This window comes from Microbispora corallina (genome assembly GCF_016863035.1).
Taxonomy (GTDB): domain Bacteria; phylum Actinomycetota; class Actinomycetes; order Streptosporangiales; family Streptosporangiaceae; genus Microbispora; species Microbispora corallina.
Map to the genome: position 1 here is coordinate 112,656 of NZ_BOOC01000033.1, position 45,897 is coordinate 158,552.

Annotated in this window: 42 protein-coding genes and 1 riboswitch (1 of these 43 cut by a window edge); of the genes, 18 read left to right on the top strand and 24 right to left on the bottom strand. The window is 71.7% G+C overall.

Annotated features, from left to right (window positions below; translation table 11 throughout):
- Positions 1-586, bottom strand: partial view of a hypothetical protein gene (locus tag Mco01_RS29195; protein ID WP_204060068.1) — the 5' portion only. It extends 458 nt beyond the left edge of the window; 586 of the gene's 1,044 nt are visible here — the first part of the coding sequence; the start codon lies at positions 584-586; its stop codon lies off the left edge, out of view.
- Positions 587-745: 159 nt separating this feature from the next.
- On the opposite strand from Mco01_RS29195, the gene Mco01_RS29200 reads away from it, so the two are divergent.
- Entirely contained in the window at positions 746-1,714 is a 969-nt protein-coding gene (locus Mco01_RS29200; RefSeq protein ID WP_204060069.1) for an aldo/keto reductase, read from the top strand.
- A gap of 109 nt (positions 1,715-1,823) precedes the next feature.
- Here Mco01_RS29200 and thpR read toward each other — a convergent pair whose 3' ends face one another.
- The 4 genes from thpR to Mco01_RS29220 form a co-directional block, all read right to left on the bottom strand.
- Complete coding sequence (gene thpR / locus Mco01_RS29205) at positions 1,824-2,381, bottom strand: RNA 2',3'-cyclic phosphodiesterase (RefSeq protein ID WP_204060070.1); 558 nt, start codon at positions 2,379-2,381, stop codon at positions 1,824-1,826.
- Positions 2,344-3,597 carry an MFS transporter gene (locus tag Mco01_RS29210; protein ID WP_204060071.1) on the bottom strand — a complete coding sequence of 418 codons (1,254 nt, stop codon included), beginning with the start codon at positions 3,595-3,597 and terminating at the stop codon, positions 2,344-2,346. The genes thpR and Mco01_RS29210 overlap by 38 nt, the downstream gene beginning before the upstream one ends.
- Before the next feature lie 5 nt (positions 3,598-3,602).
- A complete protein-coding gene (locus Mco01_RS29215; protein ID WP_204060072.1) occupies positions 3,603-4,046 on the bottom strand; it encodes a MarR family winged helix-turn-helix transcriptional regulator in 444 nt (147 codons plus the stop codon).
- Positions 4,047-4,185: 139 nt separating this feature from the next.
- Positions 4,186-5,556: an NCS2 family permease gene (locus tag Mco01_RS29220; protein WP_204060105.1), complete on the bottom strand. Its 1,371-nt coding sequence runs from the start codon at positions 5,554-5,556 to the stop codon at positions 4,186-4,188.
- Positions 5,557-5,776: 220 nt separating this feature from the next.
- Here Mco01_RS29220 and Mco01_RS29225 point away from each other — a divergent pair, with 220 nt between their 5' ends.
- Positions 5,777-5,989 carry a DUF2530 domain-containing protein gene (locus Mco01_RS29225; protein WP_036332736.1) on the top strand — a complete coding sequence of 71 codons (213 nt, stop codon included), beginning with the start codon at positions 5,777-5,779 and terminating at the stop codon, positions 5,987-5,989.
- A 40-nt stretch (positions 5,990-6,029) separates the two neighbouring features.
- On the opposite strand, the gene Mco01_RS29230 is transcribed toward Mco01_RS29225, so the two are convergent.
- Both Mco01_RS29230 and Mco01_RS29235 read right to left on the bottom strand, forming a co-directional pair.
- Positions 6,030-8,957 carry a sacsin N-terminal ATP-binding-like domain-containing protein gene (locus Mco01_RS29230; protein WP_204060073.1) on the bottom strand — a complete coding sequence of 976 codons (2,928 nt, stop codon included), beginning with the start codon at positions 8,955-8,957 and terminating at the stop codon, positions 6,030-6,032.
- 14 nt (positions 8,958-8,971) lie between these two features.
- On the bottom strand, positions 8,972-9,769 hold the full coding sequence (locus Mco01_RS29235) for a DUF3027 domain-containing protein (RefSeq protein ID WP_204060074.1): 798 nt from the start codon (positions 9,767-9,769) through the stop codon (positions 8,972-8,974).
- A 106-nt stretch (positions 9,770-9,875) separates the two neighbouring features.
- Between Mco01_RS29235 and Mco01_RS29240 the strand changes: the two genes are divergently transcribed.
- Positions 9,876-11,138, top strand: coding sequence for an MFS transporter (locus tag Mco01_RS29240; RefSeq protein ID WP_239103992.1), 1,263 nt, complete (start codon positions 9,876-9,878; stop codon positions 11,136-11,138).
- 26 nt (positions 11,139-11,164) lie between these two features.
- On the opposite strand, the gene Mco01_RS29245 is transcribed toward Mco01_RS29240, so the two are convergent.
- The gene (locus Mco01_RS29245; RefSeq protein WP_204060076.1) at positions 11,165-11,563 is read right to left on the bottom strand and encodes a cold-shock protein; all 399 of its coding nucleotides are present in this window, start codon (positions 11,561-11,563) and stop codon (positions 11,165-11,167) included.
- Between the two features lie 184 nt (positions 11,564-11,747).
- On the opposite strand from Mco01_RS29245, the gene Mco01_RS29250 reads away from it, so the two are divergent.
- A complete protein-coding gene (locus Mco01_RS29250) occupies positions 11,748-14,156 on the top strand; it encodes a helicase-associated domain-containing protein (RefSeq protein WP_307825682.1) in 2,409 nt (802 codons plus the stop codon).
- A 76-nt stretch (positions 14,157-14,232) separates the two neighbouring features.
- On the top strand, positions 14,233-15,888 hold the full coding sequence (locus Mco01_RS29255) for a DNA repair helicase XPB (protein ID WP_204060077.1): 1,656 nt from the start codon (positions 14,233-14,235) through the stop codon (positions 15,886-15,888).
- A 221-nt stretch (positions 15,889-16,109) separates the two neighbouring features.
- On the opposite strand, the gene Mco01_RS29260 is transcribed toward Mco01_RS29255, so the two are convergent.
- Positions 16,110-16,415, bottom strand: coding sequence for a hypothetical protein (locus Mco01_RS29260; RefSeq protein WP_157099924.1), 306 nt, complete (start codon positions 16,413-16,415; stop codon positions 16,110-16,112).
- Positions 16,416-16,530: 115 nt separating this feature from the next.
- Between Mco01_RS29260 and Mco01_RS29265 the strand changes: the two genes are divergently transcribed.
- On the top strand, positions 16,531-18,516 hold the full coding sequence (locus Mco01_RS29265; protein ID WP_204060078.1) for a HelD family protein: 1,986 nt from the start codon (positions 16,531-16,533) through the stop codon (positions 18,514-18,516).
- Between the two features lie 137 nt (positions 18,517-18,653).
- Entirely contained in the window at positions 18,654-19,535 is an 882-nt protein-coding gene (locus tag Mco01_RS29270) for a DUF4190 domain-containing protein (RefSeq protein WP_204060079.1), read from the top strand.
- 102 nt (positions 19,536-19,637) lie between these two features.
- Here the strand turns inward: Mco01_RS29270 and groL are convergent, their stop codons facing one another.
- The 5 genes from groL to Mco01_RS29295 form a co-directional block, all read right to left on the bottom strand.
- Complete coding sequence (groL, locus tag Mco01_RS29275; RefSeq protein WP_036332750.1) at positions 19,638-21,260, bottom strand: chaperonin GroEL; 1,623 nt, start codon at positions 21,258-21,260, stop codon at positions 19,638-19,640.
- A gap of 277 nt (positions 21,261-21,537) precedes the next feature.
- Entirely contained in the window at positions 21,538-21,738 is a 201-nt protein-coding gene (locus Mco01_RS29280; protein WP_030509192.1) for a cold-shock protein, read from the bottom strand.
- 257 nt (positions 21,739-21,995) lie between these two features.
- Entirely contained in the window at positions 21,996-22,271 is a 276-nt protein-coding gene (locus Mco01_RS29285; RefSeq protein WP_204060080.1) for a MoaD/ThiS family protein, read from the bottom strand.
- 44 nt (positions 22,272-22,315) lie between these two features.
- On the bottom strand, positions 22,316-23,566 hold the full coding sequence (gene thrC / locus Mco01_RS29290; protein ID WP_036332756.1) for a threonine synthase: 1,251 nt from the start codon (positions 23,564-23,566) through the stop codon (positions 22,316-22,318).
- A gap of 14 nt (positions 23,567-23,580) precedes the next feature.
- Positions 23,581-23,722: riboswitch (SAM riboswitch) on the bottom strand.
- Between the two features lie 115 nt (positions 23,723-23,837).
- Entirely contained in the window at positions 23,838-24,389 is a 552-nt protein-coding gene (locus Mco01_RS29295) for an RNA polymerase sigma factor (RefSeq protein ID WP_204060081.1), read from the bottom strand.
- 103 nt (positions 24,390-24,492) lie between these two features.
- Here Mco01_RS29295 and Mco01_RS29300 point away from each other — a divergent pair, with 103 nt between their 5' ends.
- Together Mco01_RS29300 and Mco01_RS29305 are read left to right on the top strand one after the other, a co-directional pair.
- Positions 24,493-25,914: an alpha,alpha-trehalose-phosphate synthase (UDP-forming) gene (locus tag Mco01_RS29300; protein WP_204060082.1), complete on the top strand. Its 1,422-nt coding sequence runs from the start codon at positions 24,493-24,495 to the stop codon at positions 25,912-25,914.
- A 60-nt stretch (positions 25,915-25,974) separates the two neighbouring features.
- Positions 25,975-27,159: an MFS transporter gene (locus Mco01_RS29305; protein WP_204060083.1), complete on the top strand. Its 1,185-nt coding sequence runs from the start codon at positions 25,975-25,977 to the stop codon at positions 27,157-27,159.
- Here Mco01_RS29305 and Mco01_RS29310 read toward each other — a convergent pair.
- The 3 genes from Mco01_RS29310 to Mco01_RS29320 form a co-directional block, all read right to left on the bottom strand.
- On the bottom strand, positions 27,125-27,724 hold the full coding sequence (locus tag Mco01_RS29310; protein ID WP_204060084.1) for a hypothetical protein: 600 nt from the start codon (positions 27,722-27,724) through the stop codon (positions 27,125-27,127). The genes Mco01_RS29305 and Mco01_RS29310 overlap by 35 nt on opposite strands.
- Positions 27,725-27,821: 97 nt before the next feature.
- Positions 27,822-28,619, bottom strand: coding sequence for a trehalose-phosphatase (gene otsB, locus Mco01_RS29315; RefSeq protein ID WP_204060085.1), 798 nt, complete (start codon positions 28,617-28,619; stop codon positions 27,822-27,824).
- Between the two features lie 4 nt (positions 28,620-28,623).
- Complete coding sequence (locus Mco01_RS29320; protein WP_036332767.1) at positions 28,624-28,905, bottom strand: DUF3263 domain-containing protein; 282 nt, start codon at positions 28,903-28,905, stop codon at positions 28,624-28,626.
- A gap of 94 nt (positions 28,906-28,999) precedes the next feature.
- Here Mco01_RS29320 and Mco01_RS29325 point away from each other — a divergent pair, with 94 nt between their 5' ends.
- On the top strand, positions 29,000-29,806 hold the full coding sequence (locus Mco01_RS29325; protein WP_275410604.1) for an SAM hydrolase/SAM-dependent halogenase family protein: 807 nt from the start codon (positions 29,000-29,002) through the stop codon (positions 29,804-29,806).
- Between the two features lie 25 nt (positions 29,807-29,831).
- Here the strand turns inward: Mco01_RS29325 and Mco01_RS29330 are convergent, their stop codons facing one another.
- The 5 genes from Mco01_RS29330 to Mco01_RS29350 all read right to left on the bottom strand — a co-directional run bounded on the left by Mco01_RS29330 (position 29,832) and on the right by Mco01_RS29350 (position 35,556).
- A complete protein-coding gene (locus Mco01_RS29330; protein WP_204060087.1) occupies positions 29,832-30,848 on the bottom strand; it encodes an ABC transporter ATP-binding protein in 1,017 nt (338 codons plus the stop codon).
- Positions 30,832-31,863 (bottom strand): ABC transporter ATP-binding protein, encoded by a 1,032-nt coding sequence (locus Mco01_RS29335; RefSeq protein ID WP_204060088.1) that lies wholly within the window; start codon positions 31,861-31,863, stop codon positions 30,832-30,834. The genes Mco01_RS29330 and Mco01_RS29335 overlap by 17 nt, the downstream gene beginning before the upstream one ends.
- Positions 31,864-31,876: 13 nt before the next feature.
- Positions 31,877-32,824: an ABC transporter permease gene (locus Mco01_RS29340; RefSeq protein WP_239103993.1), complete on the bottom strand. Its 948-nt coding sequence runs from the start codon at positions 32,822-32,824 to the stop codon at positions 31,877-31,879.
- Positions 32,817-33,743 carry an ABC transporter permease gene (locus Mco01_RS29345; protein ID WP_204060089.1) on the bottom strand — a complete coding sequence of 309 codons (927 nt, stop codon included), beginning with the start codon at positions 33,741-33,743 and terminating at the stop codon, positions 32,817-32,819. The genes Mco01_RS29340 and Mco01_RS29345 overlap by 8 nt, the downstream gene beginning before the upstream one ends.
- A gap of 127 nt (positions 33,744-33,870) precedes the next feature.
- Positions 33,871-35,556 carry a peptide ABC transporter substrate-binding protein gene (locus tag Mco01_RS29350; protein WP_204060090.1) on the bottom strand — a complete coding sequence of 562 codons (1,686 nt, stop codon included), beginning with the start codon at positions 35,554-35,556 and terminating at the stop codon, positions 33,871-33,873.
- Positions 35,557-35,949: 393 nt separating this feature from the next.
- On the opposite strand from Mco01_RS29350, the gene Mco01_RS29355 reads away from it, so the two are divergent.
- The 4 genes from Mco01_RS29355 to Mco01_RS29370 all read left to right on the top strand — a co-directional run bounded on the left by Mco01_RS29355 (position 35,950) and on the right by Mco01_RS29370 (position 38,441).
- On the top strand, positions 35,950-36,855 hold the full coding sequence (locus Mco01_RS29355) for an ABC transporter permease (protein ID WP_036332779.1): 906 nt from the start codon (positions 35,950-35,952) through the stop codon (positions 36,853-36,855).
- Positions 36,848-37,645 carry an ABC transporter ATP-binding protein gene (locus tag Mco01_RS29360; protein ID WP_198167617.1) on the top strand — a complete coding sequence of 266 codons (798 nt, stop codon included), beginning with the start codon at positions 36,848-36,850 and terminating at the stop codon, positions 37,643-37,645. Before Mco01_RS29355 ends, Mco01_RS29360 begins: the two co-directional genes overlap by 8 nt.
- A gap of 23 nt (positions 37,646-37,668) precedes the next feature.
- Positions 37,669-38,205 (top strand): YbhB/YbcL family Raf kinase inhibitor-like protein, encoded by a 537-nt coding sequence (locus Mco01_RS29365; RefSeq protein WP_204060091.1) that lies wholly within the window; start codon positions 37,669-37,671, stop codon positions 38,203-38,205.
- 62 nt (positions 38,206-38,267) lie between these two features.
- Complete coding sequence (locus Mco01_RS29370) at positions 38,268-38,441, top strand: hypothetical protein (protein WP_198167618.1); 174 nt, start codon at positions 38,268-38,270, stop codon at positions 38,439-38,441.
- Positions 38,442-38,518: 77 nt separating this feature from the next.
- Here Mco01_RS29370 and Mco01_RS29375 read toward each other — a convergent pair whose 3' ends face one another.
- Positions 38,519-39,442 carry a hypothetical protein gene (locus Mco01_RS29375; protein WP_204060092.1) on the bottom strand — a complete coding sequence of 308 codons (924 nt, stop codon included), beginning with the start codon at positions 39,440-39,442 and terminating at the stop codon, positions 38,519-38,521.
- Positions 39,443-39,826: 384 nt separating this feature from the next.
- Between Mco01_RS29375 and Mco01_RS29380 the strand changes: the two genes are divergently transcribed.
- From Mco01_RS29380 to Mco01_RS29395, 4 genes are all read left to right on the top strand, one after another.
- On the top strand, positions 39,827-40,387 hold the full coding sequence (locus Mco01_RS29380; protein WP_204060093.1) for a DUF1707 SHOCT-like domain-containing protein: 561 nt from the start codon (positions 39,827-39,829) through the stop codon (positions 40,385-40,387).
- A gap of 91 nt (positions 40,388-40,478) precedes the next feature.
- Complete coding sequence (plsX, locus tag Mco01_RS29385) at positions 40,479-41,522, top strand: phosphate acyltransferase PlsX (RefSeq protein WP_239103994.1); 1,044 nt, start codon at positions 40,479-40,481, stop codon at positions 41,520-41,522.
- A 52-nt stretch (positions 41,523-41,574) separates the two neighbouring features.
- Positions 41,575-43,296: an arginine--tRNA ligase gene (gene argS, locus Mco01_RS29390; RefSeq protein ID WP_204060094.1), complete on the top strand. Its 1,722-nt coding sequence runs from the start codon at positions 41,575-41,577 to the stop codon at positions 43,294-43,296.
- A 214-nt stretch (positions 43,297-43,510) separates the two neighbouring features.
- On the top strand, positions 43,511-44,824 hold the full coding sequence (locus tag Mco01_RS29395) for a hypothetical protein (protein WP_239103996.1): 1,314 nt from the start codon (positions 43,511-43,513) through the stop codon (positions 44,822-44,824).
- 209 nt (positions 44,825-45,033) lie between these two features.
- Here Mco01_RS29395 and Mco01_RS29405 read toward each other — a convergent pair whose 3' ends face one another.
- Positions 45,034-45,414 carry a cell division protein SepF gene (locus Mco01_RS29405; RefSeq protein WP_036332791.1) on the bottom strand — a complete coding sequence of 127 codons (381 nt, stop codon included), beginning with the start codon at positions 45,412-45,414 and terminating at the stop codon, positions 45,034-45,036.
- Positions 45,415-45,897: the final 483 nt, after the last annotated feature.

The following is a 45,897-nucleotide window of genomic DNA, read 5'->3' on the forward strand; positions in this document are numbered from 1 at the left end:
TGCGGAGCCGGGCCGGGGCCTCGTAGACCGAGCCGCTCATCTCCTTGCTGACGACGTAGAGCCGGCCCGTGCGCGGGTTCACCATCACGCCCTCGGCGTTGCGGCCGCCGCCCTCGTAGCGCAGGCGGTACGCCGTGGCCGGAAGCGTCGCGTCCCGCATCGTGCGCGGCTCGGTCACCTTGTAGACCGTGACGTACGGCCAGGCGCCCTCGAGGTTGTCCCCGATGTCGGCGATCCACAGCACGCCCCGGCCGGTCGCCGGGTCCACCGAGGCCGCCATGCCCTCCCAGTCGCGGGCCGTGGCGCCGCCGATCGTGAACGTGGCCCTGGTGCGCCCGTCCTCGCCCACCGCGAAGATCCTCGGCCCGTCGCCGCTGTCGTTGTGCGTGTAGACGATGCCGTCGTGCGTCGGCGAGACCGCCAGCCCGCTCGACTCGGTGATCCGGGCGTCCTTGAACCGGAACAGCGGCCGGTCGTCGTCCGCCCCGGCCGCCGGAGCCGTGGGCAGGAGCGCCGCCCCGGCGAGAACGAGGACGCCGATCGCCCGCCGGCTGATCCGTACGGCCCCCGCCGGCGTGCTCCCCATGCGGTCATCATTCCCGATCCGCCGCCTCCCCGCGTCGCGCCCGGATCCCGAACACCACAAACCCCGGGCCCGCTCCCGTCAAGGACGGCCTCGCGCCGACGGCGGCCGACGGCCGTGTCCCTCGACTGGAGTCCACTCCAGGTTCATAGGGTGGAGGACATGGATTACCGACAACTCGGCCGGACCGGTCTCAAGGTCAGCCCGCTCTGCCTGGGCACGATGAACTTCGGCCCGGTGACCGCCGAAGAGGACTCCTACGCGATCATGGATCGCGCACACGAGGTGGGGATCAACTTCTTCGACACCGCCAACGTGTACGGCTGGAAGCAGGGAGAGGGGGTCACCGAGCAGATCATCGGACGGTGGTTCGCCCAGGGCGGCGGGCGCCGGGAGAAGACGGTCATCGCCACCAAGCTGTACGGCGCGATGGGCGACTGGCCGAACGAGAACCTGCTGTCCGCCCTGAACATCCGTCGCGCCTGCGAGGCGTCGCTCAGGCGGCTGCAGACCGACTACATCGACGTCTACCAGGCCCACCACGTCGACCGGAACACGCCCTTCGAGGAGTTCTGGGAGGCCATGGACATCCTGAAGCAGCAGGGCAAGATCCTTTACGTGGGGTCGTCCAACTTCGCGGGCTGGCACATCGCGAAGGCCCAGGAGTCGGCGGCCCGCCGCGGCACCCTCGGCCTGGTGAGCGAGCAGACCCACTACAACCTGCTCGTACGGGCGCCCGAGCTCGAGGTGATCCCGGCCTGCCTCGACTACGGCGTGGGCCTGATCCCGTGGAGCCCGCTGGCCGGCGGGCTGCTCGGCGGCATCCTGCGGAAGATCGACAAGGGCCGTTCCGCCGCGGATCGCGTGGTCAACGAGCTGGCCAAGCACCGGGACAAGATCGAGCGGTACGAGGCGTTCTGCGACGAGATCGGCGAGGAGCCGGCCAACGTGGCGCTCGCCTGGCTGCTTGCGCAGCCCGCGGTGACCGCCCCGATCATCGGCCCCCGGACGATCGAGCAGCTCGACGGGGCGCTGGCGGTGCCGGACCTCACGCTGTCGGACAAGGCGCTGGCGCGGCTCGACGAGATCTTCCCGGGCTACAAGACGGCCCCGGAGGAGTACGCCTGGTAGCCGTGCGGCGGCTCAGGAGTTGAGCAGAGCCCCGACGACGACGATGAGCACGAGCAGCGTGAGCACCGTGGGCAGCAGCCAGCGACGAGGACGATCCACGCCTTGGAGCCTAGTCCGGGGAGCCCAATGGGTAGGCCTCGACCGGCTCGTAGCGCACCCGCGGACCCAGGTGGCTGCGAACGAGGTGGACGGCGTCCGCCGTCCAGCGCCGGCCGCTGAACGCGTCCAGCGAGCCCACGAGCGGTCGCAGGTCGTCGCCGTCGCGTGAACGGGCCAGGGTCAGGTGGGGGTGGAACCGCTTGCGGTCCGCCTCCCCGGCCCCGGCCCGCTCGGCGCCCGCCGCGAGCGACTGCGCCAGCCGCGTCAGGGGCGGTTCGGCCTCCAGGCCGAGCCAGAAGACCCGTCCCCGCCCGGCGGAGGGGAAGGCGCCCGCCCCGGCGAACGCCAGCGTGACGGCCGCGTGCCGGGCGGCGGCCCGGGTGAGCCTCGTGCTCAGGCCGGGCAGCACGCGGTCGGGCACCTCGCCCAGGAAGGCGAGCGTCACGTGCCACAGCGCCGGGTCGATCCACCGCAGGCCCGGCCACCGGGGCCGTACGGGGCCGAGCGACTCGGCGACCTCCTCCAGGACCTCAGGCGGCGGCAGCAGTGCCACGAAGAGTCTGCTCACGCGGCGATTGTGCCCCGGCGGCGATCCGCGCCGCGACGGCCCGCGTCACCAGGACGGCGAGGCCGACGCCGGCCATGCTCAGCGTGCCGGCGGCGACGACGGCGACGCGCGGCCCGGCGAGCTCGCTCAGCCATCCGACCAGGGGCGCCCCGATGGGCGCGCCGCCGGTGAAGACGAGCACGTAGATCCCCATGACGCGGCCGCGCATGGCCGGGGACGCGCCCAGCTGCACGATCGTGTTGGCCGTCGTGTTGACCGTGATCATGGCCATGCCCGCGGGCACGAGCAGCAGGAGGAACGCCGGGTAGACCGGCGCGAGCCCGGCGGCCACCTGGAACAGGCCGAAGCACAGCGCCCCGGCGAGCAGGAACCGGCGGCTCGGCTTGACGCGGCGCGCGGCCAGCAGGGCGCCGCCGAAGGCCCCCACGGCGAACGCGCTGGAGGCGATGCCGAACGACGACGCCCCCGCGCCGTACACCTGGCGGGCCATCAGCGCGATGCTCGTCGAGAAGCTCTGCGCGAAGATCGCCATGAACGCCACGATCAGCAGCGGGAGCATCAGGTCGGGACGGCCCCCGACGTAGCGCAGGCCCTCGCGGAGCTGGCCCTTGGCCCGGGGGACGGGCTCGGGGCTGCGCAGCTCGGAGGCCCGCATGAGGACGAGCCCGGCGATGACGGCCGCGAACGACGCCGCGTTCAGCAGGAAGATCGGGCCGGTGCCCATCCAGTAGATGAGCACGCCGGCGAGGGCCGGGCCGACGACCCTGGCCAGGTTGAACGTCGAGCTGTTCAGCGCGATGGCGTTCGGCAGGTCCCGGCGGCCGACCATCTCGACGACGAACGACTGCCGCGTGGGCACCTCGACGCAGGAGATCAGGCCCGAGGTGAACGCCATGGCGTACACGTGCCAGACCTGGGCGTTCCCGGTGGTGACCAGCACGCCCATGGTCAGCGCGAGCAGGCCCATGAGCGACTGGGCCACGACGAGCACCCTGCGCTTCGGGTAGCGGTCGGCGAGCATGCCGCCGAACAGGCCGAACAGCATCACCGGCAGGAACTGCAGGGCGACCGTCACGCCGAGGGCCGAGCCGCTGCCGTGGGTGAGGTCGAGCACCAGCCAGTCCTGGGCGGTGCGCTGCATCCAGGTCCCGATGTTGGAGACGACGCCGCCGGCCGCGAACAGCCGGTAGTTGTGGTTCCGCAGCGAGCGGAACATGCCGCCTACATCTTCGAGAGCTTCTCCAGGATCGGCGCCGCCGCGCGCAGCGTCGCCCGCTCCTCGGCCGTCAGCTCCTTGAGCCGCTGGGCCAGCCACGCCTCCTTGGTGCGGCGCTCCTCCTTGAGCAGCGCCGCCCCCGCCGCCGTCACGCTGACCGTCACCTGCCGCCGGTCGCTCGGGTGCGGGCTGCGGGCCAGCAGCCCCCGCTCCTCCAGCTTGGCGATCACACGGGTCATCGAGGGCGGCTGCACCTTCTCGTGCTCCGCGAGCTCGCTTGGGGTCATGGCGGGCTGACGCTCGACGGCGGCCAGCGTCGCGAGCTGGGTGGGCGTCAGCGAGTGGTGGGCGGCCTGCTTGCGCATTCGCCGCGTCAAGCGCGCGAGCGAGACGCGCAACGCGGAGGCGAGACCGGCGTCGCTGCGAAGGTTCTGGGCGTTCGTTAGCATAAGTCATTACCTTCGCTAACTATATAGGTCTGGGTCCTATTCCGGCAAACCGTACATTGTGCTCCGTTCACCCCCGTGAGACGGCGGGAGGCCGGGCGGAACAGGGTCGCGACCCCGTCCGCACCGGCCTCCCTGCCGTTCAGCCCAGGCCGAGCAGGCTCTTGATGGGCTCGAGCGCGAAGTAGACGACGAACAGCGCGGCCACCAGCCACAGCAGCGGGTGGACCTGCGACGCCTTGCCGCGGAACGCCTTGATCGCGACGTAGCTCACGAAGCCCGCGCCGATGCCGGCGGTGATCGAGTACGTGAACGGCATGAGCACGATGGTCAGGAACGCCGGGATCGCGGTCTCGAAGTCGCTGAAGTCGATCTCCTTGACCTGCGTCATCATGAGGAAGCCGACGATCACCAGCGCCGGGGTGGCCGCCTCGAACGGCACGATCTCGGTCAGCGGCGCGAAGAACATGGCCACCAGGAACAGCAGGCCGGTGACCACGCTCGCGAGGCCCGTCCTGGCGCCCTCGCCGACGCCGGCCGCCGACTCGATGTACGTCGTGTTGGACGAGACGCTCGCGGCGCCGCCGGCCGCCGCGGCGAGCGAGTCGACCAGCAGGATCTCCCGGGTGCGCTCGACCGTGCCGTCCTCCCGGACCAGCCCGGCCTGCCGGCCGACGCCGACGATCGTGCCCATCGTGTCGAAGAAGTCCGCCAGCATGAGCGTGAAGACGAACATCACGGCCGCCAGGCCGCCGATCTTGCCGAAGCTCCCGAAGAGGCTGAACTGCCCGAGCAGCGACAGGTCGGGCGTCCCGAACACCGTGGAGGGCCAGGTAGGAACCGTGAGGCTCCAGGCGTCCGGGTTGACCGCCTTGCCGTTCACGACCTGCGGGCCGAGCTTCGCGATCGCCTCCACGACGATCGCGAGGACGGTGGTGCCGACGATGCCGAGCAGGATCGCGCCCTTGACCTTCCTGGCCACGAGGAACGCGGTGACCAGCAGGCCGACGACGAAGACGAGGGTCGGCCAGCCCGTCAGCGAGCCGTTGCCGAGGACGCCCAGCTTCACGGGAACAGTGGTGTTGCTCGCGTCGGGCATCCGCCGCACGAACCCGGCGTCCACGAACCCGATCAGCGCGATGAACAGGCCGATGCCGACGCTGATGGCGGTCTTCAACTCGGCCGGGATGGCATGGAAGACCGCGACCCGGAAGCCGGTCGCCACCAGGATCGCGATGACGATGCCCTCCAGGACCACCAGGCCCATGGCGTCCTCCCACGACACCTGGCTCGCGATGCCGAAGGCGACGAACGCGTTCAGGCCCAGCCCGGTCGCCAGCGCGAACGGCACCCGGCCGAACACGCCCATCGCGATCGTGAGCACGCCCGCGACGAACGCCGTGGCCGCCGCGACGAGCGGGAGGTTGGGGGCGGCGCCGTCGCCGAGGAACTGGCCCGTCTTGTCGGCCACGGTGCCGATGATGATCGGGTTGAGCACGACGATGTAGGCCATGGTGAAGAACGTGGCGAAGCCGCCGCGGACCTCCTGGCCCACGCTGGATCCGCGCGCCGATATGAAGAAGTAGCGATCGAGGAAACTGGGGGTTTCAGGTCGGTTCTCAGTCACGCGCGCAGAGTGACAGGGCCTTACCACCAGCGGAAAGAGTCCTGCGACCAGCGTTGTCCTTTTGTGACCGATTTGTCATAAAGGGGCGGGCATTAAGCTTGATTCTGTGACTGAGCAGCGGCGCCCGGATCCCGAGCCCCTCAAGACGAAGGACACGCTCACGATCCTGACCGGCACGGCCTTATGGGCCGTCGCCCTCGTCGTGGTCGCGCTGGTCGTCCGCCCCGCCGACACCCGGCCCGTCTGGACGTGCGTCGCCGGCATCGGGCTCGGACTGTTCGGCCTCCTCTACGTCCGCCGCCGCGACTCCCGCCGCTGACCTCCCGCCACTCGTCTCCCGGCGGATCGCGGGCGGACGGCTACAGGGACGCCACCGGGTCCAGGTCGGCCTCGGCGAGCAGGAGCGGCACCCGCGCGGGGTCGCGCAGCAGCGCGGCCACCGCGAGCCGGTCGCCCCACTGCCCCGCGGCCCACGCGAGGCCGCGCGCCAGCCCCTCGACGCCCGACGCGTGCACCCTGCCCTCGAAGAACCGCCAGGGCACCGGCCGCCCGTCCACCAGAAGCTCGTCGTGCTCGACATACGTCGCGGGGGCTGCCGGCAGCAGCGACCGGACCTCGGGCGCGACCGGCCTCTCCGTCCCCGAGGAGGTCACCGCGCCGGTCACGGCCTCGCCCGCGAGCGGCAGGTCGAGCACCTCCGACAACGCCTCGGCCAGGTCGAACGGCGCCAGCACGAGCGGCCGGTCCTCCACCAGGGCCAGCAGGTCGGGCGCCTCCACCACGACCGCGCCGTCGTCGACGTCCGCCACGGTGACCTGGCCCTTCAGCACGGCGCGGACGGCCTCGGGCGGGCTCACCCGGCCCGGGTCGACGGCCGCGAGCGCGATCCACAGCGCGCGGAGCTGGGCCCGGTCGACCTCGATCGCGGGGTCGGCCAGCAGGTCGAGCAGCTCCTCCGGCCCGCCGTGCGCGGCGAGCAGCGCGTCGAGGGACGACCGCACGCCGATCATCGTCAGCGCCTCGTCGTCCACCACGGCGGGGGCGTCGCCGTACAGGCCGAACAGCAGCGGGTCGCCGGTGGGGAGCCGCAGCGCGGCCGGGCGGCTGCCGCCGAGCACCGGGTGCCGCGACAGCCACCAGGCGGTGTACGAGGGGACCTCGACCGTCTCGCCCGCGACCAGCAGCCGGAGCGGGCGCAGGGCGGCCCGCAGCGGCGGCCTGGCCAGCAGCGGGAGCGCGGAGGCCCAGTCGGCGACGTACTCCAGGTCGCGGACGGCCGTGAACTCCCGCGCCACCGGGGGCACGTCGAGCTCAGGCAGCAGGTCGAGCACGGCCTCCAGCCACTCGTCCTCGAGGTCGAGCTCGTGGTCGCACTCGGCCGGGTCGAGCAGCACGTCCTCGTCGTTGACGACCGCGAACCCGTCGAGCACGCCGGTGGCCGCCAGCACGTTCGCGCCGTACTTCTCCACGAGGTCGGGCGCGGCGACGCCGAACGGCACCTCGGGGTCGATGAGCCCCGCCAGCGAGCCGCCGGACAGCAGAAGCTCGCCCGCGGGGTAGAGCTCGCCGTCGGCGCCCCTCAGGGCCAGCTCGGCGAGCCAGGGGGCCTCGCCCGCCGTCAGCCCGGCCGCCTGCACCAGGGCCAGCACGGCCTGGGCCACCGGCTCGGGGTCGGCGCTGTCGAGCGACTCGGCCACGGCGGCGTGGGTGAGCGGGTCCTCCAGCACGGCCCTGGGGGTCGCCTCGGCCGCGCCCAGCCGCAGCAGCAGCGGGTGCACGGCGTCCGGATGGACGATGCGCAGCCCGAGCGGCGCCAGCAGGGCGGGGTCCAGGGAGCCGGACTCCTGCGACAGCACGAGCGTGCCGCGCGGGCCGCGCACCAGGCGGCCGTCCGCGAGCGGCACCGGGAGGGCCCCGAGGGCCTCCAGGTCGTCGGCGGGCAGCGCCTCGTAGAGCGACCGCCACCACGACGGGCCCTTGTCCTCCACGGCCTCGCCGGACAGCATGTCGACGACGTCGGCGAGCTCCACGCGCCGGACGCCCAGCGTGGCGAGGCCCGGGTGGCGGGACGCCCAGCCGGCCGGCAGCAGCCCGGGCACCATGTCGGCGACGAGCGCCAGGAACTCGGCCGGCCCGGCCACGGCGCGCGCCTCGGCCCCCGGCACGACGTCGCCGGAGACCGTGGGCAGCAGCGGGGTCGGCGGCAGCATCCGGACGATCTCGCCCCTGATCGCGGCGTCGAGCGGGCCCTTGCCCATCAGGCCGGGCACGAGGTCGAGCAGGGCCGGGGTGGCCGGCAGCTCCCCCATCAGCCGGACGTACGCCTCGGCGGCGCGCGCGACGAGGAAGTCGGTGAGCGGGCCCGGCGCCACGTGCCGCCGGTCGGTGGTCATGGGGAACGTGGCGATCAGCACCGCGGGCAGGTCGAGCGGTTCGTCGCTCGGGGTGGGGGCGTGCACCACCCGGGGCACGGCTCCGGCCCCGCCGGCGGCCCAGCGGACCTCCCAGTACGGCCGGGCGCGCTCCTCGGTCGGCCGGTCGGCGAACAGCTCGGCCACCTGGTCCGGGCCGAACGTGCCCGACTCGGCGACGACGTGCCACCCCTCTGCCGAGATCGCGCGGACCTCGCCGCCGACCTCGACCTCGACGACCTCCAGGGCGGGCATCGCCAGCGGCAGCGCCGGGCCCGCCTCCTCCAGCATCCGCCGTACGGCCCGCTCGGCCGCGTCGTCGCGCAGCGGGAGCCGGACGATCGTGTCGAAGCCGTCGGGCACGTGGAGCGCGTCGTCGTCGAACGGCAGGCGCAGGAGCGGGACGTGGCCCTCGCGGCCCGCCAGCTCGGCGGCCAGCTCCGGACGGGCGGCCACCAGGGCGGCCGTCTCCTCGCGGGACCAGCGCACGCCGCCGGTCTCCCGGGACGCGATCGCCGGCGCGTCGGAGACCGACACCACGGCGGCGAACCCGACGCCGAACCGGCCTGCCGCGCCCGTCTCGCCCTTCTTGCCCGAGACGCGCAGTGTGCTCAGCCCCTCCACGCCCGCAGCGTCGAGCGGGGCGCCGGTGTTGGCGGCGAGCAGCACGCCGCCGGCGAGCGTCAGGCGCAGCCGCCCGGGCACGCCGGCGCGCAGGGCGGCGTCCGCCGCGTTCTGGGCGAGCTCCACGACCAGCCGGTCGCGGTAGCCGCCGAGCGCGAAGTCCTCCTCCGCGTTCGCGTCCTCGCGGAAGCGGGCGGGCGAGGCCGTCCAGGCCGCGAGGACCGTCTCGCGCAGGCGATCGGTGTCGAACATCGACCTCGTCTCCGTCAGGACTGGCCGAGCGGCTCGGACCCGGCCTCGTCGGCCGAGCCGGTCTCGATCAGGTCGTAGCCCAGGTCGTCGAGGATCGGCGGAGGGGCGTCCACGACCATCGAGGGGACCGTGGTCGCCTCGGAGTGGGCGCCGCAGCCGTGGTCGGCGGCGACGACCCTGCCGTCGTCCGGGGCGTACTCGTTGGTGCAGACCCCGAAGCCGAGGCCGAGCGCGCCCGCGAGCGGCCAGTAGAAGCCGCAGGTGGAGCACTGCGCCGGCGCGGCGTTCGCGATCGGGGTGTGCGGGCCGGAGTCGCCGGAGTGCCAGCGGCGCACGGCGAGGTCGCGGCCGAAGGCCGACAGCACGCGGGCCCGGCCGAGCCCGAGCTCGACGACCATCTGGCGGTCGACCTCCTCGTCCGTCGCGGCGTATCCGGGGACGAGCCGGTCGTCGTCGGCCTCCGCGGGCAGCAGGTCGCCCACTCCGAGGTCGCCGGGCCGAAGCCGCTCGTTCCAGGGCACCCAGCGGGGGGCGAGCAGCGCGCCGGAGCCCGGCAGCAGCACCGTCTCGCTCACCGTGACGTTGCGGGCGCGGGAGGCGCGGGTGACCGTGACGGCCCAGCGCCAGCCCCGGTACGCCCGGTCCAGGCACTCGAAGTAGTGGGTCACGACCCGGTCGCCCTCGTTGTCGAAGCCGAGGTGCTCCCCCACCTCGCCGGGGCGAGCGATCTCCTCGGCGGCCTGTCGGGCCAGGTCGACCGCCGCCGCACAGGCCGGGTCGACTGGAGTGCTACGGATTCGGGTACGACTCACACTCCATTTTCACCCACGCCGCGAGCGGACCGCACCGGCTCGATGGGGAATGCTGGAAGGACTGTCGGCTCCTATGGCGAATATTTGGACGAGCGTTATCCATGCCGTGGCGGCGCCCGGTCGGGCGACCCGCCGTCTGACGCACGCGCATGGAGCGGGTCGCACCGGGCTCGGCCGGCTGATCGAGCTGACGGCCGCCCACTCGGCCGGTGACGCGCTCATCACGGTCGCGCTCGCCGGGGCGCTGCTGTTCCGCCTCCCGGTGGGCCAGGCGCGCGGCCAGGTGGCCCTCTACCTGTTGATCACCATGGTGCCGTTCGCCGTGGTGGCGCCGTTCGTGGGGCCGGTCCTCGACCGCCTGCGCTCCGGCCGCCGCTACATCATGGCCGGAACGCTGCTGGCCCGGGGGCTGCTGTGCTGGGGGATGGCCGGGGCGGTGCACTCCTCGGACGCCGTCACGCTGTTCCCGTCCGCCCTGGCCGTGCTCGTGCTGTCGAAGGCCTACAACGTCTCCCGCGCGGCGATCATGCCGAGCGTGCTGCCGGCCGACATCCCGCTGGTCACGGCCAACTCCCGGGTCGCACTGTTCGCCCTGGTCGCCGCCGGGGCCGGGGCGGGCGCCGGCTCCGGGCTCACCGCCCTGATCGGTCCCGACTGGGTGCTGCGCCTCACCATGCCGCTGTTCCTCCTCGCCGGGGTCTTCGCCGTACGGCTGCCGCGGCACGTGGACGCGCCCGACCTGGAGGCCGCGGACGAGGGCGAGGAGCCGGCGTCCCGGTGGCGCACCATGGTCACGATGGGCCGGGTGGTGACCGAGGCGATGACCGCGAACGCCGCCGTACGCGTGCAGAGCGGCTTCCTCGTGTTCTTCCTGCTGTTCCTCGTGCAGGACGGCCACCTGCGGGGCATGGACCAGAAGGTGTCGCTGGGGCTGCTGGCGGTCGCGGCCGGCGTGGGCGGTCTCGGGGGCGCCGCCGTCGGCTCGTGGACCCGCTCGCGCTCGCCCCACCTGACGGTCCTGGCGACGCTCGCCGTGGCGACGGTGACCACGATCGCCGCCGCGTTCCTGTTCGACATCTGGACGGCCGCGGTCGTGTCCCTCGTCGGCGCGTTCGCCCAGGGGCTCGGCAAGCTCGCGCTCGACGCGATCGTGCAGCGCGAGATCGGCGAGGAGGTCCGCTCGTCCACGTTCGGGGTCGTGGAGACCCTCCTGCAGATCGCCTGGGTGCTCGGCGGCCTGCTCGGCCTCGTCATGTCCCTGTACGTCGGCGGCCCGGCCGCCTTCGCCGTGGTGTCGGCCGGGCTCGCGGTCTCCTTCGGCTGGCTGCTCGCCCTGCGCCGCCGCCGGCTGGAGGCGGCGCCCTCCTGAGGGCGTCCCGCCGGGACGGGGCGGCGTCAGCCGTCGAGGTCGTCGGCGACGGCCCGGAGCACGGTGGCGATCTTCTTGGCGTGCGCCACGTCCGGGTGCTTGCCCTTCTGGTACGAGTTGGAGATGTCGTCCAGCAGCTTGATCAGATCCTCGACGATGACGACCATCTCGTCCGGCTTCTTCCGCTTGGCCTTGGGCCTGGCCGCCTTGGCCAGTGTGGGCGGCTGCTCAAGGACCCGGACCGACAGGGCCTGCTGACCGCGGCGTCCCTCGGCCACACCGAACTCGACCTTCTGCCCGGGCTTGAGCCCCTCCACGCCCTTCGGCAGCGCCGAGGAATGCACGAAGACCTCACCGCCGTCGTCGCGGGTGAGGAAGCCGAAACCCTTGTCGGCGTCGTACCACTTGACCTTGCCACTCGGCACAGGGGTGACCTCGTTCAGACTGTCGTGAAGGTGATGGATGTAGGTTATGCCCACAGAGGGGCCTCGTGGACCCATCCGTAGGGAGTAAGCCCCTTCGCATACGGCGATCCACTCGCCCGCCCGCCGTCGACATCTCCGCCGCGCTCCGGGTGGCCGGGGCGAACCGGGCCATACGATGGAAACGATGATGGGCACGGAGTTCAGCGAGTGGCTGCGCGGCCGCTCTGACGAGCGACTGCGGGCGCTCGTGGCGGCGCGGCCCGAGCTCGTCACTCCCGTCCCCGCCCACATCGAGGGGCTCGCGGCCCGCGCGGGCAGCCCGTCGGCCGTCGGCCGCGCACTCGACCGGCTTGACCGGTTCACCCTGGCCGTGCTGGAGACGCTGGCGCTGCAGCCGGGCCCGGCCACTCGCGAGGCGCTGCGGTCGCCGCTGGCCCGGGCCTGCGCGGGCGCCCCCGGCGCGGAGGCGCTCGACGCCGCCCTCGACGAGGCCCTCGACCGGCTCCGCACCCGCGCCCTCGTGTACGACCACCCGGACGAGCGCGGCGACGACGCCCTGCTGCCCGCGCCCGGGGTGGCGGAGGCCCTCGAACCCCCTGCCGCGCTCGGGCCCCCGGCCACCGAGGTGTTCCGCCACCACCCACCCGAGCACCTGGAGACGATCCTCGCCGACGTCCACGCCGACGGCTCCGGCCCGGCCGGCGGCCGCGCTCCCCGCGAGCGGCTGGCCGCGCTGCTGGCCGACCACGACGCGGTGGGCCGCCTGGTCGGCGAGGTGTCGCCGCAGGCGCGGGCGGCGCTGGAGGAGCTGGCCTGGGGGCCGCCGAGCGGCCGCCTGCCGAACGCCCGCAGGGAGGTCGCCGCCGCGGCCGCCCAGTCGCCGGTCGAGCAGCTGCTCGCCCGGGCGCTGCTGGGCGCCACCGGCGAGGAGACGGTCGCCCTTCCCCGCGAGGTCGGCCTGTTCCTGCGCGGCGGCCGCGTCCACCGCGACCTGTCCCCCCGCCCGCCCGATCTCGAGGGCCCCGTCCGCGACCAGGACCGCGCCGACCGCACGGCGGCCGGGCAGGCGTTCGCGTTCGCCCGCACCGTCGAGGAGCTGTGCGAGCTGTGGAGCGTCGACCCGCCGGGCGTGCTGCGCGCCGGCGGCCTCGCCGTACGGGACCTCAAGCGGACGGCGCAACTGCTCGACCTGCCCGAGTGGGCGGCGGGGCTGGTCGCCGAGGTGTGCCTGGCGGCCGGGCTGGTCGCGGCGGGCGACGGGGAGTGGCTGCCGACCGGCGGGTACGACGGCTGGCGGGTCAAGGCCACCGAGGACCGCTGGGCCCTGCTCGCCTCCGCCTGGGCCGGGATGGACCGCGTGCCCGGCCTGATCGGGGGGCGCGACGAGCGCGACCGCCCGCTGAACGCCCTCCACCCCGACCTCCGCAGGCCGGGCGCCGCCCAGGTCAGGACCAGGACGATGGCCGTGCTCGCCGCGGCGGGCCCCGGGGTGGCGCCGACGCCGGAGTCCGTGCTGGCCCGGCTCGCCTGGGAGCAGCCCCGGCGGCGGGCCGCGATGCGCGACCGGCTCGCCGAGTTCGCACTGCGGGAGGCCGAGCACATCGGCGTCACCGGTCTCGGTGTGCTCGCCGGCCACGGCAGGGCCGTGATCGGCGCCGGAACCGCCGCCGACGCCTCCGGTGTCGCCGCCGCGCTGCTGGCGCCGCTGCTGCCCGAGCCCGTCGACCACGTGCTGCTCCAGGCCGACCTCACGGCCGTCGCGCCGGGCCCGCTCACCGGCGACCTCGGACGCTGGCTGGCCCTCGCCGCCGACGTCGAGTCGAAGGGCGGGGCGACCGTCTACCGGTTCGGCGAGCAGTCGATCCGGCGTGCGCTCGACGCCGGGCAGTCGGCCGACGAGGTGCTCGCCATGCTGGAGAAGCACTCGGCCACCCCGGTCCCCCAGCCGCTGAGCTACCTGGTGACCGACGTGGCCCGCCGGCACGGCCGCATCCGCGTCGGCACGGCCTCGGCGTACGTGCGCTGCGACGACCCGGCGCTGCTCGACGAGGTGCTCGCGGACAAGCGGGCCGGGCTGCTGCGGCTGCGGCGGCTCGCGCCCACCGTGCTGGCGTCGAAGACGTCCCGCGCGGCCCTGGTCGACTCGCTGCGCGCGATGGGCTACGCCCCGGTCGCCGAGTCGCTGGAGGGGGACGTCGTCGTCGCGCGGGCCGACGCCCGGCGCACCGAGGGCCAGATCCTCCCCCGGGCGCACAATGTGAGCGGTCCCGACCCGGAGGTCGTGGCCGCCGCCGTACGGGCGATCAGGGCGGGCGACGAGGCCCACCGGACCCGCCGCCGGCCGTCGGACGCTCCGGGCGGGCAGGTCCCCCGCTCCCCGGCGACCGCCACCATCCAGGCCCTGCAGGAGGCGATCCGCGAGGGGGCGCGGGTCTGGATCGGCTATCTCGACTCCCAGGGCCACGCCACCAGCCGCATCCTCGAACCGGCCAGGATGGAGGGCGGCTACCTGACGGCGTACGACGAGACCCGGGCCACCGTCCACCGCTTCGCGCTGCACCGCATCACGGGCGTCGCGCAGTACACCGGCTGACCCGGCTCGGTGAAACGGGGACTGATTCGGCTCGATCTCTTGTTTGATTAGCGATAGCCGTACGAGGGAGTGGGCATTGAATGACGGGCCGCTGATCGTTCAGTCGGACAAGACGCTGCTGCTGGAGGTCGACCACGAGAAGGCCGACGCGTGCCGCAAGGCCATCGCGCCCTTCGCCGAGCTCGAGCGCGCCCCCGAGCACGTCCACACCTACCGGGTCACCCCGCTCGCGCTGTGGAACGCCCGCGCGGCCGGGCACGACGCCGAGCAGGTCATCGACGCGCTGATCGGCCACAGCCGCTATCCGGTGCCGCACGCGCTGCTGGTGGACATCGCCGAGACGATGTCCCGCTACGGGCGGCTGCGGCTGGAGAAGCACCCGATCCAGGGGCTGATCCTCACCACCACCGACCGCGCGGTGCTGGAGGAGGTGCTGCGCTCCAAGAAGGTGCAGCCGCTGCTCGGCGAGCGCATCTCCGACGACGCCGTCGCCGTCCACCCCTCCGAGCGCGGCAACATCAAGCAGACCCTGCTCAAGCTGGGCTGGCCCGCCGAGGACCTCGCGGGCTACGTCGACGGCGAGCACCACCCGATCGAGCTGCGCGAGGACGGCTGGGCCCTGCGGCCGTACCAGAAGGACGCGGCCGACGCGTTCTGGCACGGCGGGTCGGGCGTCGTCGTGCTGCCCTGTGGGGCGGGCAAGACGATCGTCGGGGCGGCGGCCATGGCGCACGCCCAGGCCACCACGCTCATCCTGGTGACCAACACGGTCTCGGCCCACCAGTGGAAGCAGGAGCTGCTCCGCCGCACGTCCCTGACCGAGGACGAGATCGGCGAGTACACGGGCACCAAGAAGGAGATCCGGCCGGTCACCATCGCCACCTACCAGGTGATGACGACCCGGCGGCAGGGCGTCTACCGCCACCTGGAGCTGTTCGACGCCCGCGACTGGGGGCTCGTCGTCTACGACGAGGTCCACCTGCTGCCCGCGCCGATCTTCCGCATGACGGCCGACCTGCAGGCGCGCCGCCGCGTCGGCCTCACCGCGACGCTGGTCCGCGAGGACGGCCGCGAGGGCGACGTGTTCTCCCTCATCGGCCCCAAGCGGTACGACGCGCCGTGGAAGGAGATGGAGAACCAGGGCTGGATCGCCCCCGCCGACTGCGTGGAGGTCCGGGTCACGCTCAGCGAGGACGAGCGGCTCGCCTACGCCATGGCCGAGCCCGACGAGCGCTACCGGTTCTGCTCCACCACGCCGTCGAAGGTCCGCGTCGCCGAGGCACTCGTACGGCGGCACGCCGGCGAGCAGGTGCTGGTCATCGGCCAGTACATCGACCAGCTCGACGAGATCGGCGAGCACCTGGACGCGCCGGTGATCAAGGGCGAGACCCGGGTGCGCGAGCGGGAACGGCTGTTCCAGGCGTTCCGCGACCGGGAGATCCAGGTCCTCGTGGTGTCGAAGGTGGCCAACTTCTCCATCGACCTCCCCGAGGCCGCCGTGGCCATCCAGGTGTCGGGCACCTTCGGGTCACGGCAGGAGGAGGCGCAGCGGCTCGGCCGCGTGCTGCGGCCGAAGGCCGACGGCGGCGGCGCGCGGTTCTACTCCCTGGTCAGCCGCGACACGGTCGACCAGGAGTTCGCCGCGCACCGGCAGCGGTTCCTGGCGGAGCAGGGGTACGCCTACCACATCATCGACGCCGACGACGTCGGCGAGGAGAACCCGGCGAGATGAGCCTCGCCGGGCGGTCCTGTACAGGTCCTGGCCTAGGGACGTGTCCTGCGGACACTCCCTAGACCCAGGAGATGCCGTTGGGCCGGTTCACCCGCACCACCCCCTCGGAGCATTACCCCCGCATCACAGAGCCGTGATGGCGGCTATACCCCAATGTCCTGAAATTTCACCAAATTTGCCCATCCTATTGGGCATGGATCATCCACGTGGTGTCGTACGACCTACTGGGCGACGACGCCGCCGACGAACAGGACGCCCACCGCGGCCAGCCATAACAGCACGGCCGTGCCGAACAGGGACTCCCTCCGGGCCAGCCAGGCGGTCGCCGTCACGGCCACGGCAGCCAGCGCGACCAGTCCCGACACCATGATCACCATGGTCAGGCGGTCGGCGCACTCCCACGAGGAGGGCGCACCCGGACAGAACGCCTCCTGGCCCCACCCGTCGAACACCGACATGCCCCACAGGGCGGCCAGCAGCAGACAGGCCACGGCCGGGATCACAGGCGGAACCCAGGTGCGCGTCACCCGGGTACAGATACCCGCGCCGCCGGACGGCGACACGCACGGAAAATCCGTTTCGGCATCCGCCGGCCGTCGCTAAGCTCTTGTCTTTCCCACTGCCCTCCGGAGGAGTTTCCGCATGCCTGGACATGTGCTCGACGCCGAGCGCGCCCACCTCGCGGCCTCCCGCGCCGCCCTGAAAGCCATGCGCGAGCACGCCCGCTCGCTGTCCGCGGACGCCGCCGGCGACTGGGTCTCCCAGCAGATCCTGCAGTCCCTGCTCGACCAGCGGGTCGCCGCCCTGGCCGACCACCCCGACACCCCGCTGTTCTTCGGCCGGCTCGACCGCTCGGCCGCCGACGACCTGCCCGACACGATCTACGTCGGCCGCCGCCACGTGCACGACGAGAGCAGCCGGCCGCTCGTCATCGACTGGCGGGCGCCCGTCTCCCGCGCGTTCTACCAGGCCGGCCCCGCCGACCCCATGGGCGTGGCGCTGCGCCGCCGGTTCGGCTACAAGGGCGGCGAGCTCACGGCGTACGAGGACGAGCCGCTCGACGGGCGGCGGCTCGGGCCGAGCCGGCTGCTCACCGAGGAGATCGAACGGCCGCGCACCGGGCCGATGCGCGACATCGTCGCGACCATCCAGCCCGACCAGGACGAGATCGTCCGCGCCGACCTCGGCGTCACGGTCTGCGTGCAGGGCGCCCCCGGCACCGGGAAGACGGCCGTCGGCCTCCACCGGGCCGCCTACCTGCTGTTCACCCACCGGGAGAGGCTCTCCCGGGCCGGCGTGATGATCGTCGGGCCCAACCGGGCCTTCCTCGCCTACATCTCCTCGGTCCTGCCCGCGCTCGGCGAGGTCAGGGTCGACCAGACGACGGTCACCGGCATCCTCGGCGAGCACGCCCACCCCGAGGACCCGGCGGTGGCGGCGATCAAGGGCGACGCCCGGATGGCCGAGGTGGTCAGGCGCGCCCTGTGGCTCCACGTGACCAAGCCCGAGGAGGGCGTGCTGTTCACCAAGGGCATCAACCGCTACCGGGTGGCCGACCACGAGGTCCGCGAGATCGTCGCCGGGCTGCGGGGCACGACCAGGTACGGCCCGGGACGCGCCACCCTGGCCCAGCGCCTCGCCCACGCCGTGCTCATCCAGATGGAGCGGCGCGGCGAGTCGCCCGACGACCGCGTGCAGGACGCGGTGGCCCGGTCGAAGCCGGTGAAGGCCCTCCTCGACGCGGTCTGGCCGAAGCTCACGCCCGAGCAGGTCCTGTTCCGTCTGCTGTCGGACGCCGCCTTCCTCGCCCGCGCCTCCCGCTCGGACCTGTCGGCCGAGGAGCAGGAGCTGATCCTGTGGCGCAAGCCGTACAAGTCGCACCGCTCGGCGAAGTGGACGGCCGCGGACGCCGCCCTGCTCGACGAGATCGCCGGCCTCATCGAGCGCACGCCCTCCCACGGGCACCTGGTCGTCGACGAGGCCCAGGACCTGTCGGCCATGCAGCTGCGGGCGCTCGGCCGCCGCTGCCGCACCGGCTCGGCCACCGTGCTGGGGGACCTGGCCCAGGGCACCACGCCCTGGTCGGCCCGCTCGTGGAAGACCGTGCTCGACCATCTCGGCCAGCCGTCCGGCGAGGTGACCGAGCTGACGCTGGGGTTCCGCGTGCCACGGGAGGTCCTCGACTTCGCGGCGCGGCTGCTCCCCTCGGTCGCGCCCGACCTCGCCGCCCCGCGGTCGCTGCGTCCCGGCGCCGGGTCCCTGTCCGTACGGCCGGTCCCGGACGCCGTCGCCGCCGTCCCCGAGGCCGTACGGCAGGCTCTCGGGCGCGAGGGGTCGATCGGCGTCATCGTCGCGGACGCGGCGGTGCCGGCCGTCTCTGCGGCGCTGGAGGGCGTCCCGCACACGGTCCTCGGCCCCGACTCGACCGGTGAGGACCGGGTGCTCGTCGTGCCCGCCACGCTGGCCAAGGGCCTGGAGTACGACCACGTGATCGTCGCCGAGCCCGCCGACATCGTCGCCGCCGAGGACCGCGGGCCGGCCCGCCTCTACGTGGTCCTCACCCGGGCCGTCACCTCGCTCACCGTCCTCCACGCCCGCGACCTGCCCGCGGAGCTGGCCGTCCCCTGACGGACGTCACCGGCCGCGGCGCGCCGTCCGTGCTCGCCCGCATCGCCGTGCGCCTGCGGCGACAGCCCGCGCCGCGCGCCCCGAGCGGGAATGGTCGCGTTGCGGACGAAACGCCGCAAGGGCCACTATGTGGTCGCGTGACCCCCGACGCCTCTCCTCCCCCACCGGGGCCGTACGGCGCTCCCCACCCGGGAGCCGGCCCCTACGGCGACCCGTCCGCGCCGTCCAACCCCTACGCCGCGCCGCCCGCGGGGCCCTACGCCGGCGCCTATCCCGGACCTCCGGCCGGCCCCTACGGCGCCCCGCCCGCCGGGACGTACGCCGCGCCGCCCCCGGGACCCTACGCCGGACCGCCCGCCGATCCCTACGGCGCGCCGTACGGCATGCCCTATCCGCCGTACGGACAGGTCCCGCCGCGACCCCGGATGAACGGGTTCGCCGTCACGTCGCTCGTGTTCGGGATCATCGGCGGCGTGCTGCTGTCGGTCGTCTTCGGCGTGATCGCGCTCAGGCAGATCCGCAGACGCGGGGAGCGCGGTCGCGGCCTCGCCGTCGCGGGCCTGGTCCTGTCGGGCGCCTGGGTGGCGGTGATCGTCGCGGTCGCCCTGGTCGCGGTGCTCACGTCGGCCCAGCGGGACGCGAACGGCACGATCACCGGCGGCGGCTCCGTCGCCAGCACCGCCCTGCGCCCCGGCGACTGCGTCAACGGCGTGGCCGACGGCGTCGTGGTCACCAGCGTGACCGGGGTGCCGTGCACCCAGGCCCACGACGCCGAGGTGATCACCCAGTTCGACCTCCCGGTGAAGGCGTGGCCCGGCAGGGAGGCCGCGGGCAACCAGGCGTCCGAGCAGTGCGAGAAGCGCCTCAACCGCATGCTCGCCGACAGCCCGATGCTCGACCGGCTGAGGAGCTTCGTGCTCTACCCGCCGAGCCAGTCGGCCTGGGCCCGCAGCCGTTCGGTCACCTGCATGGTGGTCGAGGGCCACGGCGGCAAGCTCAACAGCCCCGTCCCCCGGTAGCGCCACCCCAGGAACGGAGAAGGGGCCGCCCCGGACGACCGGGGCGACCCCTTCCACCTGTTCGCCTGTGCGCCTCGCGGCGCGGAGGGCCTACGGCGCGGACTAGAAGTCCATGTCGCCGCCGCCGGGCATGGCGGGGGCCTTCTCCTTCTCGGGCTTCTCGGCGATGACGGCCTCGGTGGTGAGGAACAGCGCCGCGATGGACGCCGCGTTCTGCAGCGCCGAGCGGGTCACCTTGGCCGGGTCGATGATGCCCGACTCGAACATGTTGACGTACTCGCCGGTGGCGGCGTTGAGGCCCTCGCCCGCGGGCAGGTTGCGGACCTTCTCCACCACGACGCCGCCCTCGAGGCCGGCGTTGACGGCGATCTGCTTCAGCGGCTCCTCGAGCGCCTTGCGGACGATCGCCGCACCGGTCGCCTCGTCGCCGTTCACCTCGAGCTTGTCGAACGCGTTGGCGCCCGCCTGCAGCAGGGCCACGCCACCGCCGGGGACGATGCCCTCCTCGACCGCGGCCTTCGCGTTGCGGACGGCGTCCTCGATGCGGTGCTTGCGCTCCTTCAGCTCGACCTCGGTCGCCGCGCCGGCCTTGATGACGGCGACGCCGCCGGCCAGCTTGGCGAGGCGCTCCTGGAGCTTCTCGCGGTCGTAGTCGGAGTCGGTGCGCTCGATCTCGGCGCGGATCTCGTTCACGCGGCCGGCGATCTGCTCGGCGTCACCGGCGCCGTCGACGATCGTGGTCTCGTCCTTGGTGATGACGACCTTGCGGGCGCGGCCGAGCAGGTCGAGGGTGGCGTTCTCGAGCTTGAGACCGACCTCCTCGGAGATGACCTGGCCACCGGTCAGGGTGGCGATGTCGCCCAGCATGGCCTTGCGGCGGTCGCCGAAGCCGGGGGCCTTGACGGCCACGGACTTGAACAGGCCGCGGATCTTGTTGACGACCAGGGTGGCCAGGGCCTCGCCCTCGACGTCCTCCGCGATGATGACCAGCGGCTTGCCGGACTGCACGACCTTGTCGAGCAGCGGCAGCAGGTCCTTGTTCGCGGAGACCTTCGAGTTGACGATGAGGATGTAGGGGTCCTCGAAGACCGCCTCCATGCGCTCGGGGTCGGTGACGAAGTAGCCCGAGACGTAGCCCTTGTCGAAGCGCATGCCCTCGGTGAGCTCAAGCTCCAGGCCGAAGGTGTTGCTCTCCTCGACGGTGATGACGCCTTCCTTGCCGACCTTGTCCATCGCCTCGGCGATGAGCGAGCCGATCTCGGTGTCGGCGGCGGAGATGGAGGCGGTGGAGGCGATCTGCTCCTTGGTCTCCACGTCCTTGGCGAGCTTGGAGAGCTCCTCGCTGACGCGCTCGACGGCGGCCTCGATGCCCTTCTTCAGGGCCATCGGGTTGGCGCCGGCGGCCACGTTGCGCAGACCCTCCCGCACCAGCGCCTGGGCGAGCACGGTGGCCGTGGTCGTGCCGTCACCGGCGACGTCGTCGGTCTTCTTCGCGACCTCCTTGACCAGCTCGGCCCCGATCTTCTCCCACGGGTCCTCGAGCTCGATCTCCTTCGCGATGGAGACACCGTCGTTGGTGATCGTGGGGGCGCCCCACTTCTTCTCCAGCACGACGTTGCGGCCCTTGGGGCCGAGGGTCACCTTGACGGCGTCGGCGAGCTGGTTCATACCGCGCTCGAGACCGCGCCGGGCGTCCTCGTCAAACGCGATCATCTTGGCTGCCATAAGGCTAGACCTCCCAGTAGCAGGGTGGCTTGCAGCGGACCGAGCCGACGCCCGCGACGGCATGGGCCCGCTCCTGCGCGAGCCCCATCGCCCCGATCCCGGTTGTTGTCACTCTCGACCTCAGAGTGCCAAACATGTATTTAGCACTCTACCCCTGCGAGTGCAAGCGGAAGCCCTGCTGACCAGCTTGGACGGGTACGTCCGCCACCTTGGGGAAACATGCCGAAGGCCCGGCCCGCACGGGCGGGCCAGGCCTTCTGTGTAGTCCTCGACGGGATCAGACGGCCCGGACCGCCTCCGCCTGCGGGCCCTTCTGACCCTGGGTGATGTCGAACTCAACCCGCTGGCCCTGCTCGAGGGCCTTGTAGCCGTCCATCATGATTGCCGAGTAATGGACGAACACATCCTTCCCACCGTCTACCGCGATGAAGCCGTAGCCCTTGTCCGCGTTAAACCATTTGACGGTGCCCTGCGCCACTTTCCGACTCCTCTTGCTGGGCTGGGGACCACACACAAGAAGCCCCCGGTTTCGTCGATCGTCTTCGACCATACCCGTGTCAAGGCGTAGGACAACAGAGTCAATCCGCAAACTACTACTCGGCGTTCGCTCATAGCAGGATCGGAGAATATTAACTTTACTACTCGATAGTTGAGAATTGCACCATTTCGCTTAGGGCCGTTTGACTTCTACAACGATAGAAGCGCATGTCAGGTGCTCATCAGGCACCTCCGGGCTCACCCCCCGGCGACTGCGGGGATGACGGAGATGTGCACTCCGTCAGGCGTGGGGGTGTCCAGGCCCTGGGCGAATCGGACATCCTCTTCACCGACATAGACGTTGACAAAACGCCGGATCTTGCCCGTCTCGTCGAGGATGCGCCCGCCGATGCCCGGATAGTCCGCGTCGAGCTTCTGCAGGACCTCCCGGAGCGTTCCACCGTCCCCGGATACCTCCGCGGCTCCGTTGGTGTACGTACGCAGAATCGTCGGAATCCGTACGGAAACGCTCATTTTTGGCTCGCTTTCTAGCTTCGGGTGGGTCTGACGAAACGTATTCAGTTGGCGAAAGCCGCACGGAATGCCGCGAGCGAGGGCCGGATGACGGCCGACGGGCGGGCGTGCTCGGCGACCGCGTCGAGCGTCTTGAGCCCGTCGCCGGTGTTGAGGACCACGGTCTCGGCCTCCGGGTCGAGACGGCCCTCGCGGACGAGCTTCGCCAGCACGCCGACGGTCACGCCGCCTGCGGTCTCGGCGAAGATCCCCTCGGTCCTGGCCAGCAGGCGGATCGCGTCGACCACCTCGCGGTCGGTCACGTCCTCGACGGCGCCGCCCGTCCGCCGGGCGATGTCCAGCACGTACGGCCCGTCGGCCGGGTTGCCGATGGCGAGGGACTTGGCGATGGTGTCCGGCTTGACCGGCTGGACGACGTCCTGCCCGGCCTTGTACGCCTGGGAGACCGGCGAGCACCCCTCGGCCTGCGCGCCGAAGATCTTGTACGGCCGGTCCTCGACCAGCCCGAGCCTGATCAGCTCACGGAAGCCCTTGTCGACCTTGGTCAGCTGGGAACCGGACGCCACCGGGATGACGATCTGCTCGGGCAGCCGCCAGCCGAGCTGCTCGGCGATCTCGTATGCCAGCGTCTTGGAGCCCTCGGCGTAGTAGGGCCGGAGGTTCACGTTGACGAACCCCCACTTCTCGCCCAGCTCGTCGCCGATCAGCTCCGAGCAGAAGCGGTTCACCTCGTCGTAGGTGCCCTCGATGCCGACGAGCCGGCCGCCGTACACCGAGGCCATCGTGATCTTGGCCTCTTCGAGGTCGGAGGGGATGAACACGCAGGAGTCGAGCCCGGCACGGGCGGCGGCGGCGCCCACCGCGCCGGCGAGGTTGCCGGTGGACGAGCACGACAGCGTGTGGAAGCCGAAGGTGCGGGCGGCCTCCAGCGCGATCGCGACCACCCGGTCCTTGAAGGAGTGGGTGGGGTTGCCGGAGTCGTCCTTGACGTGCAGCGACCGCAGGCCGAGCTCGGCGGCCAGGCGGTCGGCCCTGACGAGCTTGGTCCAGCCGGGCTGCAGGTTGGGCTTGGCCGCGACGTCCGGCGGGACGGGGAGCAGCGAACGGTAGCGCCAGATGTTCGTGGGGCCGGACTCGATGTCCTCCCGGCGGACCTCGCCGAAGTCGTAGGCCACTTCGAGAGGGCCGAAACACTCGGCACAGGCGAAGATCGGGCCGAGGTCGTAGATCGCGCCGCACTCGCGGCAGGACAGACCGGTGGCGGGGCCGAAGTCGGAAGCGTTCGTGTGCGCCATGAAGCGAGGCCTTTCCCTCATCTTCGCTCGGTGACCACCCTGGTCACGAGCCGGAATTGGCACCTGTCCCGGCCGGCCTCGTGGGGCACGAGTTCGGACGCCGGGAGGGTTGCCGGGGCTTCGCAGGGCCGGTCCCTCCACCCCTCTGGATGAGCAATATTCAGTTGTCGACCCGCGAAGGGTCCCTAGCACTGTACCCCGCCGTCCCCGGTGTCCGTTCCAACGTCTCAGATTGCGAGACGTTCCGTATCACCCTGAGACACCGCGGGAGTCAGCCGTACGCCTCGCCGAGCGCGGTCTGGACGTACTTGCGCGCCTGGTGGATTCGGGACTTGACCGTCCCGAGGGGGATGCCGAGCTGGTCGGCGACCTCGTTGTAGTCGAGCTGGCAGATGTCGCGCAGCACGAGCGCCTGGGCCAGGTCGGGCCGCTCGGCCTCCAGCGCCTCCATGGCGTCCAGCAGGTCGAGCCGTGAGCCGGCGATGACGCTGACCCTGCGCGGGTCGGGACGCTGGTCGGGCAGCTCCTCCGCCTGCTCCGACGCCCGCCGCTTCAGGCTGCGGTAGGTGGTCCGCGCGCAGTTCACGGTCACGATGTGCAGCCACGTGCTGAACTTCGCGCGGCCCTCGAACCTGCCGATGTTGCGCGCCACGGCCAGCAGCGTGTCCTGTGACGCCTCCTCGGCGTCCTGCCGGTACGGTAGAAGACGCTCGCAGTGCCGCAACACGTCGGGCTCGATGCGGCGCAGCAGCTCGCCCAGCGCCCGGTGGTCACCCTGGGCGGCCGATCGGGCGAGGTCCTCGGTCGTCTCGTCCAGTGCCATGCCGAATCCAGCCCTTCCTCGATCGCTTGACATCCTATTGACGAAGGTCGGCTTTTATTAATCTTCCGGCATGCCCGACCGTTCAGTCCCGGGGGAGCCGAACATGAGCACTACCCTGATCGCCTCCAACAGAGGGCCGGTGTCGTTCACGCTCTCCGACGACGGCGCGCTCACCATGCGGCGAGGCGGGGGCGGGCTGGTCTCCGGGCTCTCCGAGGTGGTCAGGGACGGCGACGTCCTGTGGGTCTGCGCGGCCCTGTCCGACGGCGACCGCGGCGCGGTGCGGCTCGCGCCGGGCGGCCGGCTCGACCAGGCCTTCGACACCGGGCCGGTGCGGATGCTCGACATCCCGCCGGCCGTCTTCCACCGGGCCTACAACGCGGTGGCCAACTCGACGCTCTGGTTCGTCAACCACCTGCTGTACAACACGCCCCTGACGCCGGAGTTCGGCACGCGCTTCCGCCGCGAGTGGGAGTCGTACCGCGACTACAACGGCGCGTTCGCCTTCGCGCTGGCCGAGGAGGCCGGGCACGGGGCCCGCGTCATGGTGCAGGACTACCACCTGACCCTCACCCCCGCCATGCTCCGCGTCGAGCGGCCCGACCTGCGGATCGCCCACTTCAGCCACACGCCGTGGGCGCCCCCGGAGTACTTCTCGCTCCTGCCGGACGACGTCGTGGCGGAGGTCCTCACCGGCATCCTCGGGGCCGACCACGCCGGGTTCCTCACCGCGCGGTGGGCCCGCGCGTTCATGGACTGCTGCGAGACCTTCCTCGGCGCCCATGTCGACCACACCGCCGGGGTCGTCTCGTACGACGACCGCACGACCCACATCGGCGTGCACCCGCTGGGCGTGAACGGCGAGGCGCTGCGGCGGCGTGCGGCCGAGCCCGACGTGGAGTCGCACATGGCGGCCATCCGCGACCTGGTGGGCGACCGCAAGCTGATCGTCCGGATCGACCGGACCGAGCTGTCCAAGAACATCGTGCGCGGGCTCACGGCGTACCGGGAGTTCCTGGCCCGGCATCCCGAGTGGCACGGCAGGGTCGTCCACCTGGCCTTCGCCTACCCGTCCCGGCACGACCTGCCCGAGTACCGCGAGTACACCGCCGCCGTGCAGCGGTGCGCGAAGGAGATCGAGGACGAGTACGCCACCGAGGACTGGGACCCCCTGATCCTCAACGTGCACGACGACTATCCGCGGTCGCTGGCCGCCTACCGGATGGCCGACGTGCTGCTGGTCAACCCCATCCGCGACGGCATGAACCTCGTCGCCAAGGAGGGCCCGATCCTGTCGCCGCGGTGCGCGCTGGTGCTGTCCCGAGAGGCGGGCGCGGCGGCCGAACTGGGGCCCGACGCGCTGCTGGTCAACCCGTTCGACGTCACCGGGACGGCCGGCGCGCTGTACGAGGCGCTGACGATGCCCGAGGAGGAGCGGCTCAAGCGCGGGGCCCGGCTGCGGGAGGCGGCCACGGCCCTGCCGCCGCTGCGCTGGTTCGAGGACCAGCTCGCCGCGCTGGGCTGACGAGGGTCTCCCGACGGACGTCGTGGCCGGCGATGAGGCGTGCGCTAACCTTGCCTGGCTTTGGACCGCAATACGAGGCTCACCAGGGATCGCCCCACCTGGTTGATCTACCTCCAGCTCGCCACCTTCGCCACGTACCTGTACGGCCTGTCGGCCGCGACGCCCCTCCTGCGCGCCGAGCTCGGCGTCTCCCAGGCCGTCGCCGGGCTGCACGGCACGGGGATGGCGCTGAGCGGCGTCGTCGGCGGGCTGGCCCTGCCCGCGCTGACCAGGCGGTTCGGTCGTCGGGCCGTCGCCTGGGCCGGGATGGCGGGGATGAACGCCGGCGTGCTCCTCATCGCGTTCGGTCATACTCTGCCGTTCACGCTCTCCGGCTTCACCCTCGCCGGCGGCAGCGGCTCGGTCGCGCTGTACGCGATCACGGCGGCCCTCAGCGACCACCACGGCCCGGCAGGGGCGGCCGCCATCAGCGAGGCCAACGCCGTCGCCGTGACCGCCGGCATCGCCATCACCTACGCGTTCAGCGTGCTGGCACAGTCTCCCGCCGGCTGGCGGTCCGCGCTGTTCGTGCCGGTGGCGGCCACGGCCCTGCTGGCCCTGCTCATGGGCCGGGTCTGGGTGCCGCCGGCGCCTGTCCCGCCGGCGCCTGTCCCGCCGCCGCCCGGCATCGCCGCCCCAAGAGACCCGTACGGCTGGCGGTTCCACGTCATCGGCTTCGTGCTGCTGTGCTGCGTCGCCCTGGAGTTCGCCTTCAACCTGTGGGCCGCGGAGCTCTTCGCCCAGCGGACCGGGCTGTCGGCCGGCGCGGCGGCGACCGGGTTGAGCGCGATGCTCGCGGGCATGGCCGCGGGCCGGTTCGGCGGCGCGTGGCTGGCTCTGCGACTCCCGCCGACGTCGATCCTGCTGGGCGCTCTCGGCGTGGCCCTGGCGGGCTGGACGCTTTTCTGGGCCGGGACCTCCGTCCCGGTCTGCTACGCCGGGCTCGCGCTGAGCGGGCTCGGCATCTCGGTCCAGTACCCGATGGGGCTGGCCCGCCTGATCGAGGTGTCGGGCGGCCGCCCCGACCAGGCGTCGGGCGCGGCCTCCATCTGGGCGGGCGCCGGCTCGGGCGGCGGCCCGTTCGTGCTGGGGGCGCTGGGCGACGGCTTCGGCACCCATACGGCGTTCCTGCTCGCCCCCGGCCTGATCGGGCTGGCGGCCGCGGGGATCGTCAGCTCCAGGTCGCGTTCTTCAGGATCCCGCTGAGCCTCGGGTCGTCCCACTGGTCGATGACCAGGATCTTCGACGTCGGCAGGTACCACTCGCGCTGGTTGTAGTGCCCCTTGACCTTGAAGGTCGTCGTGGTCACGCAGGTGCCGGCCCACTTGCGGTAGTACGCCTTGTGCCCCGGGCCGATCTGCCGCAGGCCCTTGGCGGCGAGCGTCATGTGGCCGATGTACAGCTTCTTGTCGTACGGGCACGGCCCGACGTCGGTGGCGGGGTAGAACGCGCCGTCCGGGGTGTAGGCGTTGAAGAGCTCGTGGCCCACCTTGATGGCCTTCGGGCCCATGACCCAGAAGCTGTGGCATCCGGAGTCGCGGAAGCCGAACATGTCGGTGCCGACCGTGGGGCAGGGGCCGGTGACGACCCGCAGCCAGTCCTTGTCCTGCTCGTACACCTTCCAGGACTTCGGGATCGTGAGCGTGAGGCCCTTGCGCAGGTGCAGTTGCTTGGTGCCGCTCGTGGCGGCGGTGTCGCTCGCGAACGCGGCCGCGGGCGCGGCCAGGACGGCGAGGCCGGCCACGGCGGCCGTGATCGTCTTCTTCATCATGGCTCGAAGACTAGAAGCCGCGGCTTGCAGAACACTTGACGGCCGCTGCACCGCGGCGCGCGCCTCCCCAGCCCAGGGCCGCTCGGCTTCCCGGGCGTCAGTCCAGGGCGGCGCGGACCTCGCGGAGGAAGGCCACCACCCCGTCCGGGCCGTCCACGACGACGTCCGCCCGCTCCGCGAGCGCGGTCACCTCGGCCGAGCCGCTGCACACCCGGACGCCCGGGATCCCGGCCCGGTCCACCGCGTCGAAGGCCGCGAGGTCGCCCAGGTCGTCGCCGACGAACATCACCGACCGCGCCTCGCGCTCGGCGAGGAACGACGACAGCGCCTTGCCCTTGTCCATCCCCGGCGGCCGGAGCTCCAGGACCATCCGGCCGGGCTCGACGGCCAGCCCCGCCTCGGCCGCCAGTGCGGCCACGGGCTCGCGCAGTGCCTCCAGGGCCGCCGCGGGATCGGGGGCGCGCCGGGTGTGGACGGCCACCGCGCGGTCCTTGTCCTCGACGACGACGCCGTCCAGCGAGCGGGCGATCTCCGGCAGCCGGGCCCGGACGAGGTCGAGCCCGGGCGGCGGGGGCGGCGCGCTGATCCGGCCGTCCTCCCAGCGTTCGAGGCCGTAGTGGCCGAGGATCACCAGCCCGGGGACGTCCTCCAGGGACGGGCCGTCCGCGGTGGCGCCCAGGGCGAGGGCCGTGAGCGGCGGGCGCCCGGTGACGATCGCGACGGCGCCCAGGCGGCCGGCCAAGTCGGCGAGCACGCCGGGGGCCTCGGGATGCACGTGGGCCGCGGCGGGGTCGGGGACGATCGAGGACAGGGTGCCGTCGAAGTCGAGCCCGATCACGGCGCCGGCGGGGTCGGCCAGGACGGCGTCGAGCCCCTCGTGGCGGGGGAGGGTCATGGCCTCAGGGCCTCATCCCGAACCGGCGGGCGGCCCTGTCGCGCTGGCGGGTGGCACGCATCCGCCGCAGCCGCTTGACCAGCATGGGGTCGTGCTCCAGGGCCTCCGGCCGGTCGATGAGCTCCCCGAGTAACTGGTAGTACCGGGTCGCGGAGATCCCGAACGCCTCCCGGATCGCCTGCTCCTTGGCTCCCGCGTACCGCCACCACTGCCGCTCGAACGCGAGGATCTCGCGATCGCGGTCGGAGAGGACGAGCCCTTCGTCGCCGGCCGGTTCGGTGTCCATTCCGCTCCTCCTCGAGGGCTCGCAAACCCGCCCTCATCGTAGTAGGCGAACCCGGGGTGTTCAGGCCGGATCGGCAGACGTAATGTCACCAGGTGTGACCTGTGTAATCACGCTTCTGACCGACTACGGGCTGGAAGACGGCTTCGTCGCCGCCTGCCACGGTGTGATCGTCGGCATAGCCCCGCAGGCCCGGATCATCGACGTGGGCCACCTGGTCCCCGCCGGGGACGTGCGGCGGGGGGCCGCGATCCTCGCGCAGACCCTGCCGTACCTCCCGGCCGGCGTGCACCTCGCCGTCGTCGACCCGGCGGTGGGCGGCACGCGGCGCGGGGTCGCCGTGGAGGCGGGCGGCCGGATCTTCGTGGGGCCCGACAACGGCGTGCTGTCGTGGGCCGTGCACGCGGCGGGCGGGCCGCAAGCCGCGTACGAGATCACCAACCAGGACCTGTTCCTGGACAACGTCTCGCCCACGTTCCACGGACGGGACGTCTTCGCGCCGGTGGCCGCCCACCTGTCGACCGGACGGCCGGTCGCCGACGTCGGGCCGCCGCTGCCGCTCGAACGGCTGGTGGCGCTGCCCGAGCCGACCTGCCGGCTCAGGGACGGCGCCGCCGAGGGGGAGGTGCTCTCGGTCGACCGCCACGGCAACGTCCAGCTGTCGATCACCTGCGGGGACCTCGGCAAGCTGGGGGCCCACGTCGGGGAGAACCTCGCCGTGTGGCTCGGGCGGCGTCAACTCCTGGTCCCGTACCGGGAGACGTTCAGCGCGGTGCCGCCCGGCGACCTGGTGGCCTTCACCGACTCGGCGGGGCTGGTCGCCCTGGCGATCAACGCCGGGGACGCCGCGGAGCGCCTGGGGCTGCCCCCCGGCGCCCACGTGCGGCTGTCACCCGGACGCTGACCGCGCTCGCGGCGAGCGCCGGCGGTCACGGGGCGTTGACGACGTCCTTGGCCTCGGCGAAGTGGCACGCGCTCGGGTGGTCGCTGCCCTGGCGGATCTCCAGCAGGGGCTCTTGCTGGGCGCAGATGTCCTGCGCCTTCCAGCACCGGGTGCGGAAGTGGCAGCCGGACGGCGGGTTCGCCGGCGACGGCGGGTCGCCCTGCAGGATGATCCGCTGCCGCTGCTCGCGTCCCTCCGGGTTGGGCACCGGCACGGCCGACAGCAGCGCCTGCGTGTACGGGTGGGTCGGGCGCTCGTAGATCTCCCTGTCCCGGCCGAGCTCGACGATCTTGCCGAGGTACATCACGGCGACCCGGTCGGAGATGTGGCGGACCACCGACAGGTCGTGGGCGATGAAGATGTACGCCAGGTTGAACTCGTTCTGCAGGCGCTCCAGCAGGTTCATGACCTGGGCCTGGATCGACACGTCGAGGGCCGAGACCGGCTCGTCGCAGATGATGATCTCGGGCTGGAGCGCGAGCCCGCGGGCGATGCCGATGCGCTGCCGCTGGCCGCCGGAGAACTGGTGGGGGTAGCGGTTGATGTGGTCGGGGTTGAGGCCCACGACCTCCAGCAACTCCTGGACCTTGCGGCGCCGCCCGCCCTTGGGCACGACGTCCGAGTGGATCTCGAACGGCTCGCCCACGATGTCGCCGACCGTCATCCGGGGGTTGAGCGAGGTGTACGGGTCCTGCATGACCATCTGGATGTTGCGGCGCATGCGCTTGAGCTCGCCGCCCTTGGCCTGGGTGATGTCCCTGCCGTTGACCCGCACCGACCCCGAGGTGGGCCGCTCCAGCGCCATCAGCAGCTTGGCGAGGGTCGACTTGCCACAGCCCGACTCGCCGACGAGGCCCAGCGTCTCGCCCCGGTGCAGGTCGAAGGAGACCCCGTCGACGGCCTTGATGGCGCCGATCTGCCGCTTGAAGACGATGCCCTGGGTCAGCGGGAAGTGCTTGACCAGGTCCCGTACTTCGAGGATCGACTCAGCGGGAGCCGTCATCGATGACCTCCCTCCAGTAGTGGCAGGCGCTGCCGCGGGTGCCACTGATCGTGTACAGCGGGGGCACGTCGGTCACGCAGTTGTCCCGCCGGTACGGGCAGCGCGGGTGGAAGGCGCAGCCGGTCGGCATCTCCAGCAGGTTGGGCGGCATGCCCTTGATGGCGTACAGCTCCTGGCCCTTGAGGTCGACCCGCGGGATCGACTCCAGCAGCCCCTTCGAGTAGGGGTGGGCGGGGTTCCGGTACAGGTCGTGCACCGGCGCCTTCTCCACGATGCGGCCGCCGTACATCACGGCGATCTCGTCGGCCACGTCGGCGACCACGCCGAGGTCGTGGGTGATCAGGATCAGGCCCATGTTGCTGTCGCGCTGGAGCTCCGCGAGCAGCCCCATGATCTGCGCCTGGACGGTCACGTCGAGCGCGGTCGTGGGCTCGTCGGCGATCAGGACCTCGGGGTCGAGCGCGATCGCCATGGCGATCATGATGCGCTGGCGCATGCCGCCGGAGAACTGGTGGGGGAAGTCGTTGACCCGCTCCTTGGCGGCCGGGATGCGCACCCGGTCCATGAGCTCGACGGCCTTCTTCCTGGCGTCCGACCGGGACGTGCCGCGGTGCATGCGGAACATCTCGGCGATCTGCCAGCCGACCGGGAACACCGGGTTCAGCGCCGACAGCGCGTCCTGGAAGACCATCGAGATGCCCTCGCCGCGGATCTTCCTGCGCTGGTCCTCGGGAAGCTTGAGCAGGTCGACGCCGCGGAAGCGGATCTCGCCGCCGGTGATGCGTCCCGGCGGCATGTCGAGGATGCCCATGATGGTCTGGGCGGTCACGCTCTTGCCGGAGCCCGACTCGCCCAGCACGGCCAGCGTCCGCCCCGCGTCCACGCTGTAGGTGACGCCGTTGACGGCCTTGGCGACGCCCGCCCGCGTCCGGAACTCGACGTGGAGGTCCTCCACCTCGAGCAGGGCGCCGCCGGCGGATCCGCTGCCCACGTGTTCGGAAAGCACTTCTGTCACTCGCTGTGCCTCCTCAGCGAAGCTTGGGGTCGAGGGCGTCGCGCACGGCCTCGCCGAGCATGACGAAGGTCAGCACGCACAGGGACAGGAACGCCGCCGGGAAGAACAGGGCGTGCGCGCCGGTCCTGATGTACGACGTGTGGTCGGCGATCGCGATGCCCCACGAGATGACCGGCGCCCGCAGGCCGATGCCGAGCAGCGAGAGCGTCGCCTCGGCGCCGATGTAGCTGCCGATGGTGATCGTGGAGTACACGAGGATCGGCGCGAGCGAGTTCGGCAGGATGTGCCGGAAGATGATCCGGCCGGGGCCCGCCCCCAGCGCGCGGGCGGCCTGCACGTAGTCCTGGTGCTTGGCCTGGATCACGGCCGAGCGCGCGATGCGCATCAGGATCGGCCAGCCGAGCACCGCCAGGACGACGATGACCACCGCCATGATCGTCACCTTGTCCGGGCTGGACTGCGCCGGGGCGACGGTGCCCAGGATGATGATGGCGCCCAGCACGTACGGCACGCCGAGGAACATCTCACCCACGCGGGACAGCACGGAGTCGAGCCAGCGGGAGTAGTAGGCCGCCAGGACGCCGGCGACGCCGCCGAGCAGGACGGTCAGCAGCGTGGCAAGGACACCGACGATGATCGAGGTGCGAGCCCCGTAGATCGTCCGGGCGAAGACGTCGCGGCCCTGCAGGTCGTACCCGAACCAGGCATCGGCGCTCGGTCCCTCCATGCTCTTCGCGAGCGTGGCGTACTCGGGGTTCTTGTGCGTGAACAGCGTCGGGAACGCCGCCATGAGGAGGAACGCGACCAGCATCACCAGCGAGACCCAGAAGATCTTGCGGTGGCGCAGGATGTCCCACGTGTCGCGCCAGAGGCTCCGCGCCCGGTCGGGACGGCCGAGGCCGGGAACCGCCGCGGGGCCTTCCGCCTTCAGGAGGTCTTGCATCGCGGTCGGTTCACTCATAGCGGATCCTCGGGTCGAGCACGCCGTAGAGGAGGTCGACGAGCAGGTTGGAGATCAGGTACACCAGCACGAGCAGGGTCGCCACCGGGACCACGATCGTGTAGTCCTGCCCGGTGATGGCCCGGTAGAGCATGCCGCCGATGCCGTGGATGTTGAAGATGCCCTCGGTGATGATCGCGCCCGACATGAGCGAGCCGATCTCGGTGCCGAGGAACGTCAGCACGGGGACCAGCGAGTTGCGCAGCAGGTGGATCCCCACCACCCGGCGGTTTGTCAGGCCCTTGGCCACCGCGGTGCGCACGTAGTCGGACCGCAGGTTCTCCACGATGCTGGTCCGGGTCAGCCGGGCGGTGAACGCCATGTTGATGCTGGCCAGCACGAACGCCGGGACGATGAGCTCGCTCACCGTCGCCTCGTCCGACACCGTGGGGTTGATGATGTGCAGCTGCACGCCGAGCAGCCACTGCAGCAGGTAGCCGGTGACGAAGACCGGCAGCGACAGCAGGAACAGCGTGGAGATCGTCACCAGGTTGTCGAGGAAGCCGCCGCGCTTGAGGCCCGACAGGACGCCGGCGCCGATGCCGATGACGGCCTCGATGGCGACCGCGAGCAGGGCCAGCCGGATAGTGATGGGCCAGGCCGCCCCGAGCTGGTCGATGACGGGGACCTGGTTGAAGTCGACGCCGAGGTCGCCCGTCAGCATGTTCTTCAGGAAGTGTCCGTACTGCACCAGCATCGGCTGGTCGAGGCCGAACTGGGCCCTCATGGCACTGACGTAGCTGTCAGGACAGGGGCGCTGGCCGCAACGCCCGGCGAACGGGTCGCCCGGCAGCTGCCAGACCATGTAATTGATCAAGAACGTCGTGCCGAGCACCACGGGTATGAGTTGCAGCAGGCGCCGGATCGCATATCGGCCCATGCGCACCTCCAGTCGTTCGCGAGGTCTACGTGCGTCCCCGAGGATCGGCACGGGGAAGGCGTGATCGGACAGCCGCCGAGGCCGGTCCCGGTCCGGAACCGGCCTCGGAGGACGTGCGAGCCGGAGGCTAGGCTTCCTTGATCGCGATGGACAGCGGGTCGAGCTCGCCGAACGGCGTCACCTTCACACCCGTCACCCACTTCGAGGTGCCGGCCTGCAGACCGTACGACCACAGCGGAATCGCGGGCAGGTCCTGCGCCAGCATAGCCTCCGCCTCCTGGTAGTGGGCGATGGCCTGGGCCGGGTCGGTCGAGGTGTCAGCCTCGTGCAGCTTCTCGTCGAGCGCCTTGTTGCTGTAGAGGCCGTCGTTGCTGGAGGCGCCGGTCTTGTACAGCGGGTTCAGGAAGTCCTCGATGTGCGGGTAGTCCATCTGCCACCCGGTACGGAACATGCCCTTGATCTTGTGCTGCGTGATGGTGTCGCGGAACTCGGCGAAGGTCGGCATCGCCTTGCCCACCACGGTGAACCCGGCGTCGCTGCCGAGCGCCTGGTTGATGCTGTTGGCGGTGGCGTCCACCCACTCCTTGTGCGCGGAGTCGCCGTTGTACCAGATCGGGAACTCCTTGGGCGGGGTGTAGCCCGCGGCCTTGGCCTTGGCCAGGTACTCCTTGGCCTTCGCCGGGTCGTAGGTGCACAGCTCGCCGCAGGAGCCGGCCTTGTAGCCCTCGACGATCGGGGAGACCCAGCTGTCGATCGGCACACGGCCCTTGTTGAAGATCTTGTCGGTGATCGTCTTCCGGTCGATCGCCATGGAGATCGCCTTGCGGAAGTCGGCGTTGCCGCCGAACTCCTTGTCGTACAGCGGGAAGGTGACCGTCTGGATCGTGCCCTGCTGGCCCTCGATCGCGCGGTCGCCCAGGTCGCTCTTCCACTTGTCGCCGGCCAGCGCCGACGGCGGGATCAGCTCGGTGAAGTCGAGGTTGTTGGAGACCAGGTCCGCGTAGGCCGCGTCGTCGTCCTTGTACATCTTGTAGACGATCTGCTTGACCTTCGGCTTCTCCGCGCCCGCGTAGTCGGCGTTGGCGGCGACCACGATCTGCGAGTTGTGGTCCCACTTCACGAACTTGAAGGGGCCGTTCGTGACCGGGTTGGAGGCGAAGCCCTTGGGGTCCTTGAAGAAGGCGTCCGGGAGCGGCGCGAACGTGGAGTAGCCCAGCTTGGTGCGGAAGACCGCCACGGGCGCGTTCAGGGTCACCTTGAACGTGAGGTCGTCGACCACCTCGAGGCCCGACATCTTGTCGGTCTCCGGCTTCGGCGCCTGCTTCGGGCCGTCGGGGCCGTCGGGGTCGGCCGTGTTGACCTTGTCGAAGCCCTTGATGTCACCGAACCAGAAGCTGCCGATCTGCGCGTTCGGGGAGTACGCCGTGTAGTTCCACGCGTCGACGTAGTTCTTCGCCGTGACGGGAGTGCCGTCGGTCCACTTGAGGCCCGGCTTGAGCTTGATCGTCCAGACCGTGTTGTCGGTCGTGTCGATGGACGCGGCCTCGTCGAGCTCGGGGGCGGCCGTGTCGGTGTTGTACTTCACGAGCTTGCTGTACACGAAGTCGTTGATCGTGCCGCCGCAGGTCTCGTTGATGTTGCCGGGGACGAAACCGGTCTGGGGCTCACAACCGCGGATGTACACGGTGCCGTTGGCCGCGCGGGGGTTGTCGCCACCGCCACCCGAGCCGCCGCTGCCTCCGCCGCACGCGGCGACGCCGAGCGCAAGCAGCGCGGTGCCGGTGGCGATCTTCGCGCCCTTAGTCACGCGCATAGTGGATAGGTCCTCCCTCTAAGGTTGGGCGTTCGGGCTGGTGAGACCCCCGGTTTGCCGGGCGCGGTCAAGCCAGCTGACGTCCTGCCAGTCGTCCGCGAGCATCCCTCACCCGACACACCAGAGCAGTATCTGGCGCGTTGCAGTTCGGTCACACGTGCGTCAGTGGTGCGTCACACCACATCTAGTGCGCGGACACCAAATGCCTAGCAGGGCCGCAAAGCCCCCATATCGTACATATATCACCCTTTCCCGTCACCTTGAGTGTCCGGTCACTACGAGTCCCGTGCCGTTGTCCCCCTATCACGATGTCGTGGGCTACCTTTGACCAAGTCGGAAGCCGCTCCCGGTGCGACAGCCGTCCACCGACCTCCATCCAATAGAGTCCATGCCATGAGCCAGCCGGAATCCGCGCTCGCGGACGCCCAGGCGGGCGGCCGAGCCCCGGAGTCACTGGCCGCGCTCGCCGCGCGTCACGGGTTGCGACGCGCCATCGCACGCCCCAGCATGCCCGCCTACCTGCGCCAACTGTGGGACCGGCGGCACTTCATCCTGACCTACGCCACGTCGAGGAACGTCTCCAAATACTCGGAGTCGGCGCTCGGCCAGCTGTGGCAGGTGCTGACGCCTCTGCTCAACGCCGCCGTCTACTGGCTGATGTTCGGCGTCATCCTGGCCCAGGCCAAGCACATCGCGCACTACCCGGCGTTCCTCGTCACCGGGGTGATGGTCTTCACCTTCACGCAGCGCACGGTGACCGGCGGGGCCAAGTCGATCTCCTCGAACCTGTCGCTCATCCGGGCGCTCCACTTCCCCCGGGCGGCGCTGCCCCTGGCGTACACCATCCAGGAGCTTCAGCTCCTCGGCTGGTCGATGGCCGTCCTTGTCGTCCTCATCCTGGTCATGGGGCTGCCGGTCACCATGCTGTGGCTGCTGGTGCCGGTCGCGCTGCTCATGCAGTTCTTGTTCAACATGGGCATGGCGCTGTTCATGGCCCGCGTCGGGGCCTTCGCCCGGGACATCAACCAGCTTCTGCCGTTCATCCTGCGCACCTGGCTCTACGCGTCCGGCGTCTTCTACGCCATCAGCGACAGGACCAAGGACCTGCACAGCGTCCTGCGGTGGGCGCTGGAGTTCAACCCGGCCGCCGCCTACATCGAGTTCATGCGCGACCTGCTCATCTACGAGAGGTTCCCCGAGCGATGGGCGTGGACGACGTGCATATTCTGGGCAGTGTTCGCACTGATCGTCGGCTTCTGGTACTTCTGGCGGGCCGAGGAGAGGTACGGCCGTGGCTGAGCTGACCAAGGAGCTGTCCCAGGTGGCCCTCGAAGACCAGACGGTCGGTACGCCGACCGTGATCGTCGACGACCTCCACATCGTCTACAAGGTGTACGGCTCGACCAGCGAGTCCCAGAAGGGCAGCGCGGCCAACGCCCTCATGCGCCTCGTACGGCGGCAGGGACGCCCCGAGATGAAGGAGGTCCACGCCGTCAAGGGCGTGACCTTCGTCGCCCACCACGGCGAGGCCATCGGCATCATCGGGCGCAACGGCTCCGGCAAGTCGACGCTGCTGCGGGCCATCGCCGGGCTGCTGCCGCCGCACAAGGGCGCCGTGTACACCAACGGCCAGCCCTCGCTCCTCGGCGTCAACGCCGCCCTCATGAAGGAGCTCACCGGCGAGCGCAACATCGTGCTCGGCTGCTACGCGATGGGCATGTCGCCGGCCGAGGTGCGCGAGCGGTACGACGAGATCGTGGACTTCTCCGGCATCGGGGAGTTCGTCCAGTTCCCCATGTCGACCTACTCGTCCGGCATGGGCGCGCGGCTGCGCTTCGCGATCTCCTCGGCGAAGACCCACGACGTGCTGCTGATCGACGAGGCGCTGGCCACCGGCGACCGCGACTTCAAGCGCAAGAGCCAGGAGCGCATCATGCAGATGCGCGAAGCCGCCGGGACCGTCTTCCTGGTCGCCCACAACCTCGACGTCATCGAGGAGACGTGCAACCGGGTCATCTGGCTGCACAAGGGGAAGATCAAGATGGAGGGCGACCCTCAGGAGGTCCTGGACGCCTACAACAAGGCCTGACAGATCGACAGGAGGGGTGAACCGTGCCGACGCCGCCACCGATTCCCTATGACCACCTTCCCGAGGTGCCCGCGCTCACCGTCGAGAGCGACGACGTGCGCGACGGCGAGCCCAAGCCCGAGGCGCATGTGTACAACGGCTGGGGCGTGAGCGGGCAGAACCTCTCCCCGCACCTGCGCTGGTCCGGCGCTCCCGAGGGCACGAAGAGCTACGCGGTGACCTGCTTCGACCCCGACGCACCGACGGGCAGCGGGTTCTGGCACTGGGTGCTGTTCGACATCCCGGCGAGCGTGACCGAACTGCCCACCGGGGCGGGCACCGCGCCCGACTTCAAGGGCCTGCCCGAGGGCGCCCAGCACGCCCGCAACGACTACAACGAGAAGGCGTACGGCGGCGCCGCCCCGCCGCCCGGGCACCCGCACCGCTACCTGTTCGCCGTCCACGCGCTCGGCGTGGAGAAGCTCGGCGTCGACGGCGACACGCCGCCCGCGGTGGTCGGGTTCAACGTCACCGCCAACACGCTCGCTCGCGGATTCATCGCACCTGTGTACGAAACCTGATACCCCAGGGCCGCCTGTTCCACTATGATTCGAACAGAGATTCGACGTAGGGGAGGGGCGGGATGAGCGACCTGGCGACGGCGATCGACAACCTGGCCGCCGAAGATCCCTCGGAGCTACCGGTCGGGACGATCACCGAGCAGCTCCTCGACCTTCACTGGCAGATGGCCCGCCTGCAGGCCCAGATCGCCCGGCGCACGCATCTGCGCGCCTCGGCGACCAGCCAGGCCAACTGAGAACGGCCGGCGCCCCTCACAGGCGCCGGCCGTTCCTCATGTCGCGTACGGCGGGGTGGGTCGCCGTTCTGGCGCTGCTACTGCCCGGTGCGCGGCACGCGCGAGAGCGTCGCCGGCAGGGTGGAGGCGGTGGCGGCGGCGGTGGCGCTCGCCGAGGCGGCCGCGCTCGCGGCCTGTGCGGCCGTGGTGCCCGCGCCGGAGGCGTTGTTCCCGGCCGTGGTCACCGCGGCGTCCGCGTCGGCGTTCAGGTGCGCCGCGGCGGAGGCCGCCGCCGTCGCGGCCGCCGTACCGGCCGCGGCCCCCGGGGCGTCGCACGGGACGAGCGCGAGCAGCCCGCCGGCGCTGCCGGCGGTCACGGCGACGGCCGCGTCGAGGTCGAGCAGCGCCCGGACGTCCGCCGCCAGCCCGAGGTTCAGGCCCGCGCGCACGGCCGCGCCGGCGGTCGTGACGACCGGGGCGGCGGCCTGGACGGCGCCGGCGCCATGGCTGGCGACGGCGGCGGCCGGACGGCCGACCTGGGCCACGGCGTTCACGGCCGCGTCCAGCTTCGCGTTGACGGTGGCGTTGAGACTGGCGTCGACGTTGGCCACCGCGTCGAGGGCCGCGCAGAGCTGAGCCTGGAGCGTGGCGACGACGTGGGCGCTGATGGTGGCCCTGGCGTCGGCCACGATCGACGCCGCGAGGTCGGCGGCCGCGTTGATCTGGGCGTTGGCGTCGGCTGTGAGGGTGGCGCTGGTGGTGCCGGCGATCTGGGCGACGGCGACGAGGTCGGCGCGGAGGGCGGCGGTCAGGTCCACCACCAGACCCGCGGTCGCGTCGGCCTGGGCGGCCGCGCCGGCCGCGGCGCCGCCGGCCGTGTCGTTCTGCAGGTCGACCAGAAGCCTGGCCACCGCGGTGATCTGACCGTCGGTGCACGTCTGGGCGCACACCCGGGCCTGCGCGGGCGCGGCGAGCATGCCGGCGATGCCGACCGCTACGGCGACGACGGCTGTCCTAACCACTCGTTTCATTCGAATTGCCCCCGGTTCATATTCCTTTTCACGAGAGTGGGAATGACGAACCCAAGAACCCCCGTGCGTCGGCGAGCGCCGACAAAGACGACGGCATTTCTATCACCGCCTCACGCGCCCGGATCCCCGTCTCACCAGGGCGTCCGGGCCCGGTGAAGATCGGGAAAGTCCGGACATCCCCCGGCGTACGACCACCCCGCGGTCAGGTCACTCCCCGTCCCGGAGAAAGGCACGGCAAAAATGCGCCAACGTGGATCAGGAGATTTTTCCGCTCGCTTTTAGCGACGCGCGCCTCCGGCTGCTTCCACCGGTCGCCCGTCCCGTGCCCGAGCCGCGTCTCTCGCGACATATCGCGTTACGCGCTAGGCTGTCGGGGTGACTTCCCTCACCCCCTACGCCGGCGAGGACCCCTCCCAGCGGGCCTCGGACGCGGACCGCGACCGGATCGCGGCCATCCTCGGCGAGGGCCTGGCCACCGGCCGGCTCACCAGCGCCGAGCACGCCGACCGGCTCGACGCCGCCTACACCGCGGTGACGATCGGCGACCTCGTCCCCCTGACCAGGGACCTGCCGCAGACCACGGACCCGGCGCCGACGCCGGCCACGGAGAGGCACCGCGTGGCCGCGGTGTTCAGCAAGATCATACGGCGCGGCCGCTGGGTCGCCGGGCGGCACACCGAGCTGAGCTCCGTCTTCGGAGCGCTCATCGTCGACCTCAGCGACGCGGTCCTGCCGGGCCGCGAGGTCACGCTGGAGCTGAACTCGTTCTGCGGGAAGCTCATCGTGACCGTGCCGCACAACTCCCGGGTCGTGGACGAGGGCAGCGCGCTGTTCTCCAAGCGCTCGGTGAGCGGCGGCAGCGCCGGGGACGGCCCGCTCATCCGGGTCACGGGCAGCGCCCGCTTCGGCAAGATCGTGGTCTACCGGGGCGCGTAGGTCGGTGACGGGGCCGTCCGCCTCGTCACCGCCACCCCGTGGGGACGGGCGGCGGGATGAGCGCTCCCCGGCAGGACCTAGTATTCGGGCCATGCAGCCCGCAGGCCGTGCGCTGCCCGTGGCGCTGGACGCCATGGGCGGAGACAACGCGCCCGGCGAGATCGTCGCGGGAGCCGTCCAGGCCGTTCGGGAGCGCGGCGTGCCGGTGGTGCTCGTCGGCCAGCCCCGCGTCCTCTCCCCCGCCCTGGCCGAGCACGGCGCGCTGGCGGAGATCCCCATCGTCCGGGCCGAGGAGGCGCTGGCGATGGACGAGGGCGCGCTGGCCAGCCTGCGCCGTCCCCGGTCGAGCATCGCGATCGCCTGCCACCTCGTCCGGCGCGGCGACGCCTCGGCCGTCGTGTCCGCCGGCTCCACCGCCGGCGTCGTCGCCACGGGACGGCTGCGCCTGCGGGCCCAGCAGGGCGTCGTACGGCCGGCCATCGCGGTGACCCTGCCCACGCGGCCGCACCCCACGATCCTGCTCGACGCGGGCGCCACGGCCGACGCCAAGCCGGAGATGCTGGTGCAGTTCGCCCATCTCGGGGTGGCATACGCGGAGGTCGCCTTCGGCCTGCGCCGTCCCCGCGTGGGGCTGCTCACGATCGGCGCCGAGCCGGAGAAGGGCAACAAGATCGCCAAGCGGGCCCACGAACTGCTCGCCGCCACCCCGGGCATCGACTTCGCGGGCAACGTCGAGGGCCACGACCTGCTCACGCGGAAGGTCGACGTCGTCGTCACCGACGGCTTCACCGGCAACGTCGCGCTGAAGACGCTGGAGGGCAGCGTCCGCTACGCCTTCGGCCAGCTCAGGGAGACGATCGAGGAGAGCCCGGTGGCCCGCTTCGGCGGGATGCTGCAGCGCGGCCGTCTCAGGGCCCTGTCGGACCGCCTCGACCCGGAGGCGCACGGCGGGGCAGTCCTGCTCGGCCTCAACGGCACCGTCGTGATCGCCCACGGCTCGTCGCACGCCCGCGGCGTCTCGGGCGCCTGCGAGCTGGCCGCCCGGCTGTCGTCCCAGGGCATCGTCTCCCGGATCGGCGAGCGGATCGCGCCCAAGTCGCACCGCCCTCTGATGACCTGGGGTGGGACCCGGTAGGGGGCCGGTAACGAAACGGCGAGGGCGACCACGTCGCCGATAAGCTTGGTGCATGACCGACCCGCAGCTCGTGCTCGCCGAGCGCGTCCAGCAGGCGCTGGCCGCCGCATTCGGCCAGGAGTACGCCACCGAAGATCCGCTGATCAGGCCCTCCCAGTTCGCCGACTACCAGGCGAACGTCGCGCTCAGCCTGGCCAAGCGGCTCCGACGTGCGCCGCGGGAGGTCGCCCAGGCCGTCGCCGGGGCTCTCGACACCACCGACCTCACCGTCGAGGTCAGCGGCCCCGGTTTCCTCAACCTGACGTTCGGCGACACCTGGATCGCCCGTCAGGCCCAGCTCCGGCTGGAGGACGAGCACCTCGGGCTGCCGCCGCACGGGACGCACACCGTCGTGATCGACTACTCGGCGCCCAACGCCGCCAAGGAGATGCACGTCGGCCACCTGCGCACGACCATCGTCGGCGACACCCTCGCCCGTGCCCACGAACGCGTCGGCAACAGGGTCATCCGCCAGAACCACCTCGGCGACTGGGGCACGCCGTTCGGCATGCTCATCGAGCACCTCATCGACATCGGCGAGGAGGAGGCGCTCGGCAGACTCGCCGCGGGCGACGGCAACGCCTTCTACCAGGAGGCGCGCCACAAGTTCGACACCGACCCCGACTTCGAGGAGCGGGCGCGCCGCCGTGTCCCGCTGCTCCAGGGCGGCGACCCGGACACCCTGCGCCTGTGGCAGGAGTTCATCGAGTACACCAAGCGCTACTTCAACCACGTGTACGCCATGCTGGGGGTGACGCTCACCGACGACGACATCGCCGGCGAGAGCATGTACAACCCCATGCTCGCCGACGTGTGCGAGGAGCTGGAGCACGCCGGCGTGGCGCAGCTCAGCGAGGGCGCGCTGTGCGTGTTCCCGCCCGGTTTCACCGGCCGGGACGACCAGCCGCTGCCGCTCATCATCCGCAAGAGCGACGGCGGGTACGGCTACGCCACGACCGACCTCGCCGCGATCCGCTACCGCGTGCGCGACCTCAAGGCCGACCGCATCCTCTACGTCGTGGGCGCCACCCAGGCGCTCCACTTCCAGATGGTCTTCGCGGGAGCCCGGATGGCCGGCTGGCTGCACGACGACATCCGGGCCGAGCACGTCCAGATCGGCAGCGTGCTGGGCAGCGACGGCAAGATGTTCAAGACCAGGAGCGGCGCCTCGATCAAGCTCACCGAGCTGCTCGAGGAGGCCGTCGTCCGCGCCGAGGCCGTCATCGCCGACCGCGGCTACGACTCCTCGGTCCGCAGGCAGATCGCCCGCCAGGTCGGCATGGGCGCCGTCAAGTACGCCGACCTGTCGGTCAGCCACGACAGCGAGTACGTCTTCGACTTCGACCGCATGCTGGCGCTGACCGGCAACACCGGTCCGTACCTGCAGTACGCCACCGCCCGCATCCGGTCGATCTTCCGCACCGGCTCGATCGACCCGGCGTCCGTCACCGGGCCGATCGTCCTCGGGCACCCGGCGGAGCGGGCGCTCGCCCTGCAGCTCCTCGGCTTCGGCGCGGCCGTCGAGGCCGTGGCCACCCTGTCCGAGCCGCACCGCCTGTGCGCCTACCTGTTCGACCTCGCCCAGGCGTTCACCACGTTCTACGAGGGCTGCCCGGTCCTCAAGGCCGAGGACGACGAGGTGCGCCAGTCGCGGCTGGCTCTGTCGGCGCTGACGCTCCGCGTCCTGCTCCAGGGGCTCGACCTGCTGGGCATCGAGGTCCCCGAGCGGATGTGACCCGCCGATCCGCGACCTGCCACGCGGCGGGAGGGAACGGAGGCCGTCCGGCGTTGGCGGGAGGGGACCGAGGCCGTCCGGCGCACCTGCACCGTTTGGCGGGAGGGGACCGAGGCCGTGCGGCGCGCCTGCGCCTCCGGCGGCCTCCCGACCCTCTAGTCTGGCGCGGTCAAGCGAGTGCCAGCCGATCCCTCGGGGAGCGTTCCGCGTGAGCATGGATCTGACCACGAGTTCGGAACCTGGAGACCTGGCCGACGCGACGGAGCTGCACCGGTACGCCGAGGCGCTGCTCGTCCACCTGGCGGCGGACGGGAGCGCGCCGAGCCTCCCGTCCGGCGTCACCGACGTGCCGGGTTACTGGCTCGCGCCCGCGGTCGAGGCCCTCGTGCTCATCCTGTCCGGCAGGGACGCCCTCGAACCGCTCGCCCTCGCCGCCCACCTCGACGAGCGGCGCACCGCGCTGTTCCTCTGCCTCGCCCTCGCCGTCTGCGGCCACGGCGACCGCATCCACGCCTCCTGGCTCGGCACGGCCTTCGGCGAGCTGGCCGACGACCGGCCGGTGACCCCTGGGCAGCGTGCCCTGTGGCTCGCCGCCGCCCGCGGCGCGTACGGACCGGTCGGCAAGATCTTCGTGCTCCGCAAGCTCGACGCGGTCGCCGTACCGGCCGAGGACGACCGGTGGCTGGCGGCCCTCGCGCCCGAGGAGACCCAGGCGCAGGTGCCCGCCTCGCTCGCGGCCTTCCCCGACCTGGCCACGGTCCCGGAGATCGAGCGCGCCGCCCGGGCCGCGGCCCGCCTCCGGCGCCTGCGCGAACGGTGCGCCGCGATCACCTCAGCGCCCACCCCCGCCCAGGTGTCCGAGGTCGAGACCGGGACGACCTGGCCCGAGGCCGAGCCCCTGGCCGTCCTCCGGTCGCTCATCGGCCAGGGCGGCCCCGAGGGCCCACTGAGCTCGCTCGACGGGCACCTCCTCCACGACGTGCGGCAGGACGCCGACCCCCACCTCGCCGCCCTCGCCCTCCACGTGGCCGCCCCCGCCGTCCGGGCGTCGGCCGAGTCGCTCCTCGAACGGGTACGGGAGGAGCCGCCGGAGAGCATGACCGTCCCGATCCTCGGCTACCCGATCAAACTCCGGCCCGACGGGCCGGACCAGGAGTCGATGGCCACCGCCGAACAGCGGATCGTCACCGAGTACGTGCCCCGGCGCACGCGCCCCTGGCTCGCGTACGCGGTCCTGGCGGTGGCCGTCGTCGTCTTCGGAGCGGGATTCGTGCTGTCGCTCCCCATCGCGCTGGCCGGACTGGTCCTGGGCGCCTGGGGCGGTTTCCTGCTGTGGCGGCAGCGGACGCAGGAGCAGGCCGACGTCCGGAACGTGCAGGCACGGGCCGGCGAGCTGTCCGAGCAGGCGGAGAAGGCCGTCTGGGCGCTCCACGAGTACGCCCGCGAGTCCCAGACGGTCGCCGAGGCCGCCGCCGAGGACGTCGCCGAGCTCACCCGTCTCCTCCGCCGCGGCCCTCGCGCCGCCTGACGACCTCCGGTACGGGACTCTCGCCGCGGGCTGGGGAACCGGCGGCCGGGGCTGAGCGGGGTCGCGGACGTACTGGTAGCGGGGGTCGCGCCTGGAGCGTGTGTCGGGCCTGATGTTGTCAGGGCTGGGGGTTGTCAGGCCCGGGGTTGTCAGGCCCGGGGTTGTCAGGCCCGGGGTTGTCAGGCCCGGGGTTGTCAGGCCCGGGGTTGTCAGGCCTGAGAGACCTCGACGGTGGCGGGGGTGATCAGGAAGACCTTGTCGGCGATCCGCTCGATACGGCCCTCACAGCCGTAGGCGAGGCCGGCCGCGAAATCCACCATGCGCGTGGCCTCACTGGTCGACATGCCGGCGACATCCATGACGACCGTGTGGCCCTCACGGAAATGCCTGCCTATGGTCAGGGCGTCGTCGTACTTCCGAGGCCGCACCATGACGATTTTCGCGGGCTCCATCGAAGGCTGCCACCGCTTGGCCGCACGCTCGGCCGCGGGCATCCAGTCCTCCGCGTACTCCTCATCGCCGTAGTCCTCGTCGTACTGCTCGGCCCCACCCAGGCCAAGGTAGCTCGCCACCTTGCGCACTGCCCCCATCGGCTCGTCCTTTACCGGCTTGTCCTTCTCCGGGCCCGTCCCGACACGAGGGACCGTAATCCACGATCTAGCTGGACCACGCCGACACGCCGGGCCATTTAATTGTTTTTGGCGCGTTAATGTGGTGGCCGAGTACGTGCGTCTTCATCGCGGATTACCTAAGCCCTTCCAGGGTAACTCTGACCGCCGACTACCCACTAGGTGTTTTTTTAAACATTTGTCGCACTTGACGCTGAGGTGTTTGGAGAGAATCCGCAGGTCAGAGCGGTTTTGCCCAGACCACCCCTGCGCCCGACGATCCAGATGAAATCTGGAGGTCGGGAGCGCGGTCCCTTTGTGTGCTTGGTGTGCATGGGACGGGGACGACGGCGACCGCCGGGGGCTCGTGGCTGTAGGGCGTGATGGGCGGTCGTGGGGTGGTTGTGCGCGGCGGGAGAGGGTGGTCGTTCGTGCGTGGTCGTTGGATGGCGGAGGGGGCGATGA

What these genes read in the sequence shown, in the direction of transcription:
- Mco01_RS29200 (WP_204060069.1), top strand. Translation starts at nt 746, where the DNA reads ATGGATTACCGACAACTCGGCCGGACCGGTCTCAAGGTCAGCCCGCTC.
- Mco01_RS29210 (WP_204060071.1), bottom strand. Translation starts at nt 3,597, where the DNA reads ATGTTCCGCTCGCTGCGGAACCACAACTACCGGCTGTTCGCGGCCGGC.
- Mco01_RS29215 (WP_204060072.1), bottom strand. Translation starts at nt 4,046, where the DNA reads ATGCTAACGAACGCCCAGAACCTTCGCAGCGACGCCGGTCTCGCCTCC.
- Mco01_RS29220 (WP_204060105.1), bottom strand. Translation starts at nt 5,556, where the DNA reads ATGGCCTACATCGTCGTGCTCAACCCGATCATCATCGGCACCGTGGCC.
- Mco01_RS29230 (WP_204060073.1), bottom strand. Translation starts at nt 8,957, where the DNA reads ATGTTCGACACCGATCGCCTGCGCGAGACGGTCCTCGCGGCCTGGACG.
- Mco01_RS29250 (WP_307825682.1), top strand. Translation starts at nt 11,748, where the DNA reads ATGATGGGCACGGAGTTCAGCGAGTGGCTGCGCGGCCGCTCTGACGAG.
- Mco01_RS29265 (WP_204060078.1), top strand. Translation starts at nt 16,531, where the DNA reads ATGCCTGGACATGTGCTCGACGCCGAGCGCGCCCACCTCGCGGCCTCC.
- groL (WP_036332750.1), bottom strand. Translation starts at nt 21,260, where the DNA reads ATGGCAGCCAAGATGATCGCGTTTGACGAGGACGCCCGGCGCGGTCTC.
- Mco01_RS29285 (WP_204060080.1), bottom strand. Translation starts at nt 22,271, where the DNA reads ATGAGCGTTTCCGTACGGATTCCGACGATTCTGCGTACGTACACCAAC.
- thrC (WP_036332756.1), bottom strand. Translation starts at nt 23,566, where the DNA reads ATGGCGCACACGAACGCTTCCGACTTCGGCCCCGCCACCGGTCTGTCC.
- Mco01_RS29295 (WP_204060081.1), bottom strand. Translation starts at nt 24,389, where the DNA reads ATGGCACTGGACGAGACGACCGAGGACCTCGCCCGATCGGCCGCCCAG.
- Mco01_RS29300 (WP_204060082.1), top strand. Translation starts at nt 24,493, where the DNA reads ATGAGCACTACCCTGATCGCCTCCAACAGAGGGCCGGTGTCGTTCACG.
- Mco01_RS29310 (WP_204060084.1), bottom strand. Translation starts at nt 27,724, where the DNA reads ATGATGAAGAAGACGATCACGGCCGCCGTGGCCGGCCTCGCCGTCCTG.
- otsB (WP_204060085.1), bottom strand. Translation starts at nt 28,619, where the DNA reads ATGACCCTCCCCCGCCACGAGGGGCTCGACGCCGTCCTGGCCGACCCC.
- Mco01_RS29320 (WP_036332767.1), bottom strand. Translation starts at nt 28,905, where the DNA reads ATGGACACCGAACCGGCCGGCGACGAAGGGCTCGTCCTCTCCGACCGC.
- Mco01_RS29330 (WP_204060087.1), bottom strand. Translation starts at nt 30,848, where the DNA reads ATGACGGCTCCCGCTGAGTCGATCCTCGAAGTACGGGACCTGGTCAAG.
- Mco01_RS29340 (WP_239103993.1), bottom strand. Translation starts at nt 32,824, where the DNA reads ATGAGTGAACCGACCGCGATGCAAGACCTCCTGAAGGCGGAAGGCCCC.
- Mco01_RS29345 (WP_204060089.1), bottom strand. Translation starts at nt 33,743, where the DNA reads ATGGGCCGATATGCGATCCGGCGCCTGCTGCAACTCATACCCGTGGTG.
- Mco01_RS29350 (WP_204060090.1), bottom strand. Translation starts at nt 35,556, where the DNA reads ATGCGCGTGACTAAGGGCGCGAAGATCGCCACCGGCACCGCGCTGCTT.
- Mco01_RS29355 (WP_036332779.1), top strand. Translation starts at nt 35,950, where the DNA reads ATGAGCCAGCCGGAATCCGCGCTCGCGGACGCCCAGGCGGGCGGCCGA.
- Mco01_RS29370 (WP_198167618.1), top strand. Translation starts at nt 38,268, where the DNA reads ATGAGCGACCTGGCGACGGCGATCGACAACCTGGCCGCCGAAGATCCC.
- plsX (WP_239103994.1), top strand. Translation starts at nt 40,479, where the DNA reads ATGCAGCCCGCAGGCCGTGCGCTGCCCGTGGCGCTGGACGCCATGGGC.
- argS (WP_204060094.1), top strand. Translation starts at nt 41,575, where the DNA reads ATGACCGACCCGCAGCTCGTGCTCGCCGAGCGCGTCCAGCAGGCGCTG.
- Mco01_RS29395 (WP_239103996.1), top strand. Translation starts at nt 43,511, where the DNA reads ATGGATCTGACCACGAGTTCGGAACCTGGAGACCTGGCCGACGCGACG.
- Mco01_RS29405 (WP_036332791.1), bottom strand. Translation starts at nt 45,414, where the DNA reads ATGGGGGCAGTGCGCAAGGTGGCGAGCTACCTTGGCCTGGGTGGGGCC.